Below are 56,221 nucleotides of genomic sequence, written 5' to 3' on the forward strand. Positions count from 1 at the left end.
GACCGGATGGTTCTGGGCCGGGTTGATCGTGGCCCCGACACTGATGGGAACGTTGACGGGCCTGGCCGCGTCTCGCTTCGGCTTCCGGCTGCGGCGGGTGCCGCGGTAGCGCGGATCAGCCGGCGTGGGCGGCGTAGATATGCCGGGCGACCTCGTCGCGCATGGCGGTGAAGCCGGGGTCGGCGCGGATCGTGGTGAACGAGGCGTCGGCGAGATCGTCCTTGAAGGCGGTGGGTTCGTCGTAGATGATCCGGCCCGGGCGGGTGCCCATCACGATCACGCGGTTGCCCAGGAGCAGCGCCTCGTCGATACCGTGCGTGACGAACAGGATGGTTTTGCGGCGCTCCCGCCACAGGGTGAGTAGCTCGCCCTGCAGTTTCTCCCGGGTGAGGGCGTCGAGCGCGCCGAAGGGTTCGTCCATCAGGACGATACCGGGATCGTTGATCAGCACGCGCGCGATCTGGGCGCGCTGCTGCTGCCCGCCGGACAGTTCGTAGGGTTTGCGCCGTCCCAGCCCGTCGAGCCCGACCAGGGCCAGCAACCGATCCGCCTCGGCGGTCCGCGTCGCGCGCGCGATACCGCGCACCGCCGGGCCGAATTCGACGTTCTTGCGCACCGACAGCCACGGATACAGCGTGGGCTGCTGGAACACCACACCGCGTTCCGGGCCGGGTCCGTCGACGGTGCGGTCACCGACTCGCACGGTGCCGGCGGTCGGCGGCAGGAATCCGGCCAGGATGTTCAGCAGTGTCGTCTTCCCGCAGCCGGAAGGGCCCACCACGCAGACGAACTCACCGCCGCCGATCGTGAGATCGGTGGGCGCGAGCACCTCGGTGGGGCCTTCCGCGCCGGGATAGGTCTTGGTGACGCCGGTCAGCGTCACCCGGTGCGAGTCGGTCACCGCGCGGCCGCCCGCGCGGCATCGGGGTAGAGGGCCGCGCGATAGGCCTTCGCGTCGCCGACGGCCGCGATACCGCCCTGGGTCAGCAGGAATTCGGCAGTGCTGCGGAGAGAATCGGCGAAGGCGCCGCCCAGAAACTCCGGGCCGGCCTGCGCCGCGGCGTCCGGATAGGTGTACCCGGCCAGTTGCGAGCGCGCCGCCCCGGGATCGATACCGAGCTGCGCGGCCAGCGAGACCGCTGCCTCCTCGGGATTGTCGCGGAGCTGCGCGATCGCGTAGTCCTGCACTTTCGCCCAGACGGCCGCGAACGCGGCGTTCCGATCGAGGAAGTCGGTGGTCGCGGCGGCGACATCGAAGGTGGGCGCACCCTGGGCGGCGGTCTCGGCGCTGGAGGTGACGACCGTACCGCCGGATTCGACGAGTTTCGACAGGGTCGGGTCCCAGACCCACGCGGCGTCGATCTGGTCGCCGTTCCAGGCGCCGGGAATCGCCTCGGGCTGCATATTGATCAGATTCACCTGACCGCCCAACCCGGCCCGGTCGAGCGCGGCGAGCAGGCTGTAGTGCGCGGTGCTGCCGAAAGGCGTCGCGACCCGCTTACCCCGCAAACCGGCCAGGGCGGTCACCGAATCGTCCTTGACGACCAGCGATTCCGATGTCCCGATCACATCGTGGATCCACAGCACCCGGACCGGCAGATTCAGCGGCGCCGATACCGCCTTGGTGGCGGGGCTGGACCCGAGCGTGCCGATATCGATACTGCCCGCCCCGAACGCCTGCACCACATCGGCTCCCGAGGAGAACTGATTCCAGGTGATGGTGGCACCCGGCAGGCACGCCTCGAGCAGACCGCGATCCTTGACGTACAGGTCGGCATTGGGGATGGCCTGGTAGCCGATCCGCGCGGTGCCGGTGATCGCGGTATCCGGGGCGAACGGGCAGGCCGCGGCGGCGCCCTCGGTACCGGTATCGCCGCGCCCGGATTCCACGCAACCGGCGGTGGCGGCCGCGGTCAGGGTCAGGACCGCCGCCAGGGCCGTACGGAATCTGTGCTTCATGCTCTGCCTTTCCAGGGGACCGCCACATCACCGGCGAATTTGATGATCGAATCGAGAACCAGTGCCGCGCAGCCGATGACGATGATGCAGGCGATGGTCAGCGGGGTGTCGAGTTGCGTGCCCGAGATATAGGCGAGCCCGCCGATACCGGGGATCCCGTTGTTCAATTCGGCGGCGACCACGGTGGTCCAGGCGAACGCGGTGGCGATCCGGATACCGCCGATCACCTCGGGCAGGGTCGCGGGCAGCACGACCCGCGCGATCACCTGGCCGCGGCCCGCGCCCAGTGAGCGGGCGGCGTGCAGATAATCCTGCCGGACCCCCGCCACACCGTTGAGAGTGGCGATGGCTATCGGCGGGAACGCCGCCAGGAACAGCAGCCAGATCTTGGAGACGTCGCCGATACCGAACCAGACGATCAGCAGGCCGATATAGCCCAGCGGCGGCAGCGCACGCAGGAAGTTCAGGATCGGTTCGGTGATCAGCCGGACCGGGGTCAGCATGCCCATCACGAACCCGGCCGGTGGTCCGGCGAGGACGGCCAGCCCCACGCCCGCGCCGATGCGCTGCAGGCTGGCGGCGAGATGCTCCCACAGGTAGTAGTTCTGTTCGCCGATCACCATGCGGTCGATTCCCGGCGCGAGCCGGTGCCTGGTGCCGGCCCGGACGAAGGCGTCCCACACCGCGCCCGGTGACGGCAGGTACAGGGGGTCGACCAGGCCGGCGGCGGTCACCAGGGTCCACGTGCCCAGCACCAGGGCGAGGGCCGCGAGACGGGTCAGGACCGGGCGGATCAGCCGCCGGTAGCGCGCACCGGCCGCCGGTGCCGCGGGAGCCGCGGCGGTGTCCGGTGTCGTGGTGGCCGTACTCATCGGCCACCCCTGGTACAGCACCCCGCGTCGGTCACGCCACACTCCACATATCCGCCCCGACAGGGCCACCGGACCGGCCGTCGACGATCGGCCGGAGTCGCGAAGGTACCGAGCCGGACCGGGGATCCGGGAGGGTTGCGCGCGGCGTGAGCGGAATACCGGCCTTTACGATCCGGTGCGCGGGGCCAGCCCTGCTACCGCGAGCCGGAAGAGCCGGTCCGCCCGGTCGGCGGCGTCGGGATAGGACTCGGTGGCCAGGGTGATTCCGACGATCAGCGTGATCAGTTCCGCCACGGTGAGCTCCGGCGCGACGGCGCCGTCTGTCACGGCCCGCTCCAGCAGCGGGGCGGCGGCCAGTTCCAGGGCCGCCGAGCAGGCGTTGTCGTGGATCGATTCGGGGTCGGCTCCGTCGTAGCTCAGGGCGGCGGCGAGTCCGCGGGCGGCGACGCAGTAGGCGACGAGTTCGTGCAGCCAGGTCAGCAGCGCGCCGCGGCTGTCCCTGTCGCCGCACAGTTCGCGCGCCCGGTCGCCCAGGGCCTCGACCCGCTGCCGGGACACCGCTTCCAGCAGGGCGCGCCGCGTCGGGAAGTGGCGGCGCACGGTCGCCGAGCCGACGCCGGCGGTCCGGGCGATCTGTTCCAGCGAGGCGGCCGCGCCGTGTGCGGCCACCTCGGCCTCGGCCACCGCGAGGATGCGGGTGTAGTTGCGCCGGGCGTCGGCACGCTGGGTATCGGGCATGGCGTCCTCTCCGGGGTTGCTAAACGGCGGGCCCCGCCATATCGTAGCGTGGACTAAACGGCGGGCCCCGCCGTTTAGTGTTCCGCTCGAATCAGAGGAGCAGTGCTATGCCCGAAAAATCCGAACCGGTCCTGGTCACCGGGGCCACCGGCAAGCAGGGCGGAGCCACCGTGCGCGCCCTGCGCGCGGCCGGAGTGCCGGTGCGCGCGCTGGTGCGCGACCCGTCCGGCGAACGGGCCCGCGCCATCGCGGCGCCGGGGGTGGAACTGGTCGCCGGTGATCTCGGTGACCGCGAATCGGTGACCCGGGCCGCGCAGGGCGCCCGCGCGGTCTTCTCCGTGCAGATGCCCCCGGTGACGGCGGCGGGTTTCGATTTCGACGGGGAAGTGGTGCAGGGCATCAATCTCATCGAGGGCGCGGCGGCCGCCGGGGTCGAGCAGTTCGTGCACACCTCGGTCAGCGGCGCCGGGCAGCACACCGAACTCCCCGGCTGGGCCGAAGGCCGCTGGGCGGCACTGGCACCCAGTCTGGGGGCCAAGGCCGCGATCCAGGACCGGCTCCGCACGGCGGGATTCCGCCACTGGACGCTGCTGAAGCCGGGCTTCTTCATGGAGAACTTCCTGCCCTCGATGGCCTACCTGTTCCCCCGTGGGGTGGAAGGTGGCCTGGTGGGAGTGTTGAAGCCCGACGCCCGTCTATCGCTGGCCGCGGTCGACGATATCGGGGCGGCGGCGGCCGCGGCGGTGCTGGCGCCGGAGCGGTTCGACCGGGTCGAACTCGAGCTGGCGAGCGACTATCTGACCATGTCCGAGATCGCCGAGGTCCTCACCCGGGTTCTCGGTACACCCGTGGTCGCACCGGATATGACCGAGGAACAGGCCTTCGCCGCCGGAATGCCGCCCATGGGCGCCGGTCTGGAGTTCATCAATGTGGTCGGGCAGCCCGGCCGGCCGGAGTACGCCCGGGCCCTGGGCCTCTCGCTCACCGGCTTCGGGGAATGGGCCGCCCGGTATATGCGAGCGGACTCCTGAGATCGTCCGGACCGGCCGCCGCCGCGCCGCCGGTCCGGTTTCTCGCAGGGCCGGGCCCCCGCGCGGGAGTTACAGCGCGCCGAGGAACTCCCAGGTGCGCTGTTCGTCCTCGGCGCCGCCCAGCTCGGTCTGGGTGACCAGCAGTTCGGTGGCGCCCGCGTCGGCGTACCGGCGCAATTCCGCCTCGACCTCGGCCTCGGTGCCGATCACCGCCAGCTCGGCCGCACGCGCGACACCCTCGCGCTCGAGGATCGCGCGATAGGACGGAATACCGTCGTAGAAGGCCAGTTGCTCGGCGGCGCGGGCGCGCACCCGGTCGGGGTCGGAGGTCACCACGACCGCCACCCCCGCGATCACCCGGGGCGCCGGGCGGCCCGCGGCCCGCGCGGCGGCCTGGATCCGGGGCACGATGTGTTCGCTCAGGGAGCGCGGGCCCGCCAGGAACGGGACGGTGCCGTCGGCGAGTTCGCCGGTCACCGCCAGGGCCTGCGGGCCCATGGCCGCGACGACGATATCGGGACCGTCACCACCCGCGACCGCGGCGGGCAACCGGGTGGCGGCCGTGAGGGTCTCGCCCGTGAAATCGACGGTGCCGGTGGTGAGTACGGAACGCAGGACCGTCAGATATTCCCGCAGGCGGCGGATCGGGCGTTCGGTCACCAGACCGAACGCGGGCTCCTCCAGGTCCGCGGCGCCGAGACCGATTCCCAGGGTGAATCTGCGGTGGGACGCCGCGTGGGCGGTCTGTGCCTGCGCCGCCACCACCAGTGGATGGCGGGGATTGATCGGTACCACCGAGGTCCCGACCCGCAGCCCCGGAACGGCGGCCCCGACCACCGCGGCGACGGAGAGCGCGTCGGTATCGAAGCGCTGCGCGAACCAGGCGCGGTCTATTCCGGCCCGCTGCGCGGTGCGGGCGCGGTCGACGACATCGTCGACGGCATTGATCGCGCCGGGACGCGGTTGGAGGGCGATTCCGACAGGTGCGGTGAACGACATGCCCGCCGCAACCCCCGGCCGGGTGGGAAGTATTCCGGCGCCGCCCCATTGGAATCGGCCTGAATATGAACGGCGACAACGCTGCCCGGCCTCCCTAGCGTGGGCACGACCACCCGGATCGCCGGTCGATCGCGAGACCTGGTGTGCCGACGGGTGAAGGATCGGATTTCTCATGAGCGCAGTCGCATCGGTCGGCGACACCGGCACCGCCGGGGCGCCGGCGACGGACGACGAGTCGACCCTGCCCGTGGCGCGGACCCGGCACCCCTGGCGCTGGGTGGTATCGGCGGTGGCGCTGGTGCTGGTCGCCCAGTTCGTGCACGGGCTGGTCACCAACCCCGGCTGGGACTGGCCGACCTTCGCCGAATACTTCACCGCCGACGCGGTACTGAAATCGCTGCGGGTGACCGTGGAGCTGACCCTGTACGGCACCCTGCTGGGCTTCTTCCTCGGGATCTGGCTCGCCATCGGCCGGCTCTCGCACAACCCGGTTCTGCAGGTGATCTCGTGGACCTACGTCTGGGCGTTCCGGTCGATCCCGCTGATCGTGCAACTACTGTTCTGGTTCAACCTCGCCTACCTCTATCGCACCCTCACCATCGGGATACCGTTCGGGCCCGGCTTCGTCTCCTTCGATGTGAACGGGGTGATCAGCGGATTCGGCGCCGCCGTGATCGGACTGGCACTGCATCAGGCCGCCTACGCCGCGGAGATCATCCGGGCCGGCATCATCTCCGTCGATCCCGGTCAGGTGGAGGCGGCCAAATCGCTCGGACTGCCGTGGCGGCGGCAGTTCTTCACCATCGTCGCGCCGCAGGCGATGCGCGGTATCCTGCCGAACGCCGTGAACGAGGTGATCAGCCTGTTCAAGGGCACCTCGATCGTCTCGGTGATGGCCATCGCCGAGCTCTTCTACCAGGTGCAGGTGATCTTCGGGCGTAACGGGCGCGTGGTGCCGCTGCTCATGGTCGCGACCGTCTGGTACATCGTGCTGACCACCATCCTCACCGTCGTGCAGTACTACATCGAACGCCATTTCGCGAAGGGCAGCGAACGCGAACTCCCGCCGACCCCGCTGCAGCGGGTCCGCCGCACTCTCGCCGAGATCACCGGGGGCCGGCGATGACCACCGCCCCCGAAGACGTCGAATTCGCTGTCGAACTGCGTGGTATCCGGAAATCGTTCGGTGGTGTGGAGGTGCTGCGCGGTATCGACCTGGCGGTGCGGACCGGTGAGGTCACCGTGATCGTCGGACCCTCCGGCTCCGGGAAATCCACCCTGCTGCGGACCATCAACCATCTGGAGAAGGTGGATGCCGGCACGGTCCGGGTGGCGGGCGAACTGGTCGGCTACCGGCGTCGCGGGAACACACTGCGCGAACTGCCCGAACGCGAGATCCTGCGGCAGCGCTCCCGGATCGGGTTCGTTTTCCAGAACTTCAATCTCTTCCCGCATCTCACCGTGCGCGAGAACATCGCGCTGGCCCCGGTCGCGGCGCAGGGCCGCGATCGCGCCGCCGCGCGGGCCGCCGCGACCGGTCTGCTGGACCGCGTCGGGCTCGCGGACAAAGCCGACGCCTACCCGCGGCAGCTGTCGGGCGGACAGCAGCAGCGGGTCGCCATCGCGCGGGCCCTGGCCCTGCGCCCGCGGGTGATCCTGTTCGACGAACCCACCTCCGCGCTCGATCCCGAACTCGTAGGCGAGGTGCTCGACGCCATCCGCGGTCTCGCGGAGGACGGCGCCACCCTGGTGATCGTCTCGCATGAGATCGGGTTCGCCCGTGAAGTCGCCGACACCGTCGTATTCCTGGACGCCGGCCGCATCGTGGAGCAGGGTCCGCCGCACCGCGTGCTCGACGCCCCCGAACATCCCCGTACCCAGGCCTTTCTGGCGCACGTGCTGTGACCGTGACACCACCGGAACCCGAACAGAGGACATCAGATGCGTTTGCACCGAACCGGACGGCGGATCGCCGTACTGGTCGCCGCGCTCACCGCGGTGGCGCTCACCGCCGGCGCCTGTGGTGGCGGCGGCGAGGCCGGCAACGAGGTGCGCACCCCCGACGGCCAGGTCTTCGATCTGTCTCCGGAACAGCCCACCCGGGTGCGCACCGAGAAGGTCGACGCCCTCGCCGCACAGGTCCCGAAGGCCATCCGGGACCGGGGCGCCCTGGTGGTCACGGGTTCGGCGACCACGGGCCCGCCGCTGCGGTTCCACGCCACCGACGACCGCACCCTCGTCGGATCCGAGGTCGATTTCGCCTATCTGATCGCCGATATCCTCGGGCTCCGGCTCGAGGTACTCGCCGCCGACTGGTCGCAGAACTTCGTGAAGATCGACTCCGGTGAGGTGGACGCGTTCATCTCCAATGTGACCGTCACCGAGGAACGGAAACAGAAATACGATTTCGCGACCTACCGGCTCGACAATATCGCCCTGGAGGTCCCGGAGGACACCGACTGGACCTACACCGACCGCACATCGCTGGCGGGTAAACGGATCGGTGTCGGCAGCGGCACCAACCAGGAACAGCTGCTGGTCGAATGGAACGAGAAGAATATCGACGAGGGCCTGCCCGCCATCGATATCGCCTACTACCAGCAGGCCACCGACTACTACCTGGCGCTGTCCTCGCACCGTATCGACGGGTACCTCGGACCCAACCCGGTGGCCGTCTATCATTCGGCGACCTCCGGCGATACGAAGATCGCGGCGACCCTCTCCGGGGCGGGAGAGGCGCTACAGGCCGAGATCGCGGTGGCGACGAAGAAGGACAACGGCCTGATCGCCGCGATACACGCGGCGCTGCAGCACGCCATCGATACCGGCGCCTACCAGCGGGTGATCGACCGGTGGGGACTGCGCAGCGAGGTGGTGGCAGAGTCGAGGATCAACCCACCCGGGTTGCCGAAACCGGAGGGATGAGCCCATGCGCCGTATCGTCCACGTCGGCCAGCGGGATCCGCTGGCCGCGCCGCTGCTGGCCGAGCTGGCGGTCGAATACAGCAGCCGCTACGGCAGCACCGTCGACGCGGTCCACCACGATCTGACGACCCACCCCGCCGACGACTTCGCGCCACCCGGCGGCGATCTGCTGGTGATCGTCGAGGACGCGCAGCCGATCGCCGGCGGCGCCTTCCGCCGCTACGACGCCGACACCGCGGAACTCAAGCGGATCTGGACCGCGCGCACCCATCGCCGCCGGGGCCTGGGCCGGCTGGTGCTGGCCGAACTGGAAGCCGAGATCGCCCGCCGCGGCTACCGGCGGATCTTCCTCACCACCGGCCCGCGTCAACCCGAGGCCGTGGCGCTGTACAACGCGGCCGGCTACACCCCGCTGGCCCGTGACATCGTCGTCGACATCGGTGCGCTGCATCCGTTCGAGAAGTACCTGGAGGTCGCGGAGAACACCCGGTCCACCGGTGACGCCGAAGCCCACGTATGAGTGAGTCCCCGGCGCCGGTCCGGCGGTCGGCAGGATACCGGGTGGCGCGGGTGTGTGAGGCTAGCGCGGGGCCGGTGCGGAGGTCCGGGCGTCGCGGCCTCCTTTCAACCAGACGGTGGAACCCGGGCGGCCGGCTTCGCGGCGGAGCTGCCACAGCGTACTCCGGCAGACCGCTTCCTTGATCCCGGCCGCGATCCGGCCGCCGAGAACGACGTTCACCGGGGTGTCGTCGCGGCGGGCGGTCTGGATGAGGGCGTCGCCGCGGCCGAGGCCGATGCAGGAGCCGATGAAGGCCTGATCGATCGGGGCCGGGGAAGTCCCGGCGATCCGGGCGAGCACGGTATCGGCGGCCTGCGCGCCCAGCGGGTTCGCGGCCTGGCAGCTCATCCGCAGTGGATGACCCGAGGGCGCGGCGGCATCGCCGGCGGCTACCACCCGGTCGTCGTCGATGCTGGTGAGGGTTTCGTCGGTGCGCAGCCGGCCCAGTTCGTCGGTCTCGAGGCCGCTGGCGCGGGCCAGTTCCGGTACTCCGAATCCGGCGGTCCAGACGGTGACCGCGCTCGGCAGCGTGGTGCCGTCGGCCAGGACGACCGAATCGGCGCGGACTTCGGCGACCGAGTCGGTCTCGCGCACGTCCACGTGATGGCGTGCCAGGCGTTTCGCCGCCGACCGGCGCCCGGCCGGGCTCAGTGCCGGCGCCAGCGCGCCCCCGCACACCAGCCGGACGGTCCGGCCGCGGTCCGCGAGTTCCACGGCCGTCTCCAGCCCGGTCAGGCCGGCGCCGACCACCGTCACCGGCGCATCCTCCCGTACCCGCCAGAGGGCGGCGCGCAGCCGTTCGGCCTGTTCGAGTTCGGCGATCGGGTAGGCGAACTCGGCGGCCCCGGGTATCGCGGAGAGGTCGGCGGCGGTACTGCCCACGGCGTAGACGAGATAGTCGTAGGTGAGGGTGTCACCGGCGGCCAGCTGGACGGTGCGGGCGGCGGTGTCGATCCGGGTCGCGCTGTCGACCACCAGGGCGATGCCCGCCCCGAGCAGCGAATCGTAGTCCGTGACGGCCGTACCGGTCCCCGCGGCGAGCTGGTGCAGCCGGATCCGCTGCACGAAATCCGGGCGGGGGTTCACCAGGGTGATATCGATGGCGGTGCCGCCGCGCAGGCGGTTGGCCGCCAGCGTTCCGGCGTAACCGCCGCCGATCACGACCACATGGGTGCGCTGCTGGGACATGGTGGCTCCGTTCTCTCGGGTCCTCGTCCGATAGACGACGCCGAGCGGCCGGCCGTGACGCACTGTGACCGTTGTCATCACCCGGGCGGACCGAACCGCGTTGCCGGGAGCCGCGGGCCGCGCCCGGTCGCCGCGCGTATGTCGGTGCCCGTTGCTAACTTTCGCCCCGACGCGCAACGACGACGAGCGGGACCGAGCATGACCACACCGACCACCACCCCGGCGACCACCACCTATCTGGAACTCTCCGAGGACGGAGGTTCGGCCCACAAGTTCTACGAGGTCGTCGTGGACGGCACCCGGGTCACCATCCGGTACGGGCGGATCGGGGAGAGCGGGCAGAGCAAGGTCAGTTCCTTCGCGGACGCGCAGAAGGCGCAGGCGGCGGCGAACAAGAAGGTCGCCGAGAAGATCCGCAAGGGGTACGCGGCCGCCGTGCGGGGTGCGCGGGCGGCCCGGCCGGTCACCCGGCGGGCCATCACCAGCCGGACCTCCACCGCCCGCACCGCACCGGTGCTGTGGACCTTCGACTCCGGGGCCGCCGCGTTCGGGATCTTCATCGACTCCGAGCGGTGCTGGGTCGGCAACGAGAACGGGGACGTGTTCACCCTGACCCCCGACGGCGAGGTCACCGGCCGGTTCCGGCTGCCCGACGCGGTGAAATGCATCGTCGCCGACGATTTCTGGATCTACGCGGGGTGCGATGACGGCCGCGTCTACGACCTGTCCGGAAAGGTGCCGCGAGCCGCCTACGATATCGCCACCGACGTCGATATCTACTGGCTCGATATCCACGACGGCATCCTCGGGGTCTCCGATGTGCAGGGCGGTCTCACCGTGATCGACCACGAGGAGGAATCGCTGTGGACCCGCCGCAGCGACGGCAACTCCGGCTGGATGGTGCGGATCGACGCCGACGGCGTCTACCACGGGCACTCCGGTGGTGTGACGAAATACGACCTGATCAGCGGTAATCATCGCTGGCACCGCAGTGTCGGCGGCGCCGTCCTGTTCGGCTGGCAGGAACCCGACGCCGTCTACGCGGGCACCACCCACAACCAGGTCCGGATGGTGGGCAAGGACGGCAGCGCCGATCGGGCGTTCCAGTGCGATGCCGCGGTGTACTCGTGCGCGGCCTCTCCGGACGGGCGCTATGTCTTCGCCGGTGACAACTACTCGTCGGTCTACTGTTTCGACGCCGAGGGCCGGCGGATCTGGAAACTCGGCACCGGTTGTGGTTCGGCGTACTCGATGCAGTACCACGACGGCAAGCTGTACCTGGTCACCACGAACGGCACCCTGGCCTGCCTCGATGTGAGCGAGATCGCGGTCCGCGACGCCGAACAGGGCGTGGTACCCCGAGCCGTGTCGATCAAGGCGCCGGAACTGGTGGCGGTGGTGCCCAGCAGTACGGTGGAGGTCGTCACCGATTCCGGTGACGGCATCGTCGTCGAATGCGTCGATGTGCAGGGGCGGTTGCGGGTCCATATCGTCTCCCCGGGATACCGCCGGGAATGGAATGTGCAGTTCCCCCGGGATATCCGGCAGGCCGGGGCCCGCTACGTGGTCGACGGTGTCGCGGAATCGGCGCGTGGTGGGTTCTACCGGGTGCGCGGTGATATCCGCCGGTTGTCCTGACCCCGAGGGTCGAGCGGTTGCGGGGTCGCGGGGCCGAACGCCGGGCGGGTGGGCGCCGATTCCCCACGGATCACGCTGAATACAACGCTGTCCCGGGCTCCGTATGCGGTCCTACCGTCGAAAAGTGGTATCGCACAACGGCCCCCGGCGCCGTCACCTGAAGACGGTCACCGGCGTGAGCGGCGGCGCGGATATCTACGCGGCGGCCGTCGATCCGCGGCAATCCACCCTGGAACGCGCGGTGGAGGTCGCGAAGACGGCCGAGCGGCACCGGTTCGACGCGCTCTTCGCGGCCGATCTGCTGGCCTTCGGCGCCCAGGGCGCGATCGGCGCCCAGGAGCCGCTGATCTACCTGTCGGCGCTCAGCGCGGTGACCTCCCGGATCGGCCTGATCGCGACCGTCACCACGACCTTCCATCACCCGTACAACCTGGCCCGGCTGTTCGGCACGCTCGACCATGTGAGCAACGGCCGTGCGGCCTGGAACGCCGTGACCTCCTCGCTGGGGGAGGAGAACTACGGCAGCGGGGAACTGCCGGGTCCCGAGGAACGCTATGCGCGCGCCACCGAATCGCTGGAGGTGGTGAACGCGCTCTACGACTCGTGGCAGGAGGGGGCGTTGCGCGCGGACGGGCGCGGTGGCGCGGTACTGGACCCCACGCGGGTGCGCCCGATCGACCACAAGGGCCGGTACTTCACCGTGCGCGGGCCGTTGAACATCCCGCCCTTGCCGCAGCGGCGGCCGGTGCAGTTCCAGGCCGGGCAGTCGGCGGGCGGGGTGGAACTGGGCGCCCGGTTCGCCGAGGTCGTGTTCACCTCGCTCACCACCCTCGACGACGCCCGCGCCTATACCGCCGGTATCCGCGGCCGGGCCCGCGAACTGGGACGCGCCGAAGGACTGCCCTATATCTTCAGCTCCTTGCACGCCACCTACGGCGCGTCCGAGGCCGAGGTCGCCCGCCTGCTGCGCGAGGACGAGGAAGCCTTCGATCTCGAGGCGGGCCGCGCGGTGCTCGAGGATATGCTCGGCGGCGGTGTGGATCTCTCGGGTCTGCCGCTGGACCGGCCCCTTCCGGAAACACTGCTGCCCGATCCGGGTTCGGTGCGCCGCCGCCGCGGCCGGGTGGAGATATTCGGCCGGCTCGCCGCCTCGGGCCGGACGCTGCGGGAACTGATCCTGGAAGCCCGGCACACCGGGCACTGGTCGGCGGCGGGTACACCGGAACAACTGGCCGACGCGGTCGAGGAGCGCTACCGCGCGGGAGTGCTCGATGTGATCTCCCTGGGCGGTCTCGACAATCCCCGCACCCGCGATTTCGTCGTGAACGGACTGCTGCCGGAACTGCGACGCCGCGATATCGTCGGCGCCGACTATCTGGGCGCCACCTTCCGCGAGAACCTGGAACTGCCGCCGCTGCCCGAGCCGGTGCCGGTGGGCCGGTAGCCCGCAACACGCAAACGCGCTGGTCTCCGCTTCGACCGGCTTCGCGACGTATCGTTGACCCACGCGGCCCCTGGGCCGTGCCGCTCGTACGTATTCGAGGACCCGGCACAGATCCCGGCCCGCAGGCGTGCCGGTGACCATCAGAAGGGGCAACCGGTATGTGCACCACATTCAGGATCGAGACCGCCGAGCGCGATGTGATCGTCGGCCGCACCATGGAATTCGGCCTGGACCTCGGGTCTCGGCTGGTGGTGGTGCCGCGCGGGCAGGAATTCCGGGGGCACAGCCCGGACCCGTCGATACCCGGGCTGTCCTGGACCGGCGCGTACGGAATCGTCGGAATGGACCTGTTCGGCCGCGACTGCCTGGTGGACGGAATGAACGAGGCGGGCCTGTATTTCGGCGCCCTGTACCTGCCGGGCTTCTCGCGGTACCAGGAGGTTCCGGCGGGCCGGGAACCCGAATCGCTGTCCCAGCTGCACGATGTGGGCAACTATCTACTGTCCACCTGCGCTTCGGTGGCCGAGGCGAAACGCGCCCTCGGAGACGTCCTGGTGTGGGGTGCGCCGGCGCCCGGCCGCGCGGAGCCGGTGGGTCTGCACTACGCCCTGCACGACCGCGACGGCGAGGCGCTGGTGATCGAATACGTCGACGGGCAGTTGCGTATCCACGACAACCCGCTGGGCGTGATGACGAACTCGCCGCCCTTCGACTGGCACCTGCTGAACCTCGGCAACTATGTCAACCTGTCGGCGACCAATGTCCCCGAACTCGAACTCACCGGATACGACGTCCGGGCGCTCGGACAGGGCAGCGGACTGCTCGGGTTGCCCGGCGATTTCACGCCGCCGTCGCGATTCGTGCGGGCCGTCGCGCTCAGCCGGTCGGCGAAGACGACCGCGAACGCCGCCGACGGCGCGGTGCTGGCGTCGCATATCGTCAACAGCTTCGATATCACCAAGGGGCTGGTGCGCGGGGAAGAGAACGGACAGGAGTCCGACGAGTACACCGAATGGTCGGTCCTGGCCGATCTCGGCAGCCGGCACTATTTCGTCCGGTACTACGAGCACCCGGCCTGGCACCGGGTGGACTTCTCGGCGATCGACTTCCGGCACGGCGATATCACCCGGTTGGATACCTCCGAATCCCGCTGGTTCGTCGATGTTTCCGTACCCGCGCCCTCGGGCGCCGCCGCCCGCTGATCCGCCGGCCGCCGTCAGAAGTAGCGGATCGCCACATACGCCCAGGCGAGGACGCAGCTGAGCACGGTGACCACGATGCCGTAGCGGGTGAACTGCCAGAAGGTGATCCGGTGACCCGCGCGCCGGGCGATATCCAGGGCCACCACGTTCGCGCTCGCCGCGACGGCCGTGCCGTTACCGCTGAAATCCGCGCCGAAGGCGAACGACCACCACAGGGCCCGGCCCTGCGCCGCGTCCGGTGTGTTCTCGACCAGGCCCTCGACCACCGGAGCCATCGTCGTCGTATAGGGGATGTTGTCGATGAAGGCGGCGACCACCGCGGACCCGAACACCAGGACACCCGACGCCAGCAGGGGGTTGTCGCCGAAGGCGGCGACGGCGGCGTCGCCGAGGATCGTGATGACCCCGGTGTGCACGAGCCCGGCGACCATGACGAACAGGCCCATGAAGAACACGAGTGTGCCCCATTCGACCTCGCGCAGGATATCGCCGATATCGAGTCCGGAGATCAGCACCATCGCCCCCGCGCCGAGCAGCGCGATGATCGACGGCGCCACATGCAGCAGCGAATGCAGCCCGAACCCGATCACCACGCCGGTGAGCACGAGCAGCGCCCGGGTGAGCAGGCGGGGGTCGGTGATGGCGCGACGTTCCTGTAATGCCATCACCGTGGTCATGTGCTCGGAGCGCTGTCGCAGGTGGGCGCGGAACAGCCAGCGGGTGAACAGGACGAACAACGCGAAGATCACCGCCACCGCCGGCGCCATGTGCAGCAGGAAATCGTTGAAGCTCAGGCCCGCGCGGCTGCCGATGATGATGTTGGGCGGATCGCCGACCAGGGTCGCGGCGCCACCGATATTGGCGGCCAGCACCTCCGCGATCAGGAAGGGCTGCGGCGCGAAACCCAGCCGCCCGCAGACCACGATCGTCACCGGCGCGACCAGCATGATGATGGTGACATTGTCCAGGATCGGCGAGGCCACCGCCGTGATGACCATCAGCATGACCATGAGGCGGAACGGATTACCGTGTGACCGCTTCGCCGCCCAGATGGCCAGGAAGTCGAACAGGCCGGTGTGTTTGACGACGCCGACGATGATCATCATGCCGAGCAGCAGGAAGATGACATTCCAGTCGATCCCCGTATGCGCGGAGTAGAACACTTCCTCGCCGGGTACCAGGCCGAGCACGGTCATCGCCGCGGCGGCCACCAGCACCACTTTGACCTTGTCGGCGCGTTCGGTGGCGATGAACCAGAACGCGCCGACAAAGATCGTCACCGCCAGGATCCGGTCCATCGATCACCCCACCTCGGTCCGGCGCGCTCAGTCGTCCGGGCCCGCGACGGCCAGGCCGATCAGCAGCCGTTCCAGGGTGATTCCGCCGACCAGCGTCCCGTGGTGCCCGGTCACCGCGACCAGCGGGCTGTGCCGCTGCGCCATCAGGGCGGCGATCTCGAGCAGGGTGGCGTCGATCCGGACGACCGCGGGCCGGGGCGCCGGGCGCGGCAGGCAGTCACCGACCGTTAGATCTCCGAGCTCCCGCCAGAACAGGTCGGCGTGCAGTTCGTCGATGGTGCGCACCAGCGCCGGATCGTTCTGGTAGGAACTGGGGATCGCCAGCCGCAGCACCTGGGTGCCGGGCAGGACCGCCAGCGGCCGGTTCGCGTCGTCGACCACGATCATGCCGGGCAACCGGTGCACGACCATCGAGCGCATGGCCTTGGCCACCGGGTCGCCGGGGCGGACGGTCGGCAGCCGGACGGCGATATCGTGTGCTTGCATCGAAGGTTCCCGTCGCGCGTGCGGGGAGAGGGTGGTCACGGCCGGTGCCCGTCGCCGGCGAGCCGTTGCGTCAATCGCTCCAGGCGCGCCACCCGGTCGGGTAGCGGTGCGCTGTGCAGCAGATCGGCCAGCTGATCGGCCTCGTCGGGACCCAGTGCGACGGTCTGCACGGGTTCGTCGCGCCCGGCCCGGTAGACGTGGATGTGTTTACCGCCGTCGGTGCCGGTGACCAGGGCGAAACGGTCACCGTTGCGGGTCAGCAGATGGTGCACGGTGCCCTGTCCCGGCACGGTATGGAGGTCGATGTCCATGCCGAACACTCCTCCCGCGGTCGCTTGTCCGGCTCTCAGTCTCGGCGTCGCGGGGTGGGTGCGGCCATCGGTGCCGGCACCCATCTCCGATGACCGCGGTCGTGTAGGGCGGCCCCGGGAATATGGGTGCCGGACCCGATGGACAGGCAGGTCGGCGGACGCCAGACTGAGGTGATGGACCGTCCGGAGAGTGGTATCGGCCTGTTCCGGCGGCACACCCGGACACCGGCGGACGCCCTGTTCCGGCGGATCTTCCTGATCAACGGGCTGGTGTTCACGCTCGGCACCCTGGTACTGGCCGTATCCCCGGCCACGGTGTCGTCGCGGGTGCGGCTCACCGAGATCCCGGTCCTGGTGATCGGCCTCGCGGTCATCCTGGCCGCGAACGCCTTCCTGCTGCGATCCAGCCTCGCCCCGCTGGACGAACTGATCGCCTCCATGCGCCGGGTGGACCCGTTGCGGCGCAGCGGGCGCCTCGACGAGCGCGGAAACGGCGACCTCGCCCGGCTGATCGATTCCTTCAACGCCATGGTCGGGCGGCTGGAATCCGAACGTGCGACCGCCAGCGCCTCCGCCCTGGCCGCGCAGGAGAGCGAACGCCGGCGGATCGCGCGGGAACTGCACGACGAGATCGGCCAGAGCCTCACGGTGGCGCTGCTGTCGATGAAACGCGCGGCCGACCGCGCCCCCGGCGATGTGGTCGACGTTCTGCACGGGGCGCAGGAAACGGTGCGGTCGTGCCTGGACGAGGTGCGCGGGATCGCGCGGCGGTTGCGGCCCGATGTGCTCGACGATCTCGGACTCTCCAGTGCGCTCAGCGCGCTGTGCAGCGAGTTCTCCTCCACCGCCGGGATCGGCGTCGGCCGTGACGTCGACCGGGCGCTGCCCCGGCTCACGCCGGATATCGAACTGGTCTGCTACCGGGTGGCGCAGGAGGGCCTGACCAATATCGCCCGGCACGCCGGCGCCGCCCGGGTGGGCCTGAGCCTGCACGCCCGCGCCGGCGCGCTGGTACTGCGGATTTCCGATGACGGTCGCGGTGGGGTCGAGGTGGACGGCGCCGGTATCCGCGGGATGCGGGAGCGGGCGCTGCTGGTGAACGCCGATCTGACCATCGATTCCCCGCCCGGGCACGGCACCGAGGTCTGCCTGACCATCCCGTATCGACCCGAGACGAGCGCGCTGTGACCGCCCCGGCGCCCGCCCGCATCCTGCTGGCCGATGATCACGCGCTGGTCCGGTCGGGGTTGCGGATGATCCTGGACGCCGAACCGGATCTCGCCGTGGTCGCCGAGGCCGCCAACGGGCACGAGGCCGTGCAGCAGGCCGGTCATATCCCGGTGGATCTGGCGATTCTCGATATCGCGATGCCCCGGATGACCGGTATCCAGGCCGCCCGCGAGATCCACCGCGCGGCGCCCGGCGTCCGGATCCTCATGCTGTCCATGTACGACAACGAACAGTATTTCTTCGAATCGCTGCGGGTCGGGGCCTCCGGGTATGTCCTGAAATCGGTCGCCGACCGCGATCTGCTCGAGGCCTGCCGGGCCACCCTGCGCGGTGAACCGTATCTGTATCCCGGAGCGGTCAATTCACTGATCCGGGACTGGCTGCAACGCGCCGACCGGGGCGAACCCCTCCCACCGACCCTGCTCACGCCCCGGGAGGAGGAGATCGTGAAACTGGTCGCCGAGGGGCACTCGTCCCGGGAGATCGCCTCCGACCTGTTCATCAGTGTGAAGACGGTGGACCGCCACCGCGCGAATGTGCTGCAGAAACTGGGTCTACGCGATCGCCTCGCGCTCACCCGCTACGCGATCCGGGCGGGTCTCATCGAACCCTGAACGCTCGCCCGTCCGCCACGGCAGCAGCCCCGAACCGGCGAACAGCACGATCGCGGTGATTCCGGTTGTGCACGGACCGGTGTCCCACCCGAACCCTCTGTGCCGGCGCGCATCCGACGATCGTGCCCGATCGGGACGCGCGGGTCGGGGCACTTCGCAGGTCGGGTGGCTATCGGGCCAGGCGCGGGGTGGGATCGTCGAGACCGTTCTTCCGCGTGTTGTGTGCCGCGCGGCGGAGCCGGGAGCGCGGTGGGTCCGGGTCCAGGGCCCGTTCCCAGGCGGAATTGCGCAGCAGCCGTAACCCGTTGAGCGCCACGATCACCGTGGAGCCCTCGTGGCCCGCCACTCCGAGTGGCAGTGGCAGGGTGCCGGCCAGATCCCAGGTGACGAGGACTGCGATGAAACCGGCGGCGATGGCCAGGTTGGCCAGTACGACGCGCCGGGCGCGGCGCGCGAGGGTGATCACAGCGGGGATCGCCCGGAGATCGTCGCGGACCACGATCGCGTCGGCGGTGCGCAGGGTGAGGTCGGCGCCGATACCGCCCATCGCGATACCGGTGGACGCGGCCGCGAGCGCGGGGGCGTCGTTGATACCGTCGCCGACCAGGGCGAGCCGGTCGCCGCCGTCCTCCACATGCCGGACCGCCGCGACTTTTCCGGCGGGCAGGAGCCCGGCACGGATATCGGTGATACCGACCTGGTCGGCGACGAGCCGGGCCGCTGCCGGGTTGTCGCCGGTCAGAATCGCGGGCGGGGTCGCGGTGAGCGTCGCGACGGCGGCCACCGCGGCGCGGGCTTCCGGGCGGAGACGGTCGGTGAGGGCGAGGACGCCGACGGGTCGCAGATCGCGGGTGATCACGACCGCGGTGTGCCCGAGTTCCTGGAAATGCCGCACGGCCGCCGTGAGTGATCCGGACTCGTCGTCTGTCGCGTCGGGGAGCCCGGCGGGGGAGAAGACACCGACGTGGTGGCCGTCGACCCGCGCCGTGACCCCGCGGCCGGGGTGGGCGGCGAAGTCGTGGGCGACCGGCAGATCCGGGTGACGGGCCCGTCCGGCGCGCACGATCGCGGCCGCGAGCGGGTGCTCGCTGGGCAGTTCGGCGCCCGCGGCCAGCCGCAGCGCCTCGTCGCCGGTGACGGTGCCGCCGAGGCAGCGGATCCCGGCGACCTCCGGTGTGCCGCGGGTGAGAGTTCCGGTCTTGTCGAACGCGACCCGCGTGGTGGCGCCGAGGCGTTCCATCGCCACGGCCGATTTCACCAGGACCCCGTGCCGTCCGGCGTTGGCGAGTGCGGCCAGCAGCGGCGGCATGGTCGACAGGACCACCGCGCAGGGCGAGGCGACGATCATGAAGGTCATGGCGCGGAGCAGGGCCTGCCGCAGCGGTTCTCCGGCCAGCAGCGGTACGGCGAACACCGCGAGCGTGGCGGTCACCATCACCAGCGAATAGCGTTGCTCGATCTTCTCGACGAACCGCTGCGTGCCGGCCTTGGTGCGGACGGCCTCCTCGACCAGCGTCGCGATCCGGGCGACCACCGAATCGCGGGCCTGCCGGGCGACCCGGATCCGCAGCGCCCCGGTGCCGTTGACCGTTCCCGCGAAGACCTCGTCACCGACCGTCCGGTCGACCGGGAGCGGCTCGCCGGTGATGGTCGCCTGGTCGACCTCGCTCGCGCCTGACACCACGACGGCGTCGGCCGCGATCCGCTCGCCGGGCCGGACCGCCAGGACGTCCCCGACCCGCAGATCGGCAGCCCGGACCGTTTCCTCGCGGTCGCCGGGCAGTACCAGGGTGGCCGTTTCGGGGGCGAGGTCGAGCAGACCGCGCACCGAATCCTCGGTTCGGGCCGTGGCCAGGGCCTCGAGCGCGCCGGAGCCGGCGAAGATGACGATCAGCAGGGCGCCGTCGGTGATCTGGCCGATGGCGGCCGCACCGAGGGCCGCCGCCACCATGAGCAGATCGACGTCGAGGGTGCCGTGCCGCAGCGCGCGCAGCCCGGTGAGCGCCGGTTCGCGGCCCCCGGCGAGATAGCACGCCAGGTACAGGACCCACCAGGTCCAGTCCGGAGCGCCGGTGAGCTGTGCTGCGAGTCCGGTGAGGAACAGGCCGAGCGCGACGGCCGCCCAGCGGACCTCCGGCAGTTCCCACAGCGCGGTGCGGCGGATCGGCGGCGGCGCGGCGGGGGTCGAGGTGTGGGTCGGTGCGACCAAGGGGCCACCTCCGGAAACGATGAGCGAGCGGGACTCCGGCGACAATATCAGAAAGAATGAACATGTCTTCATGTGTATGCATATCCGGCCGAGTATGCTTCCGGGGCATGGGACACGGAGTCGAGGGGCGCGATCGCCCGGCCCCGCGGCTGGACGCCGATGCCGCGGCCCATGTCGCGAATACCCTCCAGGCTCTGGCCACTCCGAGCCGGCTGCTGATCCTCACCGAGCTACGGCAGGGCCCCTGCCCGGTCAGCGAATTGGCCGCGGCGATCGGGATGGAGCAGTCGGCGGTCTCCCATCAACTGCGGCTGCTGCGCAATCTGGGCCTGGTCGTCGGGGTCCGCACCGGACGGTCCATCGTCTACCGTCTCTACGACGACCATGTCGCCCAACTCCTGGACGAGGCCGTTTACCACAGCGAGCACCTCAGGCTCGGGCTGGCGGACGGATCCGGGGCCACCGGCTGACGCGGTGCTATCCGAGCAGGGTCTCCGCGACCGGCGTGCTCAGGGTGGTGCCGTTGATCTCCAGGTACAACTGTCCCTCGGTGATCGAGAGGGTGGCCGTGTTGCGGCGTTCGAGGGTCGCGGCGGCGGCGTCGACGAAATCGCGGTCGAAAGCGCGCAGCGGGATGTTTTCCGCTCGGTGGATGCGCTTTCCGGTGAGCGGGGCCAGCACCTTGGCCGGGTCGCGGTGGGTGTAGACGGCCACCCGCCCGGCGAGTTTGCTGCCGCGATGCACCCGATCGGCGTCGGGGGCGCCCACCTCGATCCAGGCGGTGATCCGGCCGGTGAGATCGCGGACCAGCACCGCGGGTTCCTCGGTCGAGGACACCCCGCCGTCGCTGAACGTGATGCCCTCCTCGTATTCGAGGCAGTAGGCCAGCAGGCGCGTGATCAGGAATTCGGCCGTTTCCGACGGGTGGCGCGCCAACCGCAGGTCGAGCTCCTGGTACACCCCGCGGTCGATATCGGAGAGGTTCAGGGTGAAGGTGTGCACAGTCGCGCCGATAGCCATAGGACGGCAAGCCTAACCCGGGCCCGCGAGGGACCTCGACGGCCGGGCCGCGCGCCGTTCCGCCGGGACTGTGACCCGGCCGACACGCCACCCGGGAACTCGGAGACCGCCCGGTTCGTCCTATTCTGTAACGGCGTTCGTTCCCGACCAGAGAGAGCCATGAGACGCGCCAAGCGAAAACCTCGACGATCGTCCCCGCCCTCGCCGGATCACCCGGCCGCTGATCGGATCCCGCGGTGCTGACCGTCGCCGGAATCCTCGCGGGTGTGCTGGTCGTTCTGCTGATCACCGCCCTGACCGGCTATTTCGTAGCCCAAGAGTTCGCCTATATGGCTGTCGACCGGTCCCGGTTGAAATCCCGGGCCGAAGCCGGTGACCCGGCCGCGCAACGCGCCCTGGCGGTCACCCGGCGCACCTCTTTCATGCTCTCGGGCGCTCAGCTCGGCATCACTGTCACCGGACTGCTCGTCGGCTATGTCGCCGAACCCATGATCGGCAGCGGGGTCGGGGAACTGCTCAGCGGAATCGGATTCTCCACGGCGGCCGGGGTGGCGATCGGCACCGTCGCCGCGGTGCTGCTGTCCACCGTGGTGCAGATGGTGTTCGGGGAACTGTTCCCGAAGAACCTCGCGATCGCGCGGCCGGAACCGGTCGCCCGGAGTCTCGCCCTGTCGACCACCTTCTACCTGACCGCCTTCGGCTGGCTGATCCGGTTGTTCGACGCCTCCTCGAATCTGCTGCTGCGCGCACTGCGGATCGAACCGGTCCACGATGTGGAGCATTCGGCCACGCCCCGGGACCTGGAACATATCGTCGCGGAGTCACGTGACGCCGGGGAGCTGCCCGCCGAACTGTCCGCGTTGCTGGACCGGATTCTCGACTTCCCCACCCGCACCGCCGAACACGCCATGATCCCGCGCTCCCGGGTCGATACCGTCGGCGCGACGGAACCGGTCGGCCGGGTGCTGGCCAAGATGAGTACCGGGCATACCCGCTATCCGGTGGTCGGGGAGAGTTCCGACGATCTGCTCGGCGTGGTGCACCTGCACGATCTGCTGGACCACGCGGTCGCCGGGACGGCCGCCCAGGTGTGCCGTCCGGCGGTGATCGTGCCCGCGTCACTGGGCCTGCCCGAGGTGCTGTCGCAGCTGGTGGCCGCGCACGAGGAGATGGCGCTGGTGATCGACGAGTACGGCGGATTCGCCGGACTGGTCACGGTCGAGGATATGGCCGAGGAGATCGTGGGTGAGATCGCCGACGAACACGATCCGGATACCGATCCGGCGGTGATCGTGCGCGACGGCGACGAATGGGTGGTTCGCGGCGACGCGCATCTCGACGAAATCGCCCGCACCCTGGGGCATCCGCTGCCGGAGGGTGATTACGAAACCCTCGCCGGGCTGGTGATCTCCGCCTACGGCGGACTGCCCGAGATCGGTGACACGGTCACGGTGCCGCTGGATCCGGATCCGGCGGACCTGGCCCACCCGCTGGGCCCGGAGCCGCGGACGCTGACCGCCCGGGTGGTCGGTATCGAGAAACATGTGCCCTCGTCGGTGCGGATCGGCCTGCACCCGGGGCCGGACGCCGCGGCCGCGGGGGAGAGGAGCCGGTCATGAGCAACCCATGGGTCGTGCTGGCGACCACCGTCGTTCTCATCGCGGCCAGCGCGTTCTTCGTCGCGGTCGAATTCGCCCTGATCGCCGCCCGCCGCCACCGGCTCGAAGACGCGGCCGCGCACAGTCGTTCGGCGCGCGCCGCGCTGCGCAGCGCTTCCGAGCTGTCGGTGCTGCTGGCCGGATCCCAGCTGGGGATCACGGTCTGCACCCTGGCGCTGGGCGCGGTGACCAAACCCGCGGTGCACCATTGGCTCACGCCCGCCTTCGAGAGCTGGGGCGCGCCGCCCTGGACCGCCGATATCGCCGGATTCCTGCTGGCTCTGCTGGTGGTGACCTTCCTGCACCTGGTGGTCGGTGAGATGGCCCCGAAATCCTGGGCCATCGCGCATCCGGAGCGGTCGGCGATCCTGCTGGCCGTGCCGATGCGGGCGTTCATGTGGCTCACCCGGCCACTGATCGTGCAGCTCAACCATCTCGCCAACTGGTGCCTGCGCCGGGTGGGCGTACAGCCGGTCGACCAGGTGGCCACCGGGCAGGACCCGGACGCCCTGCGGCATCTGGTGGAACACTCGGCGACGGTCGGCACCCTGGACGAGCGCTATCACGGGCAGCTGACCAGCGCGCTGGAACTCGAGGCGCTGACCATCGGCGATATCGCCGTCGCCGGGGCCCGACCCAGCGGTGTCGGGCCGGGGGCCACTCCGGCCGAGATCCAGGAAACCTCCCGTACCACCGGACATCTGCGGCTGCTGGTCGGTGTGCACGGCCGGGTCGACGGCGTGGTCCACGTGCGTGACAGCCTGGGAGCCGCGGCGGGTGCCACCGCCGCCGATCTGATGCGGCCCGCCTTGACCCTCGATGCCGCCACCCCGGTCTACGAGGCACTGGCGACGATGCGCGAAACGCGCCATCACCTGGCGACGGTCAGTGAGTCGGGGCAGGTCACCGGGCTCATCACCGTTACCGATGTCCTGCAGCGGCTACTGGCGGGGTCGGCTGCCTGAGCCGACGGCCTGCGCGCGGGCTCTGCACCGGGTGTAAGTACGGCGGTCCGGAGCGGCACGCGCCCCCGGACGCTGTGCGGCCGTTGTGGATAGCCTGGAAAGGTGCTGGATTCCGAACAGGCCGAACGGTTCGCCGCGCTGCCGCGCAAGCGGATGGGCGCCGGGATGCTGTTCGCGGATGCGCGGGACCGGGTGCTGCTCGTCGAGCCGACCTACAAACCGCAGTGGGAGATCCCCGGCGGGATCGTCGAGGCCGGTGAATCGCCCCGGGCGGCGGCGATCCGCGAGGTGCGGGAGGAACTCGGACTCGACGTGGCGCCGGGACGTCTGCTGGTCCTGGATTGGGTGCCGGCCGGCCCGTTGCCCGACGACGGGCTGATGCTGATCTACGACGGCGGCACTCTGACCGGTGAGCAGATCGCCGCGATCACGTTGCCGGAGGCGGAATTACGCAGTTGGCGATGGTGCGATCCGGCCGAGGCCGGGGCACGGCTGATCGAGGTGATGGCCCGCCGGGTGGCCGCCGCGCTGGCGGTGCGCCGGGGATCCGGAGCCGCGCTCTATCTCGAGAACGGGTTCGCCTCTTGATCGAGGCCGCGGGCGCCGGGGGAGCGCTCACCCCGGCGCCGCGGTGCGGTATCTCTCCGGAGTCCGGAAACGCCGAGAGACCCCGGCCTCGTGGGCCGGGGCCTGTCGTACGTCGACCCGTGCTCGGGGTCCTGCGATCAGCCGAGGCTGAAGGGCTGGCCCCAGACGCGGAATTCGGAGGTGCCCTGATCGGTGGCGACCTCGACCCGGACGAACGACCGGGCCTGCGCGTAGCCCGCGCAGCCGTTCAGGCCGATCGTGGAGTCCGACCAGGTCACCGAGCCGCTCTGGCCGGTGAACTTGGTGGCGAACTGGTGGCCCTCGTTGCCGTAGACGTCCGGCTTCTCGATATCGAGCAGCAGGAACGAGGTGGCCTGGCCGGGGCCGAGGGTCAGGTTGCCGCCGGTGCTGGCGTTCCCGGTGACCTTCTCACCCGCGACGCTGGCGCCGGCTCCGCCGTTGGCGCCGCCGCCGCTGATATCGACCTGGCAACCCACGGTGTAGCCGGGGGTGATCTTGGTGCCCTTGTGGGCGCCGTGCACCTCGATCTGGGCGCTACCCGAAACCCAGGTGTTGCGGTGCAGCGGAGTCGAACCCATCGAGGGGTTGATCAGCGCCGACTCGTTGGCGATGCGGGCGGTGACCTGCAGGCCGTTGGGCAGGGTGTGGTGCAGTTCGGCCCCGGGCAGCGGGATGAACGTATCGGCATTGGCCGCACCGGCCGAGAACAGGCCGATGGTGGCGGCGGTCGCGGCGGCGAGGCTCGCGGCGCGGACCGCGCTCTTCTTGATGACAGACATTGCTATTTCCCTCTCGGAAGAGAATTCCGTTCAGCGACGGATTTGATCGACCAGATACGACGTGCGTCAGCCGATGCTGAACGGAGCTCCGTACAGGGTGGTCTTCGAGTAGTGGTCACCGATGATCTCGACGACGGCGTAGGACCGGGCCTGCGCGTATCCGGCGCAGCCCTCGATGGTCATCTCGACATCCTTGTAATCGACCCAGTAGACACCGGGCTTCGGGATATCGACACCCTCGACGTGGACGAATTTGACCTCGCCCGGGCCGAGCTTCAGGCCGACCGAGCCGCTGATACCGCCGCCGCTGGAGTTGACGCTGACGGAGGCGCCGGCCGAGATGGCGTCGTCGGCGATGCTGACCTGGCAACCCACGATGTAGCCGGCGCTCACCCGCGAGGTCCCGTGGGTGGAGGAGTTGTTCGTACCCGGGGCGTTGGTCGGGCCCTTCCAGGGGCCGGGGGTGCCCTCCGGGGTTTCGGTGACATCGGCGTAGACCTGGCCGGTGAGCCAGGCGGTCCGGCCGGCGCCGTTGGCCGCCAGCGACGGCGAGATGAGCGCGCTCTCGTTCACGCGGCTGATCTTCACACCGGGCCCCAGCTTCTCGCCCGCGGGCAGCGGAACGAAGGTGTCGGCATTCGCGGTGCCGCCGGCGACGCCCAGAACCGCCGCCGTCATCGCCGCGGTGGCAGCAATCGACTTGATATTCATCGTGTGTCCCTCATGGTTTTGCGGATTGTCGCCGGGCACGGCTGTTCGACCGTTCCCCGGCGAAAAAGGCAGCCGGATACGCCCCGGAAGAGGCACACGACGAATCGCGTTCGGCCGTCCGGGGTGGTTATCTGCCCAATCGCAGGTGAAATCCGGTGGGAAGAGAATCCACCGGCGGTGTCAGATCGTCGTCCTGGGCGATCAGGTGACGAAATGCTGCGTCATGTATCCCTCATCCCTGTCTATCTTCTTGCAGCCCGGCCGGTTCCGGCCGGAGATATGCGCCGCCCGTGTGCTGGAGAGGGAATAGGCCGCACCGGGGCCGTGGGGCACCCGTACTCGCATCCCATCACCTCTTGCTCGGTACCCGCGGCTCACGGCCGGGGCACGAGTCCCCGGATGGGGGCCGGCTCCTGGCCGCGAATGCCGCGGTCGCGGTTGTCGGCACAGTCTGTTGCTAGCCAAGCTGCGCTTAGGTTAGCCTGCGCTCACTATAAAGGGTTGGTAACTAATTGTGTGAGTTACCACCGTGACTTATGTCATAGATACCGGAAGGGGCAGGTCAGATGCACAGTTGGTGTGGCACCGTCTCATGACCGCCGGTTCGTCCTATGAATATCACACGAGAGCGTCCTTTCGCAGGTGGGCGGGCTGGTTTCTTGCGGCAGTCTGTCTCATTTCGGCCTGCGCGCTCAGCATTGCGATCGGCACGAAGAATATTCCCGTCGTTGATCTGCTCGACGCGCTCTGGCAACCGGACGGGTCTCCGGACGACCTGATCGTCAGCGAGTACCGGCTACCGCGTACACTGCTCGGCCTTCTCGCGGGCAGCGCCCTCGGCGTCGCGGGATGCCTGATGCAGGGACTGACGCGTAATCCACTGGCCGACCCCGGGCTGCTGGGGGTCAACGCGGGCGCCGCGTTCGCCATCGCGGTGGCCGTCGCCTACCTCGGCGTGGACAGTATCGGCGAGTACGTCTGGTTCGGATTCGCCGGTGCCGCAGTAGTGTCGGTGGTGGTGTTCCGGTTGGGCACCGTGGGCCGCGGTGGTACCGATCCGATCCGGCTCACGCTGGCCGGTGTCGCGGTCACCGCCGTGCTCACCGGCGTCACCAAGGGGCTGATCCTGTTGAACTCCGTCGCCTTCGACAAGATGCGGCAGTGGGACGCGGGCGCCCTCACCGGCCGGGGCTACGACGTCATCGTGGGGGCGGCGCCCTTCGTTGTCGCCGGCATGGTCCTCGCCGCGATCGCGGCCCGGTCGCTCAACGCCGTGGCGCTCGGCGACGATCTGGCCCGGGCACTCGGCGTACATGTGACGCGCACCCGGGTGTTCACCGCGCTGGCCCTGATCCTGCTGTGCGGCACCGCCACCGCGGCGGTCGGGCCGATTACCTTCGTGGGACTGGCGGTCCCACATATCGCCCGCTGGATCGTGGGCCCGGATCACCGCTGGATCGTGGCGTATTCGCTGGTCCTGGCCCCGACGCTGGTGCTGGTGGCGGATGTGGTGGGCCGGATCGCCATCCCGCCGGACGAATTGGCGGCCGGAGTGGTGACGGCGTTCCTGGGAGCGCCGGTACTCATCTGGCTCGCCCGCCGGACCGAGCTGAGGCAATCGTGACAACCTCGACGGGAAAATCCGGAGCGGCCTCGATGCGGGCGTCTCGTCCGGGCGTCTCGACCGTGGATTTCGGCCGGACGGTCCGGGTCGTGCGGGTCCGCGGCGTGACGGCGCGGTTCGGGGTGCGCGGTGTGGTGGTGTCGGTGGTGCTGCTGGCGGCCGCTTTCGTCATCGCCCTGCTGGCCCTGGGGACCGGTGATTTCGTGATCCCGCCCGACCGCGTGCTGCGGGCGCTGTTCGGCGACGGGATCGGCAGCGACGATCTGGTCATCTGGAAATGGCGGGCGCCACGGGTGGTGATGGCGCTGGTGCTGGGCGCCGCGCTCGGGCTCAGCGGCGCGATCCTGCAGTCGGTGACCCGCAATCCGCTGGGCAGCCCGGATATCGTCGGATTCAACTCCGGCGCCTATACCGGCGCGCTGCTGGTGATCCTGGCCGGCGGCGGCTACTACGCGACGGCGGCCGGTGCGGTCGGGGGCGGGCTGGTCACCGCGCTGGCGATCTTCCTGCTCGCGTTCCGGCAGAGCATCAAGGGATTCCGGCTGATCATCGTCGGTATCGGTATCTCGGCCATGCTGGGCGCGGTCAACACCTGGCTGATCCTGCGCGCCGATCTCGACGAGGCGATGTCGGCGGCCGCCTGGGGTGTCGGCACGCTCGACGGGCTGACCTGGCCGGAGATCACCCCGGCGCTGATCGTGCTGGCCCTACTGGCGCTGGCGGTGATTCCGGCGTCCTATCGCCTGCAGATCCTGGAACTGGGCGACGATACCGCCCAGGCGCTCGGGATCCGCGCGAGCCGGGCGCGGCTGGTGCTGATCGTGCTGAGTGTCGCGTTCACCGCGGTCGGGACGGCCGTCGCCGGACCCATCGCGTTCGTCGCGCTGGCCGCGCCGCAGCTCGGGCGGCGGCTGGCGCGTACGCCCACCACGGCGTTGCTACCGGCGGCGGCGATGGGGGCGCTGCTGCTGGTGCTGTCCGACTGGCTCTCACGGCGCGCGTTCGCGCCGACCACGGTGCCGGTCGGAGTGGTGACCGCGTCGGTCGGCGGGGCGTATCTGGCCTACCTGCTGGTGGCCGAGGCTCGGAAGAACTGAGGAATCATCGTGGAAGAGCAACGTGCGGACAGCGGGCCGGCCGGGCATCCGGCGGGCGGAACCGGGACGGCGGCCCGGCTGCGGGCCGACCGGCTACGGCTCGGCTACCGGAACCGGGTCATCAGCGACGAGCTCACCGTCGATGTCCCAGATGGGACATTCACGGTCATCATCGGACCGAACGCCTGTGGTAAATCCACCCTGCTGCGCGCCCTGTCGCGGTTGCTGGCCCCCGAATCGGGCGCGGTGTTGCTGGACGGTAAGCAGATCGGGTCCTATCCGGCCAAAGAGGTCGCGCGCCGGATCGGCCTGCTCCCGCAGACCTCGACCGCGCCGGAGGGGATCCGGGTCGCCGATCTGGTCGCGCGCGGCCGGTACCCGCATCAGTCGCTGATCCGGCAGTGGTCGCGCAAGGACGAGGAGGCCGTCGCCGCGGCCATGGCGGCCACCGGTGTGGACGAGCTGTCCGGGCGGCTGGTGGACGAGCTGTCGGGCGGGCAGCGGCAACGGGTGTGGATCGCGATGGTCCTCGCCCAGGAGACTCCGATCGTGCTGCTGGACGAGCCCACCACCTTCCTGGATATCGCCCATCAGATCCAGTTGCTGGATCTGTGCCGGGACCTGAACCGGGAGACCGGTCGCACGGTGGTCGCGGTCCTGCACGATCTGAACCACGCGTTCCGTTACGCCGATCACTTGATCGCCATGCGCGACGGCGCCGTGGTCGCCACCGGGGCGCCCCGTGACATCGTGACCGCGGAACTGGTCCAGAAGGTCTTCGACCTGGGCTGTCGGGTGATCGAGGACCCGGAAACGGGGGCGCCGCTGGTGGTTCCGCTGGCCGCGAAAGCGGTCCGGGTGAGCTGACCGTCCGAGCCTGTCGCCTTAAGGACTATTCCATGAAAGGTGTTTACTTTAGTAAAGGTTAGGCTAACCTCAACTGTGGTCGTGTGTCCGTCGCCGGGTCGTGAGGGGGTCGGCGGGGCAGGCGAGAGTGATTCACAGCGAAGGGAGTTGCCGTGTCGGCGGCAGTGCAGAATGCCTCGGTGACCAGCGGTCCCGGATTACCGCTCACCGGTCCTCAGCTGGGAATCTGGAACGCGCAGCAGTTCGACCCCGAATCCGGCCGGTATCTGGTGGGGGAGGTCCTCGAGATCACCGGCGAGGAACCCATCGATGTCGGCCTGCTGTCCGAGGCGATCCGGCTGACCGTCGCCGAAGCCGAGAACATGCGGCTGCGCTTCCGCGATACCGACGCCGGCCCACGGCAATTCGTCGGCGACGAGCCCGCCGTCCTGCAGCCGATGATCGATCTGCGCGGGGCGGCCGAACCGCTGTCGCTCGCCCACGAGGCGGTGGCACTCGAGCGCCATCACGCGGCCCAGCGGTGCCGGGGCATGGTCGACCGGCGGCTCTACAACTACACGCTCATCCGGCTCTCCGAACGCGAGGTGTGGTGTGTCCAGCTCTACCACCACCTGATCGTCGACGGGTACAGCGCCGCGCTGCTCTCGCGCCGGGTGGCCGCGCACTACACCGCGCTGCGGCGCGGTACCGAACCGCCGAAGGCGACCTTCGGGACCATCGCGGCACTGGTCGCCGACGAGCAGAGCTACCGCGCGAGCGAACAGTTCGCCGACGACCAGCGGTACTGGCGTGAACAGCTCAGTCCCGCACCCGCACTCGACGGCCGCGGCACCGCCCTGGGCGGCGCGGTGGAACGCACCATCCGCGCCGAGGCGGTCCTGCCGGTGGAGACCCTGGACAAGCTGAAGGCGTGCGCCGAGCGCTACCGGATCACCTGGGCCGACGGGCTCATCGCCTGCTACGCGGCGTATCTGCAGCGACTCCTGGGCACCTCCGATGTGGTGCTGTCCATGCTGATGATGGGCCGGGTCGGCCGGGTCGCGCTGAGCACTCCGGTGATGGCGGTCAACGTGCTGCCGCTGCGGCTGGCGGTGCACGCCCACGAAACGGTCGGCGAACTCGGTGTGCGGGTGGCCGAAACGCTGCGCGAGATGCGCCGGCACCAGCGCTACAGTGGCGCCGACCTGGCCCGCGACCTGCGCGGGTTCGGTGCGGGCGAACTACTGCACGGAATCGGGATCAACCTGAAGGTCTTCGATTTCGCGCTCGATTTCGACGGCGCCGAGGGGGTGCTGCGCAATGTGGCCGGCGGACCGCCGGAGGATCTGGGCCTGGTGGTGACGCCCCTGCCCGACAAATCGGTGCTGCTGAACTTCGAATGCGACGCCCGCACCAACGAACCCGAGGTCGCCTACCGCCGGGTGGCGGGTCTGGTCCGGGTGATCGAGGCGTTCACCGAGTTGGACAAGGTGCAGGTCGGGGCGCTGGAACTGCTCGAGCGCGCGGAACGGAACCGGTTGCTGGACACCCGCACCGGACCGGCGGCCGCCGCCGGGAACGAATTGGTACCCGCGGCCCTGGACCGGATGGTGGCGGCGTACGCCGGCGATACGGTCCTGGTCTCGGGGTCGGTGCGCTATACCGGCGGCGAACTCGGCGCCCGGGTCCACCAGCTGGCGCGCTATCTGCGCGACCGCGGTGTGCGCACGGGTGATCTGGTGGGTGTCGCGCTGCCCCGGACCGCCGATCTCGTGCTCGCGCTGCTGGCGGTCTGGCGTGCGGGCGGCACGTATCTGCCGCTGGATCCGGAACATCCGGTGCCGCGCCTGCTGACGATGGTCGCCGACGCCGAGCCGGTACTGATCCTCACCGACCGCGAATCGGCCGGGCATTTCCCGGGCGCCGTGGCCGCACTCGACGACGAATCGGTGCGCGCGGCGGTGCGGGAGTATTCGGACGGCCCGCTCACCGCGGCCGAAACCGGTGTCGTGCGCGGCGACCATCCGGCCTATGTGCTCTACACCTCGGGTTCCACCGGTACGCCCAAAGGTGTGGTGATCGACCACGCCGCGCTCGCGCAACTGGTCGCCGGACATCGCGGCGGCCTCTACGCCGAGGCGGTGGAAGCGGCCGACGGCCGGCGGCTGGCGGTCGCGCACACCACCTCGTTCGCCTTCGACGCCGCCCTGGACCCGCTGCTGTGGCTGCTCGACGGTCACCGTATCCACCTGTACGACAGCACCGTCCGGCGTGATCCCGCCGCGCTGATCGCGGCGTTCGCGGCCGATGGAATCGAGGTCGTGGACGGTACGCCGACCCTGGCGTCCGCGCTGTTCGCGCACGGTCTGGCCGAGGTGGCGCCGCGGCTGCTGGTGCTCGGCGGCGAGGCCTGCCCGCCGGATCTGTGGCGGGAGACGCAGCGGGCCGGTATCACCGCCGTCAACCTGTACGGGCCGACGGAGGCCACCGTCGACGCGATCGGCGCCGCCGTAGCGGGCGACGAGCCGCATATCGGGTTCCCGCTACCGGGCGTGCGGGCGTATCTGCTGGACAACGGTTTACAGGCGGTCGCCGACGGGCAGACCGGCGAGTTGTATCTCGCCGGTGACGGGATCGCCCAGGGCTATCTGGGCCGCCCGGGTCCGAGCGCCCGGAGTTTCGTTCCCGATCCGTTCGGTGTGCCCGGCGCCCGGATGTACCGCACCGGCGATCTGGCCCGCTGGGTTCCCGGCCTGGGATATTTCTATGCCGGCCGGGCCGACGCCCAGGTCAAGATCCGCGGCCATCGTATCGAGATCGGCGAGGTGGAGGCCGCGCTGAGCGGTCTGCCCGAGGTCGCCGCCGCGGCCGCCGATATCCGTGACCTCGGAGGCCGGCCGAGCCTGATCGGCTATGTGGTCGCCGCGCCGGGGGTCGAGGAGCATTCCGGTGACGGGTCCGCCGATCTCGGCGCCCGGCTGCGCAACCGGCTGGCCGAACTGGTACCCGATCCGATGGTGCCGGCGCGTATCACGGTGCTCACGGAACTGCCGTGGACGGTCAACGGCAAGGTGGACCGGCCCGCCCTGCCCGACCCGGTGGAGTCCGCGGGTGGCCGCGCCCCGGCGACTCCGGCCGAACACACCGTCGGTGCGGTGGTGGCCGAACTGCTCGGCCGCGACGCGGTCGATATCGACGATGATTTCTTCGGCGCCGGTGGAGACAGCATCACCGCCATCGGCGTATGCAGCCGGCTGCGGGAGCGCGGTCTGGTGCTGGCGCCCCAGGATCTGCTCACCCGGCGCAGCCTCGGCGATCTGGCCGCCGCGGCCGAACCGGTGCAGGCCGGTCCGGACACCGAGCGGGTCGTCGCGACCCGCCCCGATTCGGTATCGATCACCCTGCCGCCCGCCACCGCCGGCGAACTCACCGCCGCGCACGGCCCGATCGCCGATGTACTGCCGCTGTCGCCGCTGCAGGAGGGGCTGCTGTTCCACGCGTTGCGCGACGGTGCGGCCGATGTCTACACCCTCACCGCGCGATTCGAACTCGCCGGCCCGCTCGACGCCTCCCGCTGGGAAGGGGCCTTCGCCGAAGTACTGCGCCGGCATCCGAATCTGGGTGCGGCGTTCCACTACGAGCAGACCGATCAGCCGGTCCAGGTGGTTCCCGCCTCCCCGCGGGTGGCCTGGCGTTTCGAAGATCTGACGGATCGGCCGTCCGCCGAGGCCGACGCCGGGGCGCTGGAAACCGCGGCCGGGGCCGAACTGTTCGATATCGGCGAGCCGCCGCTGCTGCGCGCACTGCTGATCCGGCTCACCGATACGGCGCACCGGCTGGTGCTCACCGCCCATCATCTGCTGGCCGACGGCTGGTCGGTGCCGATCCTGCTGCGCGAGATGCTCGCGCTCTACCACGGTGAACAACTCACCGAACCCGGGTACTACGGCGACTATCTGGCCTGGCTGGCCCGGCGCGATATCGACGGCGCCACCCGCCGCTGGAGCGACTATCTATCGGGCCTGGCGGCGCCGAGCCTGCTGGCCACGGGTAGCGGGCGGTCGACCGCGACCGGGCTGCGGGTGCCGGTGACCGAGGAGACCGCCGCCGCGCTGGAGGCCTTCGGGCGGGAACACCGGCTGACCATGAACACCCTGCTGCAGGGCGCCTGGTCCATGGTGCTGGCCGAACAACTCGGCCGTGACGATGTGGTGTTCGGGGCCGTGGTGTCGGGACGGCCCGCGGATCTGCCCGGGGTCGCGGGAATGGTCGGGTTGTTCAGCAATACCGTTCCGGTGCGTTTCGTCCTGGACCCGCACCGCCCGGTCGCCGAACAGTTGGCCGGATTCCAGCAGACGACGCTGGAGATGCAGAACCAGGCCTTCCTGGGCTTGGCCACGGTGGAACGGGCCGCCGGTCTCGGCCGGCTGTTCGACAGCCTCGTGGTCTACGAGAACTTCCCGAAAACCGGTGTGCAGGGCAATGAATCGCACGAGGTCGCGGTGGCCGGCGTCGCCGTGCACAGTCTCACGCATTTCCCGGTGGTCGTGACGGCGCTGCCGGGCGACACGTTCCGGCTCATGCTGCACCACGACCCGGCCGCCGTCGAGCGGGCGCCCGCGCAGCGGATGGCCGAGCGGCTCGGCGCCGTGCTGACCACCCTGGTCCAGGACCCCACCGCCACCGTGGGCGCGGTACTGCGCGCCACCCGCCACCCCGATACCCACGGCGACACGCTGGCCACCTGGGGGCCGGTGGCCGGAATCGACCCAGAGGCCGCCGCGCTCACCGCCGAGGGGGTCACGCTCACCTACGCCGAGTTCCACACTCGGGTCAACCGGCTGGCCCGCTGGCTGATCTCCCGCGATATCGGGCCGGAGGTGCCGGTCGCGGTCGCGATGGGGCGCAGCGCGGAATCGGTGATCGCGGCACACGCCATCTGCCGGGCGGGCGGGGTGTATCTGCCGGTGGATCCCGCCCAGCCCGCCGAGCGGGTGGACACCATCCTCGCCACCGCGTCCGCCGCGCTGGTGCTGACCACCGCCGCCGACGATTTCGGCACCGAACGCGCGCCCGTCGTCACCGTCGGCACTCTCGATCTGTCGGCGTTGCCGGGCGATCCGCTCACCGACGCCGAGCGCCGGGCGCCGCTGCGGCCGGACAATACCGCGTATCTGCTGTTCACCTCGGGCTCCACCGGTGTGCCCAAGGGGGTGACGGTCACGCACGAGTCCATCGTCAACACCTTCGCCTGGTTGCAGGAACAGCAGGGCTTCGCCGCCGGGGACACGATGCTCTACCGCACCCCGGCGACCTTCGACGCATCCCTGCTGGAGATCTTCCTGCCGCTGCTGGTGGGCGCGCGGATCGTGCTTGCCCGCCCCAACGGTCACCGCGACCCCTACTATCAGGCGCGCCTGATGGCCGAGGAACGGGTGACCGCGGTCCAGATGACCTCCTCCATGCTCACCACCATGACCGAGGAAAGCGATCTCTCCGGTTGCACGGCACTGCGCTGCGTGTTCACCGGCGGCGAACCGCTGCCCCCGGCCACCGCCCGCCGCTTCGCCGAACTCACCGGGGCGCGGGTGAACAACCTGTACGGACCCACCGAGGCCGCGGTCTGCATCACCTATCACGCGGCTACCGACGCCGATACCGTGACGGTGCCGATCGGGCGCCCGGCGGGCGGCGCGGGCGTGCGGGTGCTCGACGAGGCGCTGCGACCCGTGCGGGCCGGGGTGGTGGGTGAGCTGTACCTGACAGGTGTGCAGCTGGCACGCGGCTATATCCACCGGCCGGAGCGCACCTCCCACGTCTTCGTGGCCGACCCCGAGGGTCGCGGTGAACGGATGTACCGCACCGGGGATCTGGTGCGCTGGGGCGCGCGGGGCGAGCTCGAGTATGTCGGCCGCGCCGACAGTCAGGTGAAACTGCGGGGTCAGCGCATCGAGCTCGGCGATATCGAATCGGCCGTGCTGCGCCGCGGCGAGATCGCCCAGGCCGTGGTGATCCTGCGCGAGGACATTCCCGGCGACCAGCGGCTGGTGGCCTACCTGCGGCCCCGGGCGGGTGCGGCGGTGGACGCCGGCGCGATACGCGCCACGCTGCGGGAGGTACTGCCCGCGTACATGATTCCGTCGGCGTTCGTGGAGCTCGACGAGATCCCGATGACCGTCAGCGAGAAACTGGACCGTAAGGCGCTGCCGGTGCCGGAGTACCCGGTGGAGGCGCCGGCCGTCGCGGCTCCCGCACCTGCCGGTACACCGGCGGTCGCCGATACCGCGGCCGCGACCGTGGCGGGGGTGCTCGACGCGATGGCGGCGGTGCTGGGCATCGACCGGATCGGCCCGGAGGACGATTTCTTCGCCGCCGGTGGGCATTCGCTCACCGCGGTCCGGCTGGTGGGGCGGCTGCGGCGGGCGGGTCACGAGGTGGTGGTCGACGATGTCTTCGAGGCCCCCACCGCACGCGCGCTGGCCGGGCGGATCGACGGGGTGCCGGTGTCCGGTACCGCGGGCGCGGTCGTTCCCGGGCGCGACGCTCCCGCGCCGGTCTCCGAGGAGATCGCGATGCTGGGCCGCCGGCTCGACCATGTCCTGCGGCTGCGGCCCGCCGGAACCGGGACCCCGCTGTTCTGTGTCCATCCGGTGGGCGGTACGGCCTGGCAGTTCACGCCGCTGGCCCGGCGGCTGCGGGCCGACCGGCCGCTGATCGGACTCCAGCTGCCCGCACTGCGCGACGGCGATTCCGCGGCCGCGACACTCGACGACCTGGCCGCCCGCTATATCGCCACGATCCGGGAGATCCAGCCCGAGGGGCCGTACCACCTGCTGGGTTACTCACTGGGCGGCAATATCGCGCAGGCGATGGCGGCGCTGCTGGTGGCCTCCGGCGCGGAGGTCGCGTTCGTGGGCCTGGTCGATTCGCATCCGCTGGCGAACCTGGCCGAGCAGGCGGCCGGTGTCCTGGCCGACCCGTCCCGGCTCGGGGAACTGCTCCCCGAACTCCCCGCGGACGCTCCCGATCTCGCGGCCCGCATCCGCACCGCGGCCGGTGAGCTGTTGCGCATGGTGACGGTGTCGGAGACACCGCGCTACGCCGGGCCGATGGCGTTGTACGCCGCCGACCCCGGCGGCGACGACGATGCCGCCCGGGTCGCCGCCCAGCTCGCCGGCTGGCGCGCGGCCGGAGCCCGCGTCACCGCCCGCCGGTTGCCCTACAGCCATTTCGGGATCGTGACCGACGACGGCTGGGCGGAGGTCGCCGCCCTGCTCGACACCGATCCGGCGCTGCGGGCCTGAGATGCGCGCCCGCCCCAGAGACTTCGCCGCGGCACCATCCGGTGCCCCGGCGGTTCGAGAAAGAAAGTAGAACACCTATGTCGCTGTTATCCCGAAGCCGCTTCGCGGCCTGGCTACGCGCGGTAGTCGGCCTCTTCGTCGCGGTGGTCGCGGTCGCGGGCTGTAGCTCCTCCGCCGAACCCGCCGCCGAGGGCGGGACCCGGACGGTCCAGACCCAGAAGGGCGCCATCGAGGTGCCCGCCGACCCGCAGCGGGTCGTGGTGCTCAACGGCGCGCTCGCCGGTTACCTCTACGACCTCGACGTTCCGGTGACCGCCGCCGACACCCGGGTGCTCGGCGTCACCGACCGCAGCGGCAAATTCCCCCCGACCTGGACCGCCGACGCGACCGAACAGGGCACCCAGGTGGTCCCGATCGGGCAGGCCGTGAACGTCGAATTCGTGGCTTCCATGCAGCCGGATCTGATCATCGGCGGCGGCCAGGGTTTCCCCGCCAAACAATCGGTGGATGCCTACGACCAGCTCAGCGCGATCGCGCCGACGGTGCTGGTGCCCGGTGATGTCACCGGCTGGCAGGACCAGCTGAAACTGCTCGCCGACGTCGTGAACAAGGGCGACAAGGTCGACGAACTGCTCACCGCCTACAACGATCGCCTCGCGCAGGTGAAGAACGAGATCAAGGCGCCCGAGCAGAAGATCGGCTACTTCCAGTCCGCCTCCGACGGACAGCCGAAGATGATCCTGTCCAACGCCGCGCTGCCGACCCTGCTCGCCGAGCTGGGTTTCCAGGCCGACGACCAGGTGGTGGCCAAGGCCGGTAACCCGGAGATCAACCCCTCCGCCGACTGGTTCAACTTCAGCCCCGAACTGCTGACCAAGGTGCTGGATCAGAAGGCCGTCATCGTGGTGCCGCTCAGCGGTGCCAAGAGCGCCGCCGATCTCGGCAAGGATCCGATGTACGCGCAGCTGCCCGCGTTCAAGGACAAGAAGGTCTACGAACTGCCGGCCACCAGCTACCGGCCGGATTACCGCGGTGTGATGAACACCCTCGACCTGATCTCGGAGCAGTTCAAGTGACGACCCCCGCCGGCCTCCTCATCGATCTCTCCCCGTTGCGGGAGAGCCGGCGGTTCCGCTGTGCCTTCGGCGCGCGCCTGATCTCGGTCCTCGGGATCGGGCTGCTGATGGTGGCGCTGCCGGTGCAGGTCTACGACCTCACCGGGTCGAGTCTGCACGTCGCCGGGGTGTCCACGGCGATGGCGATCGCGCTGTTCGGGGGGAGCCTGGCCGGCGGCGTCATCGCCGACCGGTTCGACCGGCGCACCGTGATCCAGTGGTCGCGGTCGGCGGCCGGAGTGGCCTTCCTGGCGCTCGGCGTGAACTCGCTGCTGCCCGATCCGACGCTGGTCGTGATCTATCTCGCCGCGCTGCTGGACGGCGCGGCCGGCGGTATCAGCGGCTCGGCGCTCATGGCGCTGGTGCCGATGCTGGTGGGCCGGGAGAAAGTGGCCGCGGCGGGTGCGCTGACGACGCTCACCTCGGATCTGGGCACCATGATCACGCCGGCCATCGCCGGTGTGCTCATCGCCCAGATCGGCGTCTCCTTCGCGTTCTTCGCCGCCGCGGTGGCGACCGTGGGCACCGTCGGGCTGGTCCGGGCGATCGGACCGGCTCCGCCGCCGGCGCGGGAGATCCGCAACCCGCTGGTCGAATTGGGGCACGGTATCGGATTCGCGATGCGGCACCGCATCATCCGCGCGGTGCTGGTGAGCGGTCTGCTCGGCATGCTGGTGGCCGGCCCGCTGGTGCTGCTGCCCGCCTTCGCCGACCGCGCGCTCGAGGCCGGTCCGGCGACCCTGGGCCTGCTCTACGCCGCACCCGGCGCGGGCGCGGTACTCGGATCGCTGACCAGCGGCTGGATCGGCCGCGCGAACCGTAACGGCCTGGTGCTGCTGATCTCGCTGGCGCTCATGCCGGTCGGGGTGATCCTGGCCGGGATCTGGCCGCAGGCGGCCTGGAGTTTCTTCGGGCTGGCCGCGTTCGGCGTGGCGCGGGCGGTGAACAACATCCTGCGCTACGCGGTACTGCAGCAGAACTCGCCGGAGGATATGCGCGGGCGGATGTCGGGTCTGCTCATGGTGCAGTCGGTGACCGGTACCGCGGTCGGGTCGATGGCGGCCGGCGCGGTCGGCAATCTCGTGGAACCGGGTACCGCGCTGGTGGTCTACGGCGCCGCGGTGCTGGTGCTGTTCGTACCGGCCCTGGTGCTCATGGCGCCGCTGGCCGGTCTCCTCGCACCCGCGCGCCCGCCCGGACCCGGCGCACCCGCCGGGAAACCGCCCGGCGCGGACGCCGCCGCCACCGCGGAAGTCGCCGGGAGCCTGCCCGGCACGGGGGTGGTCCCACCGGTACAGCCCACCGGGATCGTGGACAAAGGAAAGGACGGTGTGTGATGGATCGCGCGGCCTACCGTGAACGGATCGCCGAAGTACTGGCGGGTGCGCACGGCGCGAAGGTCGGGTACCCGATCGGCCTGCGGGAAGTGGAGGTGATCCGGACCGCGGCCGTGGGAACCGGCCTGATCCGGATCACCTTCGGCGGACCGGGTCTCGACGGGTTCCACAGCTACGTCCCCGACGAGCACGTGCGGCTGATCTTCCCCGATTCCGACGGCGCCCTGCGGCTGCCCGTGCGCGACGGGCTGTCGCTGGAATGGCCCGCGCCACGGCCGATCTCCCGGGAGTACACGGTGCGGCGCCACGACGCCGCCGGTGCCGAACTCGATATCGATTTCGCGCTGCATCCCGGTGGCCTGGCCGCCGAATGGGCGAAATCGGTCGACGTGGGTACCCGCATCCATATCGCCGGTCCGCCCGGGGGCGTGGTCGTACCCACCAGTTACGACAACTACCTGTTCGCCGGTGATATCACCGCGTTGCCCGCGATCGCGCGATGGCTGGAATGGCTGCCGCGCGACGCCAAGGGCTGGGCGTTCGTCGAGATCACCGACGAGGGTGAGGAGATCGAGCTGGACCCGCCCGCGGGTATCGAGGTGCGGTGGCTGCACCGGGGCGATGTGGCGCCGGGCACCGGGGATCTGCTGGAGAAGGCGGTGCGCACGGTCGATGTGCCCGCCGGGCAGACCGTGTACGCGTGGGTCGCCGGCGAAGCCGGGCAACTGCGTCCGATCCGCAAATGGATACGCGGCGAACTCGGTGTCGGGCCGAAGGACTGCCTGATCGCGGGCTATTGGAAACACGGGGTCGCGGATTTCGACCGCGAGGAATGAGGGATCAGATGACGAACGAATCGACGACGGTATCCGATCGCGAGCGGTTCATCCGGGATGTGGCCGAAGTGATGGGCGTCGCCCCCGGGGAGCTGTCCACCGATACCAATCTGCTCGACGCCGGGCTGGATTCGGTGCGCATCATGCAACTGGTGGAGAAGTGGCGCGCGGAAGGTCACGAGACCGTCGATCCGATGCTGCTGGCCGGTGATCCGGTACTGGATTCCTGGCTGGAGGTGCTGTGCCCGTGACCGGGCGCCGCGCACCGCGCGTGCGGCGCGGTGCGCGGCACCGGGGGTCACTGCTCGCCGTGGCTCTCGGCCAGCAGCCGCCGCAGATCGCGGCGGCTGGTCTTGCCGACCCCGGTCTCCGGGAACTCGGGCACGGTGACCACCGCGTCCGGCATCTTCCAGGCGGCGATCCCGCGTCCGCGCACGAAGGCGCGGACCGTGGTGAGCGTCGGCGGGTCCGCCGGATCCAGTGGCTGGACGAACGCGCAGATTCGCTGTCCGAGCACCGGATCGGGCGTGCCGACGATCACCGCGTCGCGGATCCCGGGATGTTCGAGCAGATGTTCCTCGAGCTCCTCGGCCGAAACCTTCTCCCCGCCCCGGTTGACCCAGTCGCCGGCGCGGCCTTTCACCACGAGATTGCCGTCGGGGCGCACGGCGACGATATCGCCGGTGCGGTACCAGCCGTCCGGGGTGAAACTGCGGGCGTTGGCGTCGGGATTGTCGTAGTAGCCGCGGATCGTGTACGGGCCCTGGGTCATCAGGTTTCCGTCGGCGCCCGGCGCGACCTCCTCGCCCGCGTCGTCGACGATCCGGATCCGGTCGTACTCCGACATCGGCCGGCCCTGGGTGCCCACCACCACGTCGAGCGGATCGTCGAGGCGGGTGTAGCAGACCAGGCCCTCGGCCATCCCGAAGACCTGCTGCAGGGTGGCGCCCAGCGCGGGGCCGACCCGCTTGGCCAGTTCGTCCGGGCAGCGCGCGCCGCCCACCTGCAGCACCCGCAGGGTGGACAGATCGGGCAGTTCGCCGCCCTTCTCGGCCCGCTCGACCCACAGCCGCGCCAGCGGCGGGACGAGTCCGGTGATGGTGACCCCGAAACGCTCCACGGCCGCGAAAGCGGTCGACGGGGTGGGGTCGGGCGTCATGGCCACGGTGCCGCCCGCGTAGAGGGCGCCGAGGATGCCCGGCGAACTCATCGGGAAGTTGTGGGCCACCGGCAGGGTCGCGAGATAGACGCTGTCCGGGCCGAGTTCGGTGATCTCGGCGCTGCGGCGCACGCTGTAGAGGTAGTCGTCGTGGGTGCGCGGGATGAGCTTGGGAATCCCGGTGCTGCCGCCGGACAACTGCAGGAAGGCGACATCGGAGGCGTCGACCTCGGGCAGGTCGCCGGGTTCGTCACGGAAATCGGCGAGATCGGCGGCGCGGTCGGCGAACTCGTGATCCGGATCGTCGGTGAGCAGCAGCAGGTGGCGCAGGCTCGGGACCGCGGCGCGAACCTTGTCCGCCAGGGCCGCGTAGTCGAAGAGCTGATGGCGGTCACAGGTGACCATCGCGACCGCCCCGGCGGCGGTGCCGATGGGGATCAGTTCGGCCTCCCGGTGCGCGGGCAGGCAGAACACCGGCAGGGCGCCGAGATGGAACAGCGCGAAGATCACTTCCACGAATTCGGCGCGGTTGGGCAGCTGGACCAGGACGCGGTCGCGGGGTTCGATCCCGAGCCGGCGGAACCCGGTGGCCAGCGAGCGCGCGCGGCGGTCGAGTTCGGCGTAGGTCCAGCGATGCGATGCGTCGACAACGGCGATCGCATCGGGGGTGTTCTTCGCACGGTCGGTCAGAAGAGCGCCGAACGTTTCACCGGTCCAACACTTTTCGGTTCGGAACCGGTCGGCTTCCTCCGGCGGCCACGGTATGAAACCGGGGAGCGCGGTCGATGGCATGGGGCACCTCTTTCCGATCGGCGATCTTGTTCGATATCACACCGTAACGCTAGCTTTACGATGTAACTTCAGGTTAGGCTAACCTAATGGGCACGAAGCAATGGGGCGAAGGGGTCATCGTCACCGGAGCCGCCGGGGGGATCGGCGCGGCAATCGCCACCGACCTCGCGGCAGACTCCCCACTCGTCTCGCTGTGGGACCGCGACACCCGGGTTCACGACACCGCCGACCGGATCGGCCGGCAGCACGAGAACACCCGGACCCGGGCCACCACCATCGATCTCACGGATGCGGCGGCGGTCGCGCGGGCCTTCGACAAGTACCTCGCCGAGTTCGGCGCACCCCGTGTGGTGGTGCACGCCGCGGGGGCGATGATCGGCGGTTCCGCGCTGGACACCCCGGCCGAGGAATGGGTGGCCTGCCTCGCCGTGAACGCGAGCGCCGCGGTGTACGTCGCCCAGCGGGCGGCCCGTGAGATGGTCGCCGCGGGTGGCGGCTCGATCGTCGTGGTCTCGTCGAACTCCGCCACGGTGCCGCGGGTGAACCTCGCGCCCTACGGCGCGGCGAAAGCGGCCGCCACCGCCTACGCGCGGTCGCTGGCGCTGCAGGTCGCCCCGCACGGTGTCCGGGTGAACGTGGTCTCCCCGGGCTCGACCGACACCCCCATGCTGCGCGGAATGTACGCGGACTCCGGCGACCACGGACTCGGTGCGGACGCCCGGACGAGCCTGCTCGACGGCGATCCCGAGAACTACCGGCTGGGCATCCCACTGCGGCGGATCGCCGAACCGGCCGATATCGCCGCCACGGTCCGCTTCCTGGTTTCCGACGCCGCGCGCCACATCACCATGCACGATCTGCGGGTCGATGGCGGCGCAACGCTGGATATGTGACACGAGAGGATGATCATCATCAACGCCGAGTATTCCGCGGACACCGCGGATCCCGCCTTTGTCCTGTCCCGGCCGCAACGCACCGTGACCGCGTCGGCCGGGGGCCGTGTCTTCCACAGCGCAGCCGTTGCCGTCGCCCAACTCCGCGCCCGCCGGGTCACCCATATCGTCGGCGCGCTCCCGTTCACGCCCGGCGCCCCCGCCGCGCTGTGGGCGCCGGACACCGTCTCGGTGACCGACGGCCCCCGCACGCCGCGTCCGGTGACCGCGCCCGAGATCGCGGTCACCGAGCAACTGCCCGAACCGGAGGAGCACGTCCGCCGGGTCGCCTCGGCGGTCCGCCTGCTCGCCGATCCGGCCCATCCGCTGCGCAAGGTGGTACTGGCCCGCCGGTTGCGGGCCCGGGCCGATCGGGCGGTGCGCGCCGCCGATCTGCTGGACCTGCTGGTCTCCACCGATCCCGCGGGTAACGGCTACCTGGTCGACCTGTCCGCCGCGGGCGGCGTCTACACCGGACGCCACCTGGTGGGTTCGAGCCCGGAGATCCTGGTGCGGCGGATCGGGTCCGAGGTCACCAGTCATCCGCTCGCGGGTTCCGCGCGACGTGTTCCCGAGGATCCGGTGGCCGACCGGATCGCCGCCGAGTCCCTGCTGGGCTCGGCCAAGGATCAGCACGAGCACGGCTACGTGGTCGACCATGTGGCGAGCGTGCTGCGCGACCGCTGCACCGATGTACACACCCCGGCCACCCCGGATCTCACCGAGACCCCGGCCATGTGGCATCTGGGCACCACGATCGGTGCGACGGTATCGGCGGCGGGCCCCTCCGCGCTGGAACTGGCCGCGGCCCTGCATCCCACCCCGGCCATCTGCGGTACGCCCACGGCGGCGGCCGCCCGGCTGATCGCCGAACTCGAGGGCGAGCGCGGTTTCTACGCGGGCGCGGTCGGCTGGTGCGACGCCGACGGCAACGGTGAATGGATGGTCAGCATCCGCTGCGCGGAACTGGCCGCCGACAACAAGACCCTACTGGCGTACGCGGGCGGCGGCATCGTCGCCGAATCCGATCCCGGCGACGAACTGGCCGAGACCACCGGCAAACTCCAGCGCGTCCTCGGCCCGCTCGGTGTGGCCGGCCGGCCCGCCGCCGTGCCCTGACCTCGAACACATCGCTACTGCGCCCGGGCCCGCCGGTTGTCCAGAAGACCGGTGGGCCACAACAGATGAGGAGTCCTGGCCATGCCTATGCAGCCGATCGCACCGTACGCGATGCCGTCGCTGGACGAGGAGATCACCAACCGGGTGTCCTGGAGACTCGACCCCGACAGATGCGCTCTGCTCATCCACGATATGCAGAACTACTTCCTCACCGCCTACCAGCAGGATCAGGAACCGGCGCGGACGATGATCGCCAATATCGATCGTCTGCGCACCCTGTGCCACGATCTGGGTATCCCGGTGATCTACAGCATGCAGCCGGGCGATCAGCATCCCGACCGGCGTGGGCTGCTCGCCGATTTCTGGGGCACCGGAATGTCGGACGGGCCCGATACCGAGGTCATCGCCGAACTGAAGCCCGAAGAGCACGATATCCAGGTCACCAAATGGCGGTACTCGGCGTTCCAGCGCACGGATCTGCGCCAGCTGCTGGGCTACCGCAACCGTGATCAGCTGGTGGTCACCGGCGTCTACGCGCATATGGGCTGCATGCTCAGTGCCGCGGAAGCGTTCATGAACGATATCCACGCGTTCCTGGCACACGACGCCGTCGCCGATTTCAGCCGCGAAGAGCATTCGATCGCGCTCAAGTACACCGCCCGCCGCTGCGGCATGGTGCTGAGTACCGAACAGATGCTCGAGCAGTTGCAGTCCACCCCGGTGCGCTCGGGGGCCTGAACACGGCGTCGGTGCGCCCGGATTCCGCCGGGCGCACCGGCCGGGTCGACGTGTTCAGCCCGCCGGCGCGCGGTCGGTCAATTCACCGGAGCGACGCCAGGATTCGCGTTCCGCCGCGAACGCGGCATTCTGGCGCGCCCGGAAGGTCTCGATGGATCCGGCGTTGTCGTCCAGGAAGCGGCGGTGCTCCGCCAGCCGGAATTCGCCGGGGGTCGTGCGCAGTTCGCCACGACCGGCCGCGAAATCGGCCCGCAGCTCCAGGAGTTCGGCGGCCTCCACCGGATACCAGCGGATACGGTCGAAGAACCGCAGCAGCCAGGGGGTCTCGGTATCGGTGCGCCGGCTCCACACCTGGGTGGTGCGGCCGACGAACTGGTAACCGCCCGGGCCCTCCATCCCGTAGATGCAGAGATACGCGCCGCCGATCCCGACGGCGTTCTCCGGAGTCCAGGTGCGGGCCGGGTTGTACTTGGTGGTGACGAGCCGGTGCCGGGGATCGGTCGGGGTCGCCAGCGGTGCGCCCAGATACACATCCCCGAGCCCGAGGACCAGATACTCGGCCGCGAACACCGTATCGAAAACGTCGTCGACGCTGTCCAATCCGTTCATCCGCCGGATGAATTCGATATTCCACGGGCACCACGGGGCGTCGGCGCGCACCCCGTGCATATACCGGGTGATCGCTTCCCGGGTGGCGGGATCGTCCCACGACAGCGGCAGATCCACCGTCCGGCTGGGTACCACGAGATCATCGGCGGCCGGGAGTTCACCTTCGGCCTCGACCAGCAGGTCCAGGGCCGCCGCGGTGCGCAGGGCCGCCGGATCCAGGCGGATCTGCAGGGAGCGCACACCGGGGGTCATCTCGGTGATACCGCGTTCGCGGCCCGCGAGCAGGCGTTCGTGCAGGGCGTGCACCCGGGCCCGCAATTCGAGATCCAAGGTCATCTCGCCGTATTCGACGAGGATGCCGTCGTCACCGGCCCGCCGGTAGGTGACGGCCGTACCGTCGGCGGTCTCACCGCGCCGCAGCACGCCGTCGTCGCCGTCGCCGCCGGAGGACAGCACCACCGGCCAGTCCGCCCGCCGGGCCGCACCGAGTTCGCCCGGTGAGGCGCTGCGATCGGCCCGGACGGCCACGAAACGGACCGTGTCGCCGGGGCACAACTGGCCGAGTTTCCACAGCTCGGCGGCGGTCACGGTCACCGGGCAGACGAATCCGCCCAGACTGGGCCCGTCGGGGCCGAGCAGGATCGGGGTGTCACCGGTGAAATCCAGTGCGCCGACGGTATAGGCGGTGTCGTGGATATTCGACGGATGCAGCCCGGCCTCGCCGCCGTCGTCGCGGGCCCAGCGGGGTTTGGGCCCGATCAGCCGGACCCCGGTGCGGTCGGAGTTGAAATGCACCTCGTAGTCGGTGTCCAGCAGGGTGTCGATATCGGCGCGGGTGAAGAACTCCGGCGCCCCGTGCGGGCCCTCGGTGACGGCCAGCTGCCACCGCCGGGTGAGTACCGGCTGCTCCCCGCCGGGTACCGGTCCGGTGGGCGGTCCGGCGGCGGGGTCCACCGGCAGGGCGTCGCCGGCGGCGAGCGCGCGGCCCTGCACCCCGCCGAACCGGCCGAGGGTGAAGGTGGCCGCGCTGCCGAGATACGCGGGCAGCCGCAGCCCGCCCGATACCAGTACGTAGCAGCGCATACCGGGCCCGCGCACGGTCCCGATATCGAGGGTCGCGCCCGCGGGTACCAGGATCGGGCGCCACATCGCGGCCGGGCGGCCGGCCACCGTGACCTCGACCGGCGCCCCGGTGACGCAGACCCAGGTGGGTTCGGCGAACCGCAACGCCGGACCCGCCATGGTGCACTCCAGCCCGGCCGCGCCCTCGGGGTTGCCCAGTGCGCGGTTGCCGAGCCGGAAGGACAGATCGTCCATGGGCCCCGACGGCGGCACCCCGACGTGCCAGTACCCGGTGCGGCCCGGCCAGTCCTGCACGGTGGTGAGCAGACCGGGCCGGACAACGGTGACCCGCGGGTCGGCGGGCGTTTCCGGTGTGCGCTGCGGCGCCGCCGCCGGGGCGGTCATCGCGTCACCACCATGCGCACCGGGGTGGGGTCGAAACCGTTGCAGGGGTTGTTGATCTGCGGGCAGTTCGATACCAGCACCAGGGTGTCGATCTCCGCGCGCAGCGAGACCGTCTTCCCCGGCGCGGACAGCCCGTCCACGATGCCCAGCGTGCCGTCGGCATCCACCGGCACGTTCATGAACCAGTTGATATTGGACACCAGGTCGCGTTTGCCCATACCCCATTTCGCCGCCTCGAAGAGGAAGTTCTCCACGCAGGCGTGCTGGTGGCGGGTGTGCTGTCCGTAGCGCAGGGTGTTCGACTCCTGTGAGCAGGCGCCCGCGACGGTGTCGTGGTTGCCGACCTCGTCGGCGACGACCGTCATCAGTTCGGTGCCCGCATCGGTGCGCAGCACACTGCCCGTGGTGAGGAAGATATTGCGCTGCGCGGTGACGGTGGCCTGCGCGCTGTAGCGGTCGGTGTGGTCGGCGGCCGAATACAGCAGGCAGTCGACGGCCTGGTTACCGTGCAGGTCGATGATGTCGAGACGTTCTCCGGCCCGGACGATCGCCGACCACGGCGCGCGGGCCGGCACGGTTTCGTCGAGGACCACGGTCGCGGTCGCGGCGTTGCTCATATCCACTCCTGTCGAGTCCGGGCGGCCGACCAGGCCTGTTCGGTGTTGTCCACGGCGCGCCGGTATTCCGGATCGCGGTTGAGCGCGGTCACATCGAGGTGATCGCCCGGCCAGGCCACCAGGTCGAGGTCGGTGACCGGGGCGTCGTCGAGGGGATGGGCGGTATTGACCACCAGCACCGTGACCGGCAACTGGATCAGCAGTTCGAGGTAGCTGCCCGCCCCGGCGGATCCGGTCGCCGTGAGGGCGCCGTCGCCGCCGACGCGCACACCGCGGAACAGCGAGAGGGTCGCCCCGATATCGCGGGTGGTGAGGTCGTATTTCATGGCCGCCCGCGCCAGGAGTTCGCGGCCCTGCGGTCCGGCGCCGCACAGCGCGTCGTGACGGCCCGAGGTATCGGCGGCCACCGTGGCCAGCACCCGGCCCTGGTCGGACAGCAGCGGATGCCCGTCGCCCAGGTAGGCCTGCCACGGCACCTTGACGGTATCGGCGATGTTCAGTCGCTCCCACGGCGCCTCGGCGCGCAGCAGGTACAGATGGGCGCAGGCCGCGCCGTGCGGGTCCGCGATCCGTAGCCGGGTGCCGCGACCCAGCACGGTGCCGATATAACCCTCGGCCGGCAGGCGCACGGTCCAGGTGGTGTCGGCGGCGTCGACACCTTCGGGCAGATCCGGTTCGGCGGTGGCCGTGGCCTGGGCGCGGGCGTGTTCGCGGGCGCCGGCCGTCGAGGCGGTGGTGGATGTCATCGTCTTTCCTTGCTCGTCGGTGGGCAGGACTTGCCGTGGCGGGCTTTTCGAGCCGTCGGCGCGGATCGGTCAGCCGTGCTGCGGGATGGGTTCCGGCGTCGGGGCCGGCGCGGGAGTCGCGGGTTCCGTTGCGGCGGAATCGACGGTCGTGGGCTTCGGGGTGGCGGCTTCCTCCTCGGCGGGCCGTGGCCGCTGCACCGCCAGGACCACCAGGAAGGCGACCAGCGAGGCGAGGAAGCCCAGGAAGGTGGGCCAGCCGTCGAATCCGGGACCGATCAGCGAATTGTCGATGTAGAGCACGGTGTTGGGGACGCCGTACATGGTCGGGGTGAGGGCGAACAGCACCAGCCGGACGCCGAGCCCGACCACCATCGCCGCCACCGCCGCCGCCGTACTGATCCGCCGGGTGAGGTGGGCGGCCACGAACGGCACGATCAGCCCGGCCAGCATCAGGTCGAAGGCGAGGGTGAGCAGGATGCCGGTCTGCGGGACCTCGACCGCGAAGAAGATCGCGACCGCCGCGACCGGAATCATGGTGAGCCGGACATCGCGCAGCAGGGTGTCGCGCCCGGCGGCATCGGTGCGTTCGGTGCGGCCGGCGATATTGCGGGTGGCCACGGCGGCGGTCCCGAGGATGGCGCCGTTGGCGGTGGAACAGGACGCGGCGACGATCGCCGAGAGCACCAGGATCGCCAGTCCGGCGGGTGCGTGCTCGTCGAGCAGGGCCAGCAGCCGCGGGCCGCCCTCGGCATCGACGATATCGGTGGTGGCCAGGGCGACCAGGGCATACGGGATGCCGACGATCGCGGTACCGGCGGCGCCGGCGAAACAGGCGCGCCGGGCGGTCTCGGGGGAGCGGGCGGAGAAGATGCGCTGCATGAAATCTATGGCGACGATATCGCCGATACCGAGGGCGATGAGTGTGGCCCAGTTGATGGCCGCGCCCTCGGAGGTGTTGCTCAGCTGGCCGAGATCGAAGGGGCCCATCCCGTCGGGAATGTGGATCCCGTAGGTCGATCCCACCCAGATCAGCAGCGCGAGCGAGCCGATGATCGTGATCACCATCTGGGCCAGCGCGGTGTAGGCGTCACTGAACATTCCGCCGGTGACGGTGTAGGTGAGCACGATCGCCACGATGAGCAGAACGCCCGCGGTATAGGGGACACCGAGGAAGCGTTCGAACAGGTATCCGCCCGCGACCAGGTTGCCCGCCAGCAGAATGCAGAAGCTGAAGATCATGAGGATGGAGGCGGTCAGTTCCACGCCGCGTCCGTATTTGATCCGGTAGAAGTCCGGCAGCGTCAGCAGGCCCATCCGGTTCATCGGCTTGGCGAAGAAGATCCCGGTGAGCAGTAGGCACAGGCCCAGACCCAGCGGTAGCGAGGCGCCCGCCCAGAAACCCAGGGACCCGGACAGATCCGTATTGCCCAGGGTGGCATTGGAATCGACGGCCTGACCCATGAGCCCCGCCGCGACCAGCGGTAGGCCCAGGGATCTGCCGGCGACGAGGAAGTTGACGCTGTCGCCGTCCACTTTGCGCGAAACCAGCAGGCCGATACCGATTACCGCGAGCACGCTGATCGCGATTCCGAGAATGATCATGGCCGAGGCCCTTCGATCCGATACGAATATCTATCGACTGAAAGTTTTCCTGGACGGCGAGACGTCGTGGTGACGGTGATGTATCCGTATCGGGATCGCGCGTAACGTCTGCGTTGCCGATATTTCTGTCAAGTGACAGAAATATCTCCGAGGGCTCGCCGGCGTCGTCGGGAAGAATGGGCGTATGACCCAACTCGGTCCGGGCCGGCCGCGCTTAGAGCCGCGGCGCCGTCAGGGGCACACGCCGCGTGCCGAAATCCTCGACGCCGCCGCCGAACTCTTCACCACCAGGGGTTACGGCAACACCTCCACCCGGGCGATCGCCGAGGCGGTGGGTATTCGTCAGGCCTCGCTGTACCACCATTTCGCGGCCAAGGACGATATCCTCGACGCCCTGCTCGGTGAGACCATCGCGGCGGCGGTGGAACTCGCCGGACTCCTGCGCGACCGCCCGGAACCGGCCGCGGTCCGGTTGTACGCGCTGGCCCGCTTCGATCTGGAGCAACTGTGCGCCGCGCGATGGAATATCGGAGCCCTCTACTTCCTGCCGGAGCTGCGCGGCGACCGGTTCGCGCGGTTCCGGTTGCGCCGCGATCACCTGCGGGAGGGGTACGAGGCGCTGGCGGCGCGGACGGTGGCCGAGGCGGGCCCGGCCGGGGTCCGGGGTGCCGAGGTGCTGCCGTTCCGTCTGGTGGAGACCGTGATCAATATCCGCAGCGATCAGGGTGGAGTATCCGCCGAGGCGCAGCGGGTGATCGCCGATGCCGGGTTGCGGGCGCTGGGCTGGCAAGGCGACCTCGGCGTCCTCGCCGCCGAGGCGGAGACGCTGACCGGACTCATCCGTGCCTAGCGAATATCCGGGCAGGTGGACACCTCGGTGGGCTCGCGAAACTAGAACGTGTTGTAATTCACGGGCGGGTTCGCGTGAGAGGAGTCGGGACCGTGTTCGCGTTCTTCACCAGGGAGGGTGAGCAGTACCTGCCCACCCCGATAGCCATGTCGAGTTGGAGCCCGACCCAGGTCAGTGGGCCCGCTGTCTGCGGTCTGCTGGCCCGTGAACTCGATACCCGGTCGCCCGGACCGGAATTCGTCCCGGCCCGATTCACCGTCGACCTGTTCCGGCCCGTCGTCGACGAGCCCGCCACCTTGCGCAGCGCGGTGGTGCGTGAGGGTAAGCGGATCTGTGTGGCCGACGCCGAATTGATACAACGCGGGGAGGTGCACTCCCGGGCGACCGTGGTGTACCTGCGCACCGGTGAGGCGCCCGAGGGGCAGTTGTGGCAGCCCGAGCGTTACCTCCCGGTCCCCGACGCTCCCGATACCTCGGAAACCGGTGCGCATCCGCTGTTCAAGAGCGGAGACGGGGAGTGGACCAAGGATTTCGCCGCCACCCAGAACGGCGAGCGCAAGGCGATGTGGCAGAACATGCTGCCGGTGGTCGCGGGGGAGATCGCGACACCCTTCCAGCGCGCCGGGATGGCGGCCGACGCGGCGAGCCTCATGTCGAATTGGGGGACCGCGGGCGTCGGCTATATCAACTCGGATGTCACCCTGACCCTGGCCCGGCTGCCCGAGGGATTCGGAATCGGCATGATCGCGCGGGATCACATCTCGGCCGCGGGAATCTCGGCCGGCGCCGTCACGCTCTACGACCGGTCCGGGCCGCTCGGTTCGGCGGTGGTGACGGCGCTGTCCAACGCGCGGCGTCAGGTCGATATGGGGCGCTACTGACCCCGGGGCGAGGCGGGGGAGGGTCGTGGCCACGGCCGCGCCTCCCGGACCTCCAGATCGGTGTTGAAGCGCTGTAGATAGGCCGCGAAGGTCTGCACGTCCTCGGCGCTCCACTCGTGCAGTACCCGGTCCAGGGCGCTCACGTAGTAGTCCCGGTCGGCGCGGACCCGCCGCTCGCCCTCCTCGGTGATGCGGAACTTGCGTGCCACCCCGCCGCCGGGGTCCGGAATGCGCTCGACCAGATCGGCTTTCATCATGGCCGCGGTCTGCCGGTGCACGGTCGAGGCGTCCAGCCCGAACGCGTCGCTGAGTTCGCCGATCGACATGGGGCCTTCGATTCCGAGGCGGCGGAGCACCAGGTAGGCGCTGCGTTCGAGATGGTCGGGCCGGCGCAGGTGGGCATTGAGGCTGTGCCGGCCCAGCAGCATGGTCTCGAATTCGATGCGCTCGGTGTGCTTGTCCATGGCGGGTGTCCTGCTCGTTTCGTCTACCCGGACGGCCCGCGGACCGTCCCGCGAGTCGTTATACCATGCACCCGGAACTGTGTTGCATCCTACACATTATATGTATGGTGCAAAACATAGGCGGCAGGTGCCGACGCGGGTCGCGGACCGCCGTGATCAGTTCCCGTGGCCGGTCGCCGCACGCCGCCGGGCCCGGCGTTCCACGAAGAACTCCGCGGCCCGGGCCACCGCGTCGAGCACGGGTTCGGGTTTCCAGCCGAGTTCCCGTTCGGCCTTGCCGTGGTTCATCCGCGACATCACATGCATGAGATTCACCGAGGTCGGCGTGAATTGCGTATCCCGCCCGCGCATTCGCGCGGCGGCGGTGACCAGCCCGGCGGCCGGATACAGCAGCGGCAGTGGGACGGCCACGCGCGGCGGTGTGCGGCCGACCGCCTCCGCGGCGGCGGTGAGCAGTTCGGCGCTGGTGACGAAGCGGTCCGACACGATATAGCGTTCACCGGCGCGGCCGTGCTCACCCGCCAGGATCAGCGCCCGCGCGGCATCGTCGATACCCACCGACTCCGCACCGGTACCGGCGAATCGGAACGGCAGCACCCCCAGCGCGGCGGCGGCGACGAACGAACCGTGCGGTGTGGGCTGCCAGTCGCCGGGGCCGTAGGTGTTGGCCACGCACAGCGCCACGGCCGGCAGGCCGCGTTCGGCGGCGTAACGCAGCACCAGATTCTCCGCGGCCACGCGCGACCGCACGTACGGGCCGCCCAGGCGCGGCCAGTCGAAAACGGCGGTCTCGTCGGCGACCCCGCCCGGCCGGCGGCCGATGGTGGCGGCCGAACTGGTGAAGACGAACCGGTGCAGGTCGGCGCCGAGGGCGGCGTCGAGCACATGGCGCAGACCGGCGATATTGGTCCGGAACAGCGGTTCGGGATCGCGGAGCCACGCCCGGGTGTCCACCGCGCAGTGATACACCACATCGCATCCGCGCATGGCGGCGCGTACGGCGTCGTCGTCGAACAGATCGCCGTAGTGGAACTCGACGGGCAAATCCGCGAGCGCGCGGATATCGCTGGTGTGCCGCACCATGACCCGTACCCGGTCGCCGCGGTCCACGAGCAACCGGGTGAGTCGCGACCCCAGGAATCCGCTGGCTCCGACCACCAGTTTCGCCGGTTGTGCCATTCGGCTCGCCTCCTGTTCCGCGGGGTCCGGGTACGAGTCTCGCAAGCCCGGCGGGATGCGGTCCACGGAATCGAACAAATAACCGGACAATAGTTCGGACAGTAGTCCCGCAAGGTGGCTCCGGTCTCGGCGCGCGGCGGCCGACAGCCCCGTCGTGAAGCGGCGCGCCGACCGGCGGTTCGGTGTTCGGCGCGTCGGCTCCGGGTGGGCGGGGTACGGTTTTTCCCGGAACATCCCGTTCGGTGGCGTTGCCGCGATACGCCGAGTAGTCGGATACCGGCTGGTCCTCGCAGGTCGCGATGCCTCACCGGGCACAGTGCGATCTGAAAGGACTCGTCCATGGCGATCGACACCGGCGGCGGAACCGTGACACGTGACAACGGCCTGCCGGGCGGAGCAGGAGGCAGACGGACGGGGCGCGGCCTCGACCGGCTGGTCTTCGGTATCACCTCGATCGGGGCGGTGGCCTTCGTCCTGTGGGGGATCATCGACCAGGAGAGCCTGGCCCGGGTGGCCTCCAACGCCCAGTCCTGGGTGATCGCCAATACCGGCTGGATGTTCGTCCTGGTCGCGACCTCGTTCGTCGTCTACGTGGTGTGGCTGGCGCTGAGCCGCTACGGCAAGATCCCGCTCGGCGCCGACGACGAGACGCCGGAGTTCCGGACGGTGTCCTGGATCGCCATGATGTTCAGCGCCGGTATGGGTATCGGCCTGATGTTCTGGGGCGTCGCCGAACCACTCACCCATTTCACCTCCCCGCCCCCGGGCACCGCCGAGGCCGGTAGTCCGCAGGCGGCCGAGGTCGCGATGGAGACCACGCTGTTCCACTGGACGCTGCATCCGTGGGCCATCTACGCGGTCGCCGGTCTCGCCATCGCCTACAGCACCTTCCGGCGCGGACGCTCGCAGCTGTTCTCCTCGGTGTTCCGTCCGCTGCTCGGGCGCAACGCGGACGGCGTGGGCGGTAAGGCGATCGACATCATGGCGATTTTCGCGACCCTGTTCGGGTCGGCCGCCTCGCTCGGGCTCGGGGCGCTGCAGATCGGCGCCGGGTTCGAGTTCAACGGCTGGGTGGACGCCGTCGGCAAGGTCGGGCTGGTGCTGGTGATCACCGGACTCACCATCGCGTTCGTCCTGTCCGCGGTGTCCGGTGTCGCGCGCGGAATCCAGTGGCTGTCCAATATCAATATGGTGCTCGCGGTGGTGCTGGCGATCTTCGTCTTCGTCGCCGGACCCACCCTGTTCATGCTGAACTTCCTGCCCACCGCGCTCGGTGACTACATCGCCGACCTGCCCACCATGGCCTCGCGCACCGGTATCGCCGGTGGCGAGGAGATGGAGAAGTGGCTGTCGGTGTGGACGATCTTCTACTGGGCGTGGTGGATCTCGTGGACCCCCTTCGTCGGGATGTTCATCGCCCGGATCAGCCGGGGCCGCACCATCCGTCAGTTCGTGGCGGGTGTGCTGCTGGTGCCCAGCCTGGTGAGCCTGGTGTGGTTCGTGATCTTCGGCGGCGCGGCCATCCGGCAGCAGACCGATACCCACGACCTCACCGAGGCCGACGGCAGTGTGAATCCCGATTTCGCGCTGTTCCACCTGCTCGACGAGTATCCGCTGACCTCGATCACCACCGTGCTGGTGATGATCCTGGTGGGTATCTTCTTCGTCTCCGGCGCGGACGCGGCCTCGATCGTGATGGGCACGCTGTCCGAGCGCGGCAGTATCGAACCGTCCCGGCTCACCGTCATCTTCTGGGGCACGGCCACCGGCGCCGTCGCGGCGATCATGCTGGTGATCGCCGATTCCGACGATCTGGGCGGGGCGCTCACCGGGCTACAGGCGCTCACCACGGTGGTCTCGCTGCCGTTCATGGTCGTGATGGTGATGATGTGCGTTTCGCTGTATCGCGATGTGCGCAGCGATCCGATCATCGTGCGCGCCAACCTGGGCGTGGAACTGGTGGAAGGCGCGGTGCTGCAGGGTGTGGAGCGGCACGAGGGCGAATTCGAACTCGTCACCTCGCCGATCGAACCGATCGACGAGGACGACGAGACGGTGCCACGCGACTGAGCCCGTATCGCCTGCGAACCGGTCCATCCGCACCGCGCGGATGGACCGGTTTCAGTAGCGGCGACCCCGGAAATCGAGACAGGCCCGGCCGGGTGCGGCCGGGGGCTGCGGCCGCGGCGCGCGGTTCTGCGTGGCCTCGATGTAGATGGTCAGGCCGGCGCTCAGTTTGCCGGCCAGGGCCTCGAGCTGGTCGGGGGTGAGGGACTCGCCGAAGGCCGCCGCGGCGAGAAGTCGTTCCCGTACCTGTTCGAGATTGAGCCGGGCGAACGGGATGGGGGCGAGTTCGGGCATGGAGGTACCGTACCCGAGTTCGAACATATTTTCGATAGCCGAGACAGGGCTTCCGGCGGCTCGGGGCGTGTGTCCGGTCAGTGGTGAGGCGGGACGGTGAA

Annotated in this window: 51 protein-coding genes (2 of these 51 running past the window's edge); 29 read left to right on the plus strand and 22 right to left on the minus strand. The window is 69.9% G+C overall.

Going from position 1 to position 56,221, the window contains the following annotated elements; all coding sequences use genetic code 11:
- Positions 1-109: the 3' portion of a hypothetical protein gene (locus ACZ6SF_RS17500; protein WP_466063174.1), read on the plus strand. 107 nt of this gene lie to the left of the window's left edge; 109 of the gene's 216 nt are visible here — the last part of the coding sequence; the start codon falls outside the window, past its left edge; it ends in the stop codon at positions 107-109.
- A gap of 6 nt (positions 110-115) precedes the next feature.
- Here ACZ6SF_RS17500 and ACZ6SF_RS17505 read toward each other — a convergent pair whose 3' ends face one another.
- The 4 genes from ACZ6SF_RS17505 to ACZ6SF_RS17520 form a co-directional block, all read right to left on the minus strand.
- Complete coding sequence (locus ACZ6SF_RS17505) at positions 116-901, minus strand: ABC transporter ATP-binding protein (protein ID WP_466063175.1); 786 nt, start codon at positions 899-901, stop codon at positions 116-118.
- Positions 898-1,959 carry a taurine ABC transporter substrate-binding protein gene (locus ACZ6SF_RS17510; protein ID WP_466063176.1) on the minus strand — a complete coding sequence of 354 codons (1,062 nt, stop codon included), beginning with the start codon at positions 1,957-1,959 and terminating at the stop codon, positions 898-900. The genes ACZ6SF_RS17505 and ACZ6SF_RS17510 overlap by 4 nt, the downstream gene beginning before the upstream one ends.
- Complete coding sequence (locus ACZ6SF_RS17515) at positions 1,956-2,831, minus strand: ABC transporter permease (RefSeq protein WP_466063177.1); 876 nt, start codon at positions 2,829-2,831, stop codon at positions 1,956-1,958. The genes ACZ6SF_RS17510 and ACZ6SF_RS17515 overlap by 4 nt, the downstream gene beginning before the upstream one ends.
- Before the next feature lie 165 nt (positions 2,832-2,996).
- On the minus strand, positions 2,997-3,569 hold the full coding sequence (locus ACZ6SF_RS17520; protein WP_466063178.1) for a TetR/AcrR family transcriptional regulator: 573 nt from the start codon (positions 3,567-3,569) through the stop codon (positions 2,997-2,999).
- 107 nt (positions 3,570-3,676) lie between these two features.
- On the opposite strand from ACZ6SF_RS17520, the gene ACZ6SF_RS17525 reads away from it, so the two are divergent.
- Complete coding sequence (locus ACZ6SF_RS17525) at positions 3,677-4,600, plus strand: NmrA family NAD(P)-binding protein (RefSeq protein ID WP_466063179.1); 924 nt, start codon at positions 3,677-3,679, stop codon at positions 4,598-4,600.
- A 69-nt stretch (positions 4,601-4,669) separates the two neighbouring features.
- Here the strand turns inward: ACZ6SF_RS17525 and ACZ6SF_RS17530 are convergent, their stop codons facing one another.
- Positions 4,670-5,599 carry a TIGR03564 family F420-dependent LLM class oxidoreductase gene (locus ACZ6SF_RS17530; protein WP_466063180.1) on the minus strand — a complete coding sequence of 310 codons (930 nt, stop codon included), beginning with the start codon at positions 5,597-5,599 and terminating at the stop codon, positions 4,670-4,672.
- A 172-nt stretch (positions 5,600-5,771) separates the two neighbouring features.
- Here ACZ6SF_RS17530 and ACZ6SF_RS17535 point away from each other — a divergent pair, with 172 nt between their 5' ends.
- The 4 genes from ACZ6SF_RS17535 to ACZ6SF_RS17550 are packed head-to-tail and all read left to right on the plus strand — an operon-like array spanning position 5,772 to position 9,044.
- Positions 5,772-6,725: an amino acid ABC transporter permease gene (locus tag ACZ6SF_RS17535; protein ID WP_466063181.1), complete on the plus strand. Its 954-nt coding sequence runs from the start codon at positions 5,772-5,774 to the stop codon at positions 6,723-6,725.
- Positions 6,722-7,504: an amino acid ABC transporter ATP-binding protein gene (locus ACZ6SF_RS17540; RefSeq protein WP_466063182.1), complete on the plus strand. Its 783-nt coding sequence runs from the start codon at positions 6,722-6,724 to the stop codon at positions 7,502-7,504. The genes ACZ6SF_RS17535 and ACZ6SF_RS17540 overlap by 4 nt, the downstream gene beginning before the upstream one ends.
- A gap of 36 nt (positions 7,505-7,540) precedes the next feature.
- Positions 7,541-8,524 (plus strand): ABC transporter substrate-binding protein, encoded by a 984-nt coding sequence (locus tag ACZ6SF_RS17545; protein ID WP_466063183.1) that lies wholly within the window; start codon positions 7,541-7,543, stop codon positions 8,522-8,524.
- A 4-nt stretch (positions 8,525-8,528) separates the two neighbouring features.
- A complete protein-coding gene (locus ACZ6SF_RS17550; protein ID WP_466063185.1) occupies positions 8,529-9,044 on the plus strand; it encodes a GNAT family N-acetyltransferase in 516 nt (171 codons plus the stop codon).
- A gap of 60 nt (positions 9,045-9,104) precedes the next feature.
- On the opposite strand, the gene ACZ6SF_RS17555 is transcribed toward ACZ6SF_RS17550, so the two are convergent.
- The gene (locus tag ACZ6SF_RS17555) at positions 9,105-10,271 is read right to left on the minus strand and encodes an NAD(P)/FAD-dependent oxidoreductase (RefSeq protein WP_466063186.1); all 1,167 of its coding nucleotides are present in this window, start codon (positions 10,269-10,271) and stop codon (positions 9,105-9,107) included.
- Between the two features lie 198 nt (positions 10,272-10,469).
- On the opposite strand from ACZ6SF_RS17555, the gene ACZ6SF_RS17560 reads away from it, so the two are divergent.
- The 3 genes from ACZ6SF_RS17560 to ACZ6SF_RS17570 all read left to right on the plus strand — a co-directional run bounded on the left by ACZ6SF_RS17560 (position 10,470) and on the right by ACZ6SF_RS17570 (position 14,555).
- On the plus strand, positions 10,470-11,909 hold the full coding sequence (locus ACZ6SF_RS17560; protein ID WP_466063188.1) for a WGR domain-containing protein: 1,440 nt from the start codon (positions 10,470-10,472) through the stop codon (positions 11,907-11,909).
- Between the two features lie 124 nt (positions 11,910-12,033).
- A complete protein-coding gene (locus ACZ6SF_RS17565; protein WP_466063189.1) occupies positions 12,034-13,353 on the plus strand; it encodes an NtaA/DmoA family FMN-dependent monooxygenase in 1,320 nt (439 codons plus the stop codon).
- A 158-nt stretch (positions 13,354-13,511) separates the two neighbouring features.
- Positions 13,512-14,555: a linear amide C-N hydrolase gene (locus ACZ6SF_RS17570; protein ID WP_466063190.1), complete on the plus strand. Its 1,044-nt coding sequence runs from the start codon at positions 13,512-13,514 to the stop codon at positions 14,553-14,555.
- A gap of 14 nt (positions 14,556-14,569) precedes the next feature.
- Here the strand turns inward: ACZ6SF_RS17570 and ACZ6SF_RS17575 are convergent, their stop codons facing one another.
- Genes ACZ6SF_RS17575 through ACZ6SF_RS17585 form a run of 3 tightly spaced genes read right to left on the minus strand, consistent with a single transcriptional unit; the run spans position 14,570 to position 16,650 of the window.
- Positions 14,570-15,853, minus strand: a complete 1,284-nt coding sequence (locus ACZ6SF_RS17575) for an ArsB/NhaD family transporter (protein ID WP_466063191.1) — start codon at positions 15,851-15,853, stop codon at positions 14,570-14,572.
- A gap of 27 nt (positions 15,854-15,880) precedes the next feature.
- Positions 15,881-16,339, minus strand: a complete 459-nt coding sequence (locus ACZ6SF_RS17580; RefSeq protein ID WP_466063192.1) for a CBS domain-containing protein — start codon at positions 16,337-16,339, stop codon at positions 15,881-15,883.
- Between the two features lie 35 nt (positions 16,340-16,374).
- Positions 16,375-16,650 carry a cation:proton antiporter regulatory subunit gene (locus ACZ6SF_RS17585; RefSeq protein ID WP_466063193.1) on the minus strand — a complete coding sequence of 92 codons (276 nt, stop codon included), beginning with the start codon at positions 16,648-16,650 and terminating at the stop codon, positions 16,375-16,377.
- Positions 16,651-16,824: 174 nt separating this feature from the next.
- Between ACZ6SF_RS17585 and ACZ6SF_RS17590 the strand changes: the two genes are divergently transcribed.
- Together ACZ6SF_RS17590 and ACZ6SF_RS17595 are read left to right on the plus strand one after the other, a co-directional pair.
- Complete coding sequence (locus ACZ6SF_RS17590) at positions 16,825-17,838, plus strand: sensor histidine kinase (protein WP_466063194.1); 1,014 nt, start codon at positions 16,825-16,827, stop codon at positions 17,836-17,838.
- The gene (locus ACZ6SF_RS17595; RefSeq protein ID WP_466063195.1) at positions 17,835-18,494 is read left to right on the plus strand and encodes a response regulator; all 660 of its coding nucleotides are present in this window, start codon (positions 17,835-17,837) and stop codon (positions 18,492-18,494) included. The genes ACZ6SF_RS17590 and ACZ6SF_RS17595 overlap by 4 nt, the downstream gene beginning before the upstream one ends.
- Before the next feature lie 169 nt (positions 18,495-18,663).
- Here ACZ6SF_RS17595 and ACZ6SF_RS17600 read toward each other — a convergent pair whose 3' ends face one another.
- Positions 18,664-20,703, minus strand: coding sequence for a heavy metal translocating P-type ATPase (locus tag ACZ6SF_RS17600; RefSeq protein ID WP_466063196.1), 2,040 nt, complete (start codon positions 20,701-20,703; stop codon positions 18,664-18,666).
- Between the two features lie 107 nt (positions 20,704-20,810).
- Here ACZ6SF_RS17600 and ACZ6SF_RS17605 point away from each other — a divergent pair, with 107 nt between their 5' ends.
- Positions 20,811-21,173: an ArsR/SmtB family transcription factor gene (locus ACZ6SF_RS17605; protein ID WP_466063197.1), complete on the plus strand. Its 363-nt coding sequence runs from the start codon at positions 20,811-20,813 to the stop codon at positions 21,171-21,173.
- Between the two features lie 7 nt (positions 21,174-21,180).
- On the opposite strand, the gene ACZ6SF_RS17610 is transcribed toward ACZ6SF_RS17605, so the two are convergent.
- Positions 21,181-21,723 carry a YaeQ family protein gene (locus ACZ6SF_RS17610; RefSeq protein WP_466063198.1) on the minus strand — a complete coding sequence of 181 codons (543 nt, stop codon included), beginning with the start codon at positions 21,721-21,723 and terminating at the stop codon, positions 21,181-21,183.
- 236 nt (positions 21,724-21,959) lie between these two features.
- Between ACZ6SF_RS17610 and ACZ6SF_RS17615 the strand changes: the two genes are divergently transcribed.
- From ACZ6SF_RS17615 to ACZ6SF_RS17625, 3 genes are all read left to right on the plus strand, one after another.
- Complete coding sequence (locus ACZ6SF_RS17615) at positions 21,960-23,342, plus strand: hemolysin family protein (protein ID WP_466063199.1); 1,383 nt, start codon at positions 21,960-21,962, stop codon at positions 23,340-23,342.
- Positions 23,339-24,346, plus strand: a complete 1,008-nt coding sequence (locus ACZ6SF_RS17620) for a hemolysin family protein (RefSeq protein ID WP_466063200.1) — start codon at positions 23,339-23,341, stop codon at positions 24,344-24,346. The genes ACZ6SF_RS17615 and ACZ6SF_RS17620 overlap by 4 nt, the downstream gene beginning before the upstream one ends.
- Positions 24,347-24,448: 102 nt before the next feature.
- The gene (locus tag ACZ6SF_RS17625; RefSeq protein WP_466063201.1) at positions 24,449-24,934 is read left to right on the plus strand and encodes an NUDIX domain-containing protein; all 486 of its coding nucleotides are present in this window, start codon (positions 24,449-24,451) and stop codon (positions 24,932-24,934) included.
- Between the two features lie 137 nt (positions 24,935-25,071).
- Here the strand turns inward: ACZ6SF_RS17625 and ACZ6SF_RS17630 are convergent, their stop codons facing one another.
- Positions 25,072-25,734, minus strand: a complete 663-nt coding sequence (locus ACZ6SF_RS17630; protein WP_466063202.1) for an MspA family porin — start codon at positions 25,732-25,734, stop codon at positions 25,072-25,074.
- Between the two features lie 66 nt (positions 25,735-25,800).
- On the minus strand, positions 25,801-26,445 hold the full coding sequence (locus tag ACZ6SF_RS17635; protein WP_466063203.1) for an MspA family porin: 645 nt from the start codon (positions 26,443-26,445) through the stop codon (positions 25,801-25,803).
- Positions 26,446-27,037: 592 nt separating this feature from the next.
- On the opposite strand from ACZ6SF_RS17635, the gene ACZ6SF_RS17640 reads away from it, so the two are divergent.
- From ACZ6SF_RS17640 to ACZ6SF_RS17675, 8 genes are all read left to right on the plus strand, one after another.
- Positions 27,038-28,069 (plus strand): iron chelate uptake ABC transporter family permease subunit, encoded by a 1,032-nt coding sequence (locus tag ACZ6SF_RS17640; RefSeq protein WP_466063204.1) that lies wholly within the window; start codon positions 27,038-27,040, stop codon positions 28,067-28,069.
- A gap of 32 nt (positions 28,070-28,101) precedes the next feature.
- Entirely contained in the window at positions 28,102-29,166 is a 1,065-nt protein-coding gene (locus ACZ6SF_RS17645; protein ID WP_466063609.1) for a FecCD family ABC transporter permease, read from the plus strand.
- 78 nt (positions 29,167-29,244) lie between these two features.
- Positions 29,245-30,033, plus strand: a complete 789-nt coding sequence (locus ACZ6SF_RS17650; protein WP_450004049.1) for an ABC transporter ATP-binding protein — start codon at positions 29,245-29,247, stop codon at positions 30,031-30,033.
- A gap of 179 nt (positions 30,034-30,212) precedes the next feature.
- Positions 30,213-37,316: an amino acid adenylation domain-containing protein gene (locus tag ACZ6SF_RS17655; protein ID WP_466063205.1), complete on the plus strand. Its 7,104-nt coding sequence runs from the start codon at positions 30,213-30,215 to the stop codon at positions 37,314-37,316.
- 77 nt (positions 37,317-37,393) lie between these two features.
- On the plus strand, positions 37,394-38,392 hold the full coding sequence (locus ACZ6SF_RS17660) for an ABC transporter substrate-binding protein (RefSeq protein ID WP_466063206.1): 999 nt from the start codon (positions 37,394-37,396) through the stop codon (positions 38,390-38,392).
- Positions 38,389-39,768, plus strand: coding sequence for an enterobactin transporter EntS (entS, locus tag ACZ6SF_RS17665; protein ID WP_466063207.1), 1,380 nt, complete (start codon positions 38,389-38,391; stop codon positions 39,766-39,768). Before ACZ6SF_RS17660 ends, entS begins: the two co-directional genes overlap by 4 nt.
- Positions 39,768-40,604: a siderophore-interacting protein gene (locus ACZ6SF_RS17670; protein WP_466063610.1), complete on the plus strand. Its 837-nt coding sequence runs from the start codon at positions 39,768-39,770 to the stop codon at positions 40,602-40,604. The genes entS and ACZ6SF_RS17670 overlap by 1 nt, the downstream gene beginning before the upstream one ends.
- Positions 40,605-40,612: 8 nt before the next feature.
- Positions 40,613-40,855, plus strand: a complete 243-nt coding sequence (locus tag ACZ6SF_RS17675) for a phosphopantetheine-binding protein (RefSeq protein ID WP_466063208.1) — start codon at positions 40,613-40,615, stop codon at positions 40,853-40,855.
- Between the two features lie 47 nt (positions 40,856-40,902).
- Here the strand turns inward: ACZ6SF_RS17675 and ACZ6SF_RS17680 are convergent, their stop codons facing one another.
- Positions 40,903-42,555 carry a (2,3-dihydroxybenzoyl)adenylate synthase gene (locus ACZ6SF_RS17680; protein WP_466063209.1) on the minus strand — a complete coding sequence of 551 codons (1,653 nt, stop codon included), beginning with the start codon at positions 42,553-42,555 and terminating at the stop codon, positions 40,903-40,905.
- Positions 42,556-42,641: 86 nt separating this feature from the next.
- Here ACZ6SF_RS17680 and ACZ6SF_RS17685 point away from each other — a divergent pair, with 86 nt between their 5' ends.
- The 3 genes from ACZ6SF_RS17685 (at position 42,642) to ACZ6SF_RS17695 (ending at position 45,344) form a co-directional block, all read left to right on the plus strand.
- Complete coding sequence (locus ACZ6SF_RS17685) at positions 42,642-43,448, plus strand: SDR family oxidoreductase (RefSeq protein WP_466063210.1); 807 nt, start codon at positions 42,642-42,644, stop codon at positions 43,446-43,448.
- Positions 43,449-43,457: 9 nt separating this feature from the next.
- Positions 43,458-44,606, plus strand: a complete 1,149-nt coding sequence (locus ACZ6SF_RS17690; RefSeq protein WP_466063211.1) for an isochorismate synthase — start codon at positions 43,458-43,460, stop codon at positions 44,604-44,606.
- An 81-nt stretch (positions 44,607-44,687) separates the two neighbouring features.
- Positions 44,688-45,344, plus strand: a complete 657-nt coding sequence (locus ACZ6SF_RS17695; RefSeq protein WP_466063212.1) for an isochorismatase family protein — start codon at positions 44,688-44,690, stop codon at positions 45,342-45,344.
- A 54-nt stretch (positions 45,345-45,398) separates the two neighbouring features.
- Here the strand turns inward: ACZ6SF_RS17695 and ACZ6SF_RS17700 are convergent, their stop codons facing one another.
- From ACZ6SF_RS17700 to ACZ6SF_RS17715, 4 genes are all read right to left on the minus strand, one after another.
- The gene (locus ACZ6SF_RS17700) at positions 45,399-47,420 is read right to left on the minus strand and encodes a 5-oxoprolinase/urea amidolyase family protein (protein WP_466063213.1); all 2,022 of its coding nucleotides are present in this window, start codon (positions 47,418-47,420) and stop codon (positions 45,399-45,401) included.
- Positions 47,417-48,037 carry an urea amidolyase associated protein UAAP2 gene (locus ACZ6SF_RS17705; RefSeq protein WP_466063214.1) on the minus strand — a complete coding sequence of 207 codons (621 nt, stop codon included), beginning with the start codon at positions 48,035-48,037 and terminating at the stop codon, positions 47,417-47,419. The genes ACZ6SF_RS17700 and ACZ6SF_RS17705 overlap by 4 nt, the downstream gene beginning before the upstream one ends.
- Positions 48,034-48,783, minus strand: coding sequence for a DUF1989 domain-containing protein (locus ACZ6SF_RS17710; RefSeq protein ID WP_466063215.1), 750 nt, complete (start codon positions 48,781-48,783; stop codon positions 48,034-48,036). Before ACZ6SF_RS17710 ends, ACZ6SF_RS17705 begins: the two co-directional genes overlap by 4 nt.
- 69 nt (positions 48,784-48,852) lie before the next feature.
- Positions 48,853-50,385, minus strand: coding sequence for a high affinity choline transporter 1 (locus tag ACZ6SF_RS17715; protein ID WP_466063216.1), 1,533 nt, complete (start codon positions 50,383-50,385; stop codon positions 48,853-48,855).
- Positions 50,386-50,569: 184 nt separating this feature from the next.
- Here ACZ6SF_RS17715 and ACZ6SF_RS17720 point away from each other — a divergent pair, with 184 nt between their 5' ends.
- Positions 50,570-51,235, plus strand: coding sequence for a TetR/AcrR family transcriptional regulator (locus ACZ6SF_RS17720; protein ID WP_466063217.1), 666 nt, complete (start codon positions 50,570-50,572; stop codon positions 51,233-51,235).
- Between the two features lie 92 nt (positions 51,236-51,327).
- Complete coding sequence (locus ACZ6SF_RS17725) at positions 51,328-52,116, plus strand: acyl-CoA thioesterase domain-containing protein (RefSeq protein WP_466063218.1); 789 nt, start codon at positions 51,328-51,330, stop codon at positions 52,114-52,116.
- Here the strand turns inward: ACZ6SF_RS17725 and ACZ6SF_RS17730 are convergent.
- Positions 52,110-52,580, minus strand: a complete 471-nt coding sequence (locus tag ACZ6SF_RS17730) for a MarR family winged helix-turn-helix transcriptional regulator (protein WP_466063219.1) — start codon at positions 52,578-52,580, stop codon at positions 52,110-52,112. The two genes, ACZ6SF_RS17725 and ACZ6SF_RS17730, sit on opposite strands and share 7 nt — an antisense overlap.
- 156 nt (positions 52,581-52,736) lie before the next feature.
- Positions 52,737-53,759: an NAD-dependent epimerase/dehydratase family protein gene (locus ACZ6SF_RS17735; protein WP_466063220.1), complete on the minus strand. Its 1,023-nt coding sequence runs from the start codon at positions 53,757-53,759 to the stop codon at positions 52,737-52,739.
- Between the two features lie 339 nt (positions 53,760-54,098).
- On the opposite strand from ACZ6SF_RS17735, the gene ACZ6SF_RS17740 reads away from it, so the two are divergent.
- Positions 54,099-55,829: a BCCT family transporter gene (locus ACZ6SF_RS17740; protein WP_466063221.1), complete on the plus strand. Its 1,731-nt coding sequence runs from the start codon at positions 54,099-54,101 to the stop codon at positions 55,827-55,829.
- A gap of 51 nt (positions 55,830-55,880) precedes the next feature.
- Here the strand turns inward: ACZ6SF_RS17740 and ACZ6SF_RS17745 are convergent, their stop codons facing one another.
- Positions 55,881-56,120, minus strand: coding sequence for a DUF6374 family protein (locus ACZ6SF_RS17745; protein ID WP_466063222.1), 240 nt, complete (start codon positions 56,118-56,120; stop codon positions 55,881-55,883).
- Positions 56,121-56,197: 77 nt separating this feature from the next.
- A protein-coding gene (locus ACZ6SF_RS17750; RefSeq protein WP_466063223.1) for a TetR/AcrR family transcriptional regulator crosses the window boundary here: on the minus strand, positions 56,198-56,221 show its 3' end. It continues 603 nt past the right edge of the window; only the last 24 of its 627 coding nucleotides appear in the window; its start codon lies off the right edge, out of view — the gene reads right to left on this strand; the stop codon is at positions 56,198-56,200.

The organism is Nocardia sp. NPDC049935 (genome assembly GCF_055586645.1).

Bases quoted from the DNA above. Each gene is read 5' to 3' on its own strand.
- ACZ6SF_RS17700 (WP_466063213.1), bottom strand. From the start codon at position 47,420: ATGACCGCCCCGGCGGCGGCGCCGCAGCGCACACCGGAAACGCCCGCC.
- ACZ6SF_RS17610 (WP_466063198.1), bottom strand. From the start codon at position 21,723: ATGGCTATCGGCGCGACTGTGCACACCTTCACCCTGAACCTCTCCGAT.
- ACZ6SF_RS17630 (WP_466063202.1), bottom strand. From the start codon at position 25,734: ATGTCTGTCATCAAGAAGAGCGCGGTCCGCGCCGCGAGCCTCGCCGCC.
- ACZ6SF_RS17695 (WP_466063212.1), top strand. From the start codon at position 44,688: ATGCCTATGCAGCCGATCGCACCGTACGCGATGCCGTCGCTGGACGAG.
- ACZ6SF_RS17645 (WP_466063609.1), top strand. From the start codon at position 28,102: ATGCGGGCGTCTCGTCCGGGCGTCTCGACCGTGGATTTCGGCCGGACG.
- ACZ6SF_RS17560 (WP_466063188.1), top strand. From the start codon at position 10,470: ATGACCACACCGACCACCACCCCGGCGACCACCACCTATCTGGAACTC.
- ACZ6SF_RS17670 (WP_466063610.1), top strand. From the start codon at position 39,768: ATGGATCGCGCGGCCTACCGTGAACGGATCGCCGAAGTACTGGCGGGT.
- ACZ6SF_RS17690 (WP_466063211.1), top strand. From the start codon at position 43,458: ATGATCATCATCAACGCCGAGTATTCCGCGGACACCGCGGATCCCGCC.
- ACZ6SF_RS17620 (WP_466063200.1), top strand. From the start codon at position 23,339: ATGAGCAACCCATGGGTCGTGCTGGCGACCACCGTCGTTCTCATCGCG.
- ACZ6SF_RS17680 (WP_466063209.1), bottom strand. From the start codon at position 42,555: ATGCCATCGACCGCGCTCCCCGGTTTCATACCGTGGCCGCCGGAGGAA.
- ACZ6SF_RS17605 (WP_466063197.1), top strand. From the start codon at position 20,811: ATGGGACACGGAGTCGAGGGGCGCGATCGCCCGGCCCCGCGGCTGGAC.
- ACZ6SF_RS17715 (WP_466063216.1), bottom strand. From the start codon at position 50,385: ATGATCATTCTCGGAATCGCGATCAGCGTGCTCGCGGTAATCGGTATC.
- ACZ6SF_RS17705 (WP_466063214.1), bottom strand. From the start codon at position 48,037: ATGAGCAACGCCGCGACCGCGACCGTGGTCCTCGACGAAACCGTGCCG.
- ACZ6SF_RS17590 (WP_466063194.1), top strand. From the start codon at position 16,825: ATGGACCGTCCGGAGAGTGGTATCGGCCTGTTCCGGCGGCACACCCGG.
- ACZ6SF_RS17525 (WP_466063179.1), top strand. From the start codon at position 3,677: ATGCCCGAAAAATCCGAACCGGTCCTGGTCACCGGGGCCACCGGCAAG.
- ACZ6SF_RS17635 (WP_466063203.1), bottom strand. From the start codon at position 26,445: ATGAATATCAAGTCGATTGCTGCCACCGCGGCGATGACGGCGGCGGTT.
- ACZ6SF_RS17550 (WP_466063185.1), top strand. From the start codon at position 8,529: ATGCGCCGTATCGTCCACGTCGGCCAGCGGGATCCGCTGGCCGCGCCG.
- ACZ6SF_RS17730 (WP_466063219.1), bottom strand. From the start codon at position 52,580: ATGGACAAGCACACCGAGCGCATCGAATTCGAGACCATGCTGCTGGGC.
- ACZ6SF_RS17535 (WP_466063181.1), top strand. From the start codon at position 5,772: ATGAGCGCAGTCGCATCGGTCGGCGACACCGGCACCGCCGGGGCGCCG.
- ACZ6SF_RS17555 (WP_466063186.1), bottom strand. From the start codon at position 10,271: ATGTCCCAGCAGCGCACCCATGTGGTCGTGATCGGCGGCGGTTACGCC.
- ACZ6SF_RS17580 (WP_466063192.1), bottom strand. From the start codon at position 16,339: ATGCAAGCACACGATATCGCCGTCCGGCTGCCGACCGTCCGCCCCGGC.
- ACZ6SF_RS17735 (WP_466063220.1), bottom strand. From the start codon at position 53,759: ATGGCACAACCGGCGAAACTGGTGGTCGGAGCCAGCGGATTCCTGGGG.
- ACZ6SF_RS17720 (WP_466063217.1), top strand. From the start codon at position 50,570: ATGACCCAACTCGGTCCGGGCCGGCCGCGCTTAGAGCCGCGGCGCCGT.
- ACZ6SF_RS17745 (WP_466063222.1), bottom strand. From the start codon at position 56,120: ATGCCCGAACTCGCCCCCATCCCGTTCGCCCGGCTCAATCTCGAACAG.
- ACZ6SF_RS17685 (WP_466063210.1), top strand. From the start codon at position 42,642: ATGGGCACGAAGCAATGGGGCGAAGGGGTCATCGTCACCGGAGCCGCC.
- ACZ6SF_RS17740 (WP_466063221.1), top strand. From the start codon at position 54,099: ATGGCGATCGACACCGGCGGCGGAACCGTGACACGTGACAACGGCCTG.
- ACZ6SF_RS17540 (WP_466063182.1), top strand. From the start codon at position 6,722: ATGACCACCGCCCCCGAAGACGTCGAATTCGCTGTCGAACTGCGTGGT.
- ACZ6SF_RS17640 (WP_466063204.1), top strand. From the start codon at position 27,038: ATGACCGCCGGTTCGTCCTATGAATATCACACGAGAGCGTCCTTTCGC.
- ACZ6SF_RS17585 (WP_466063193.1), bottom strand. From the start codon at position 16,650: ATGGACATCGACCTCCATACCGTGCCGGGACAGGGCACCGTGCACCAT.
- ACZ6SF_RS17515 (WP_466063177.1), bottom strand. From the start codon at position 2,831: ATGAGTACGGCCACCACGACACCGGACACCGCCGCGGCTCCCGCGGCA.
- ACZ6SF_RS17545 (WP_466063183.1), top strand. From the start codon at position 7,541: ATGCGTTTGCACCGAACCGGACGGCGGATCGCCGTACTGGTCGCCGCG.
- ACZ6SF_RS17570 (WP_466063190.1), top strand. From the start codon at position 13,512: ATGTGCACCACATTCAGGATCGAGACCGCCGAGCGCGATGTGATCGTC.
- ACZ6SF_RS17660 (WP_466063206.1), top strand. From the start codon at position 37,394: ATGTCGCTGTTATCCCGAAGCCGCTTCGCGGCCTGGCTACGCGCGGTA.
- ACZ6SF_RS17710 (WP_466063215.1), bottom strand. From the start codon at position 48,783: ATGACATCCACCACCGCCTCGACGGCCGGCGCCCGCGAACACGCCCGC.
- ACZ6SF_RS17520 (WP_466063178.1), bottom strand. From the start codon at position 3,569: ATGCCCGATACCCAGCGTGCCGACGCCCGGCGCAACTACACCCGCATC.
- ACZ6SF_RS17530 (WP_466063180.1), bottom strand. From the start codon at position 5,599: ATGTCGTTCACCGCACCTGTCGGAATCGCCCTCCAACCGCGTCCCGGC.
- ACZ6SF_RS17510 (WP_466063176.1), bottom strand. From the start codon at position 1,959: ATGAAGCACAGATTCCGTACGGCCCTGGCGGCGGTCCTGACCCTGACC.
- ACZ6SF_RS17675 (WP_466063208.1), top strand. From the start codon at position 40,613: ATGACGAACGAATCGACGACGGTATCCGATCGCGAGCGGTTCATCCGG.
- ACZ6SF_RS17575 (WP_466063191.1), bottom strand. From the start codon at position 15,853: ATGGACCGGATCCTGGCGGTGACGATCTTTGTCGGCGCGTTCTGGTTC.